At 39.8% G+C, this 57,671-nt stretch carries 49 protein-coding genes and 2 riboswitches (1 of these 51 running past the window's edge); of the genes, 17 read left to right on the plus strand and 32 right to left on the minus strand.

From position 1 onward, the window contains the following. Positions 1–627: 627 nt before the first annotated feature. Positions 628–1,791 carry an MFS transporter gene (locus tag I2483_RS09955; protein WP_207175596.1) on the minus strand — a complete coding sequence of 388 codons (1,164 nt, stop codon included), beginning with the start codon at positions 1,789–1,791 and terminating at the stop codon, positions 628–630. Between the two features lie 53 nt (positions 1,792–1,844). Next, positions 1,845–1,944: riboswitch (purine riboswitch) on the minus strand. Positions 1,945–2,307: 363 nt separating this feature from the next. Here I2483_RS09955 and I2483_RS09960 point away from each other — a divergent pair. Both I2483_RS09960 and I2483_RS09965 read left to right on the plus strand, forming a co-directional pair. After that, entirely contained in the window at positions 2,308–4,074 is a 1,767-nt protein-coding gene (locus tag I2483_RS09960) for a sensor histidine kinase (RefSeq protein WP_207175597.1), read from the plus strand. Then, positions 4,059–4,808: a response regulator transcription factor gene (locus I2483_RS09965; RefSeq protein ID WP_207175598.1), complete on the plus strand. Its 750-nt coding sequence runs from the start codon at positions 4,059–4,061 to the stop codon at positions 4,806–4,808. The genes I2483_RS09960 and I2483_RS09965 overlap by 16 nt, the downstream gene beginning before the upstream one ends. Before the next feature lie 551 nt (positions 4,809–5,359). On the opposite strand, the gene I2483_RS09970 is transcribed toward I2483_RS09965, so the two are convergent. From I2483_RS09970 to I2483_RS09985, 4 genes are all read right to left on the minus strand, one after another. Further along, entirely contained in the window at positions 5,360–7,198 is a 1,839-nt protein-coding gene (locus I2483_RS09970) for a DUF2357 domain-containing protein (protein ID WP_207175599.1), read from the minus strand. Then, complete coding sequence (locus I2483_RS09975; RefSeq protein ID WP_207175600.1) at positions 7,182–9,209, minus strand: McrB family protein; 2,028 nt, start codon at positions 9,207–9,209, stop codon at positions 7,182–7,184. Before I2483_RS09975 ends, I2483_RS09970 begins: the two co-directional genes overlap by 17 nt. 13 nt (positions 9,210–9,222) lie before the next feature. After that, complete coding sequence (locus tag I2483_RS09980) at positions 9,223–10,311, minus strand: hypothetical protein (protein ID WP_207175601.1); 1,089 nt, start codon at positions 10,309–10,311, stop codon at positions 9,223–9,225. 355 nt (positions 10,312–10,666) lie between these two features. Next, positions 10,667–12,526 (minus strand): DUF2075 domain-containing protein, encoded by a 1,860-nt coding sequence (locus I2483_RS09985; protein WP_207175602.1) that lies wholly within the window; start codon positions 12,524–12,526, stop codon positions 10,667–10,669. A 307-nt stretch (positions 12,527–12,833) separates the two neighbouring features. On the opposite strand from I2483_RS09985, the gene I2483_RS09990 reads away from it, so the two are divergent. The 3 genes from I2483_RS09990 (at position 12,834) to I2483_RS10000 (ending at position 14,644) form a co-directional block, all read left to right on the plus strand. Beyond that, positions 12,834–12,980, plus strand: a complete 147-nt coding sequence (locus I2483_RS09990) for a hypothetical protein (RefSeq protein ID WP_207175603.1) — start codon at positions 12,834–12,836, stop codon at positions 12,978–12,980. A 330-nt stretch (positions 12,981–13,310) separates the two neighbouring features. After that, complete coding sequence (locus tag I2483_RS09995; protein ID WP_207175604.1) at positions 13,311–13,676, plus strand: SLAP domain-containing protein; 366 nt, start codon at positions 13,311–13,313, stop codon at positions 13,674–13,676. 143 nt (positions 13,677–13,819) lie between these two features. Continuing rightward, positions 13,820–14,644 (plus strand): aldo/keto reductase, encoded by an 825-nt coding sequence (locus I2483_RS10000; protein WP_207175605.1) that lies wholly within the window; start codon positions 13,820–13,822, stop codon positions 14,642–14,644. An 87-nt stretch (positions 14,645–14,731) separates the two neighbouring features. On the opposite strand, the gene I2483_RS10005 is transcribed toward I2483_RS10000, so the two are convergent. Beyond that, positions 14,732–16,906, minus strand: coding sequence for a transglycosylase domain-containing protein (locus I2483_RS10005; RefSeq protein ID WP_207175679.1), 2,175 nt, complete (start codon positions 16,904–16,906; stop codon positions 14,732–14,734). A gap of 423 nt (positions 16,907–17,329) precedes the next feature. On the opposite strand from I2483_RS10005, the gene I2483_RS10010 reads away from it, so the two are divergent. From I2483_RS10010 to I2483_RS10035, 6 genes are all read left to right on the plus strand, one after another. After that, on the plus strand, positions 17,330–17,716 hold the full coding sequence (locus I2483_RS10010) for an OsmC family protein (protein ID WP_207175606.1): 387 nt from the start codon (positions 17,330–17,332) through the stop codon (positions 17,714–17,716). Between the two features lie 496 nt (positions 17,717–18,212). Next, complete coding sequence (locus I2483_RS10015; protein ID WP_207175607.1) at positions 18,213–18,935, plus strand: cytochrome c biogenesis CcdA family protein; 723 nt, start codon at positions 18,213–18,215, stop codon at positions 18,933–18,935. A gap of 15 nt (positions 18,936–18,950) precedes the next feature. After that, positions 18,951–19,457 (plus strand): TlpA family protein disulfide reductase, encoded by a 507-nt coding sequence (locus tag I2483_RS10020; RefSeq protein WP_346267719.1) that lies wholly within the window; start codon positions 18,951–18,953, stop codon positions 19,455–19,457. Positions 19,458–19,486: 29 nt separating this feature from the next. Continuing rightward, entirely contained in the window at positions 19,487–20,611 is a 1,125-nt protein-coding gene (msrB, locus tag I2483_RS10025) for a peptide-methionine (R)-S-oxide reductase MsrB (RefSeq protein ID WP_207175609.1), read from the plus strand. Between the two features lie 48 nt (positions 20,612–20,659). Next, entirely contained in the window at positions 20,660–21,427 is a 768-nt protein-coding gene (locus I2483_RS10030) for a response regulator transcription factor (protein WP_207175610.1), read from the plus strand. After that, entirely contained in the window at positions 21,424–23,172 is a 1,749-nt protein-coding gene (locus I2483_RS10035; RefSeq protein ID WP_207175611.1) for a sensor histidine kinase, read from the plus strand. Before I2483_RS10030 ends, I2483_RS10035 begins: the two co-directional genes overlap by 4 nt. Before the next feature lie 520 nt (positions 23,173–23,692). On the opposite strand, the gene I2483_RS10040 is transcribed toward I2483_RS10035, so the two are convergent. The 4 genes from I2483_RS10040 to I2483_RS10055 form a co-directional block, all read right to left on the minus strand. Then, positions 23,693–24,010 (minus strand): type II toxin-antitoxin system RelE family toxin, encoded by a 318-nt coding sequence (locus tag I2483_RS10040; RefSeq protein ID WP_207175613.1) that lies wholly within the window; start codon positions 24,008–24,010, stop codon positions 23,693–23,695. 3 nt (positions 24,011–24,013) lie between these two features. Further along, complete coding sequence (locus I2483_RS10045; RefSeq protein ID WP_207175615.1) at positions 24,014–24,373, minus strand: type II toxin-antitoxin system Phd/YefM family antitoxin; 360 nt, start codon at positions 24,371–24,373, stop codon at positions 24,014–24,016. 253 nt (positions 24,374–24,626) lie between these two features. Further along, positions 24,627–28,064 (minus strand): methionine synthase, encoded by a 3,438-nt coding sequence (gene metH, locus I2483_RS10050; RefSeq protein WP_207175617.1) that lies wholly within the window; start codon positions 28,062–28,064, stop codon positions 24,627–24,629. 210 nt (positions 28,065–28,274) lie between these two features. Beyond that, positions 28,275–28,379, minus strand: a riboswitch (SAM riboswitch). A 942-nt stretch (positions 28,380–29,321) separates the two neighbouring features. After that, a complete protein-coding gene (locus tag I2483_RS10055) occupies positions 29,322–29,741 on the minus strand; it encodes a DUF3139 domain-containing protein (RefSeq protein WP_255550391.1) in 420 nt (139 codons plus the stop codon). Between the two features lie 432 nt (positions 29,742–30,173). On the opposite strand from I2483_RS10055, the gene I2483_RS10060 reads away from it, so the two are divergent. Beyond that, positions 30,174–30,446, plus strand: a complete 273-nt coding sequence (locus tag I2483_RS10060; RefSeq protein WP_207175621.1) for an alpha/beta-type small acid-soluble spore protein — start codon at positions 30,174–30,176, stop codon at positions 30,444–30,446. Then, the gene (locus I2483_RS10065; RefSeq protein ID WP_207175622.1) at positions 30,443–30,610 is read left to right on the plus strand and encodes a hypothetical protein; all 168 of its coding nucleotides are present in this window, start codon (positions 30,443–30,445) and stop codon (positions 30,608–30,610) included. The genes I2483_RS10060 and I2483_RS10065 overlap by 4 nt, the downstream gene beginning before the upstream one ends. A 58-nt stretch (positions 30,611–30,668) precedes the next feature. On the opposite strand, the gene I2483_RS10070 is transcribed toward I2483_RS10065, so the two are convergent. Together I2483_RS10070 and I2483_RS10075 are read right to left on the minus strand one after the other, a co-directional pair. Further along, entirely contained in the window at positions 30,669–30,920 is a 252-nt protein-coding gene (locus I2483_RS10070) for a YqkE family protein (protein WP_186671161.1), read from the minus strand. Between the two features lie 19 nt (positions 30,921–30,939). Continuing rightward, entirely contained in the window at positions 30,940–32,124 is a 1,185-nt protein-coding gene (locus I2483_RS10075) for an acetyl-CoA C-acetyltransferase (protein ID WP_207175623.1), read from the minus strand. Positions 32,125–32,200: 76 nt separating this feature from the next. On the opposite strand from I2483_RS10075, the gene I2483_RS10080 reads away from it, so the two are divergent. Together I2483_RS10080 and I2483_RS10085 are read left to right on the plus strand one after the other, a co-directional pair. Further along, positions 32,201–33,103 (plus strand): hydroxymethylglutaryl-CoA lyase, encoded by a 903-nt coding sequence (locus I2483_RS10080; RefSeq protein WP_207175624.1) that lies wholly within the window; start codon positions 32,201–32,203, stop codon positions 33,101–33,103. A gap of 15 nt (positions 33,104–33,118) precedes the next feature. After that, positions 33,119–34,045 (plus strand): alpha/beta hydrolase, encoded by a 927-nt coding sequence (locus I2483_RS10085; protein WP_207175625.1) that lies wholly within the window; start codon positions 33,119–33,121, stop codon positions 34,043–34,045. 376 nt (positions 34,046–34,421) lie between these two features. Here I2483_RS10085 and I2483_RS10090 read toward each other — a convergent pair whose 3' ends face one another. The 6 genes from I2483_RS10090 to yneA all read right to left on the minus strand — a co-directional run bounded on the left by I2483_RS10090 (position 34,422) and on the right by yneA (position 38,837). Continuing rightward, positions 34,422–34,664 carry a YneF family protein gene (locus I2483_RS10090; RefSeq protein WP_186671165.1) on the minus strand — a complete coding sequence of 81 codons (243 nt, stop codon included), beginning with the start codon at positions 34,662–34,664 and terminating at the stop codon, positions 34,422–34,424. 206 nt (positions 34,665–34,870) lie between these two features. Next, positions 34,871–35,320 (minus strand): sporulation inhibitor of replication protein SirA, encoded by a 450-nt coding sequence (sirA, locus tag I2483_RS10095; protein WP_207175626.1) that lies wholly within the window; start codon positions 35,318–35,320, stop codon positions 34,871–34,873. A 180-nt stretch (positions 35,321–35,500) separates the two neighbouring features. Further along, the gene (tkt, locus tag I2483_RS10100; RefSeq protein WP_207175627.1) at positions 35,501–37,507 is read right to left on the minus strand and encodes a transketolase; all 2,007 of its coding nucleotides are present in this window, start codon (positions 37,505–37,507) and stop codon (positions 35,501–35,503) included. 74 nt (positions 37,508–37,581) lie between these two features. Next, positions 37,582–37,815, minus strand: a complete 234-nt coding sequence (locus tag I2483_RS10105; RefSeq protein WP_186671168.1) for a DUF896 domain-containing protein — start codon at positions 37,813–37,815, stop codon at positions 37,582–37,584. Between the two features lie 63 nt (positions 37,816–37,878). After that, a complete protein-coding gene (locus I2483_RS10110; protein ID WP_207175628.1) occupies positions 37,879–38,541 on the minus strand; it encodes a YneB family resolvase-like protein in 663 nt (220 codons plus the stop codon). Beyond that, entirely contained in the window at positions 38,538–38,837 is a 300-nt protein-coding gene (gene yneA / locus I2483_RS10115; protein WP_207175630.1) for a cell division suppressor protein YneA, read from the minus strand. Before yneA ends, I2483_RS10110 begins: the two co-directional genes overlap by 4 nt. A gap of 203 nt (positions 38,838–39,040) precedes the next feature. Here yneA and lexA point away from each other — a divergent pair, with 203 nt between their 5' ends. Continuing rightward, a complete protein-coding gene (gene lexA, locus I2483_RS10120; protein WP_186671171.1) occupies positions 39,041–39,661 on the plus strand; it encodes a transcriptional repressor LexA in 621 nt (206 codons plus the stop codon). Positions 39,662–39,810: 149 nt separating this feature from the next. Here the strand turns inward: lexA and I2483_RS10125 are convergent, their stop codons facing one another. Further along, positions 39,811–41,073: a methionine gamma-lyase family protein gene (locus tag I2483_RS10125; RefSeq protein ID WP_207175632.1), complete on the minus strand. Its 1,263-nt coding sequence runs from the start codon at positions 41,071–41,073 to the stop codon at positions 39,811–39,813. Between the two features lie 143 nt (positions 41,074–41,216). On the opposite strand from I2483_RS10125, the gene I2483_RS10130 reads away from it, so the two are divergent. Then, positions 41,217–41,816, plus strand: a complete 600-nt coding sequence (locus I2483_RS10130) for a TRIC cation channel family protein (RefSeq protein WP_186671173.1) — start codon at positions 41,217–41,219, stop codon at positions 41,814–41,816. 354 nt (positions 41,817–42,170) lie between these two features. Here I2483_RS10130 and hfq read toward each other — a convergent pair whose 3' ends face one another. The 13 genes from hfq to I2483_RS10195 form a co-directional block, all read right to left on the minus strand. Then, positions 42,171–42,398 carry an RNA chaperone Hfq gene (gene hfq / locus I2483_RS10135; protein ID WP_067211068.1) on the minus strand — a complete coding sequence of 76 codons (228 nt, stop codon included), beginning with the start codon at positions 42,396–42,398 and terminating at the stop codon, positions 42,171–42,173. Positions 42,399–42,443: 45 nt separating this feature from the next. After that, positions 42,444–43,391, minus strand: a complete 948-nt coding sequence (gene miaA / locus I2483_RS10140) for a tRNA (adenosine(37)-N6)-dimethylallyltransferase MiaA (protein WP_255550395.1) — start codon at positions 43,389–43,391, stop codon at positions 42,444–42,446. Beyond that, positions 43,375–44,301 carry an alpha/beta hydrolase gene (locus I2483_RS10145; protein WP_207175634.1) on the minus strand — a complete coding sequence of 309 codons (927 nt, stop codon included), beginning with the start codon at positions 44,299–44,301 and terminating at the stop codon, positions 43,375–43,377. Before I2483_RS10145 ends, miaA begins: the two co-directional genes overlap by 17 nt. Before the next feature lie 41 nt (positions 44,302–44,342). Continuing rightward, positions 44,343–46,199: a DNA mismatch repair endonuclease MutL gene (gene mutL / locus I2483_RS10150; RefSeq protein WP_207175684.1), complete on the minus strand. Its 1,857-nt coding sequence runs from the start codon at positions 46,197–46,199 to the stop codon at positions 44,343–44,345. Between the two features lie 5 nt (positions 46,200–46,204). Continuing rightward, positions 46,205–48,772, minus strand: coding sequence for a DNA mismatch repair protein MutS (gene mutS, locus I2483_RS10155; protein WP_207175636.1), 2,568 nt, complete (start codon positions 48,770–48,772; stop codon positions 46,205–46,207). A 408-nt stretch (positions 48,773–49,180) separates the two neighbouring features. Further along, entirely contained in the window at positions 49,181–49,753 is a 573-nt protein-coding gene (gene cotE, locus I2483_RS10160) for an outer spore coat protein CotE (protein ID WP_346267720.1), read from the minus strand. A gap of 123 nt (positions 49,754–49,876) precedes the next feature. Beyond that, positions 49,877–50,308, minus strand: coding sequence for a YlbF/YmcA family competence regulator (locus I2483_RS10165; protein ID WP_186671177.1), 432 nt, complete (start codon positions 50,306–50,308; stop codon positions 49,877–49,879). Continuing rightward, positions 50,308–51,849, minus strand: coding sequence for a tRNA (N6-isopentenyl adenosine(37)-C2)-methylthiotransferase MiaB (miaB, locus tag I2483_RS10170; RefSeq protein WP_207175638.1), 1,542 nt, complete (start codon positions 51,847–51,849; stop codon positions 50,308–50,310). Before miaB ends, I2483_RS10165 begins: the two co-directional genes overlap by 1 nt. A gap of 472 nt (positions 51,850–52,321) precedes the next feature. Then, complete coding sequence (locus I2483_RS10175) at positions 52,322–52,594, minus strand: stage V sporulation protein S (RefSeq protein ID WP_207149293.1); 273 nt, start codon at positions 52,592–52,594, stop codon at positions 52,322–52,324. 86 nt (positions 52,595–52,680) lie between these two features. Continuing rightward, on the minus strand, positions 52,681–53,478 hold the full coding sequence (locus I2483_RS10180) for a TIGR00282 family metallophosphoesterase (protein WP_207175640.1): 798 nt from the start codon (positions 53,476–53,478) through the stop codon (positions 52,681–52,683). 64 nt (positions 53,479–53,542) lie between these two features. Then, positions 53,543–55,105, minus strand: coding sequence for a ribonuclease Y (gene rny / locus I2483_RS10185; protein WP_207175643.1), 1,563 nt, complete (start codon positions 55,103–55,105; stop codon positions 53,543–53,545). A gap of 250 nt (positions 55,106–55,355) precedes the next feature. Then, on the minus strand, positions 55,356–56,411 hold the full coding sequence (recA, locus tag I2483_RS10190) for a recombinase RecA (RefSeq protein ID WP_207175645.1): 1,056 nt from the start codon (positions 56,409–56,411) through the stop codon (positions 55,356–55,358). Between the two features lie 176 nt (positions 56,412–56,587). After that, positions 56,588–57,671 carry the 3' portion of a competence/damage-inducible protein A gene (locus I2483_RS10195; protein WP_207175646.1) on the minus strand. 170 nt of this gene lie beyond the right edge of the window, so 1,084 of the gene's 1,254 nt are visible here — the last part of the coding sequence; its start codon lies beyond the right edge, outside the window; it ends in the stop codon at positions 56,588–56,590.

Consider the following 57,671-nt stretch of genomic DNA (forward strand, 5'->3'; position numbering starts at 1 on the left):
ACGGGTGAGGGGTATTTGTTGGGTGAAAGTGTTCAATCTTATTTAGCAGTAATTGTCCATTTTAGTATAGCGTTTACAATGGTGCCCTATCTCCATTATGAGGTCACTCTATCTCCAAATTTTAGTTCCGTAATTTGACCCGTCAATAACATTTCTAAAACTGTCTTGTTTTAGCTGCAAAGGTTGCTATATAGGCATAAAAAAGAATCCTATTCAAAAGTGAATTGGACTCTTTTTGGTATTTATACTAGTTTTTGTAACTATATATGTTGAACTAATAAATACGATAACTAGTTGATGGTAGTGGAGAGCTTCGAAACCAGCGGGAAAAGCTTGAGCTGAAGACCCCGCACTGAGCTCAGCGAAAGTCGTTATGAAGAACGGCTTTTGCGAATAAAAGCGAAGCGTTATAAGCATCGCTTTTACAACCTGTATAATTTTGCAAAGAACACAAAATTATACAAATCGCACTCTTCGTTGTGCGACTGGCTGAAGCCAAGCCCGCGGAAAGCGTCAGGGAAAGATCGAACTGTAACATTCCGCACTGTCCGCTCGGAACGAAAATCAACGTTTTGTTCAAGGCCTCCGCATGTTTAGGATCTCTACTTCAACTTATATATATTGATTTTAAATGAGTTGTGTTTTTTTCTTTGCAGGCATTGAAAGGGAAATCGCTGCACAGATGAAACCGATCAGGACAACTATACCACCAACTGCGGGCATACTAGTGACGCTTCCAGTTTGACTATAGACCATTCCGCCTACTCCTGAGCCGAGTGCAATCCCGACTTGTAAAGCTGAGTTGTTGAAACTTTGGTGAATATCAGATGAAACTGGATCGCTTTGAATAATGTATTCTTGTTGCGCGGGTGCAAGTGCCCAACTAAGTGCGCCCCAAATCATCATGGAGATGATGAAAATTGGGAGTGAGAACGTTGAGTAGGGAAGCATGAACAAACTGACCGCGAAAGCACCTAAGATAATTAAAATACTTTTGGTGGAACCAATACTTGTAGCGAGTCCGCCACCGAAGGCCCCTCCGCTCATTGCTGCGATTCCAAATAAGAAGTAGCAAATACTAATCCAGTATGGAGTTAGTTGCATTGTCGTTTCTAGGAAAGGTGTGAAATAAGCGTATACCGTATAATGTCCAGCAAGCATGAACATCGTTGCTAAATGGGCAAAGAAAACTTTCTTGTTCGTAAACGCTTTTAATTGGGCAGAAAGAGGTTGTACTTCTCCAGTCGGGATTTGTTCTAGATATCTAGCGATTAGCACAATCGAGCCAACTGTTAAAATGCCGATGCCTAGAAAGACGGAACGCCAGCCGAACGCATCTGTGACGATAATACCAATTGGCACACCAAGAACAAGTGATGAACTAATGCCCATATAGATATAACCAAGTGCTTTTGCCCGGTATGCAGGCTTTGAAATCCGTGCAGTAATGGTTAATGAAAGAACGATCACCAAGGCAGCACTTGCAGCAGTCAATACGCGTGCTGCCATCATATGGGTGAATGTAGGGCTGAAATAGGTGAACACGTTGCCGATAAAAAATACAGACAAGGTAATTAGGAACAGCTTTTTTCGTTCTACTGTTGCTGTAATAGTTAATAAAACTGGCCCAGCTATTGCAAAAACGAGTGCGAAAATCGTAATAAGTTGTCCCGCGGTTCCGATTGAAACGTTTAAGTCGTCTGCAATGACCGGCAAAATTCCCCCTACCACTAATTCTACCAATCCTACTGTAATAGCTGATATGGCTAATAATAATACACGAACATCCAAAATATCTCCTCCTATAACAGGGGGTTAGCCCATTTTTTATATAGAAAAATCCCGATTACAAAAAGTACTTTTGTAATCAGGATTTGACGGTTCCTGGTAGAGACCCCCGATCCATATTATCGGGGTTATACATGACGATTATTATAATGAAATTTTCTACTTCTTAATTTATCATGTAGTGAATCGATTGGCAAGGTGTGGATGGCAAATTTTCTATGAAACTGTACATTTTACGAACGAATAATACAGCTTTAGCGCCTATTTAATTGATATGTGCGAATTAATTATCTACCTTAATAATATTTTTTGTAATCCTAAAATGCTAATTTACGCTAAAGATGGATAATTTCTGGCCGGCTTGGCTTCAGTTGAGGGAGAATGAAATCTAACCATTGTTTTAACGTCCTATGGTCCACGAAAAATCGTTCTATATTATTGTCTAAAAGTAAGGAATATTATCAGAAAAGTGAATCATGTAAGCGTTTTGATGTATAATACCATAAAAGAGGTGGGTAAATGAGGTGGATTCATTCTTTATTCTTCAAACTATTAATAGGTCTTCTATTAGTCTCAGTTATTCCGGTTACTACAGTTGGATGGTTAACTTATAATAAAGCATCACAAAGTTTAACAGAGAAATTAAACTTTCACGCAAATTATATATTAGAACAAAAAGAAGTAAGTCTAAATAATCTACATAATATTCTTGTAAGAATGGACTATGCGATTAATACTAATACACACTTTTCTACTTTTAGTGAAAATAAAAGTTTAACCGCCCATCAACAATTATTTATAGATCTCGATAATTTACTCAAAAGTATTGAGACTGCACTACCAGAAGCTGTTGGAATCACGATGATTAACGAACAAGGATTTATATATTCTTATGACTATTCATTTAATAGCGATTTTTCCGCAAAAGATATTTATAATACTGATTGGTTTCAATCTTTTGATGACTATACAAGTGCAAAAATTACAAAACCACATACCCGTGAATACAGTAATTTTGATAAAGAATTAAATGTGCACTCTTATATCCACAAAGTTTGGGATTATAAATTAAATTTATTTAATTATATTATTATTGATTTTGATGCCTCTTTAATTGCTGACTTTTTAGGTGAAAACACAGATGGAAGTGATTTCTCAGGGACTTTTATCTACGAAAATGGTGACATAGTTTTACCGCCTAAATCATCACTTGGTTTTTCAAGCAAAATGCTAAACGAACATCAAACGGGTTCAGAAGTTACTAATAATGTAGGTAAAAAGTTTATTGTCTTTAAACGAACACATTCTTTAACCAATTGGACCATTGTAGAGTATTTTGACGCTGATGTCTTTTATAAATCCATATTAGATACAAAAATAATCACTATAATTATTGTCTTTACTAGTATACTCGTTTGTATTTTCGCTTCATTATTTATTTCCCATAAAATCTCATTACCTATTAATAAAATGCGCAAAAAAATGATAGAAGTAGAAAATGGCGTCTTCAATCAAGAATTCATTACCAATTCCAAAGATGAAATAGGCGATTTGGCCCGGGGATTTAATCATATGCTTTTCAAAATTAAAGAACTTATAGACTCAGTTGTACAAGAAACAAAACTGAAAAAGGAAGCTGAAGTTACTGCTTTACAACTTCAAATAAATCCTCATTTTATATACAACACGTTAGAATCTATTAATTCTTTAGCGCGTATGAAAAAAGAATATGAAATTAGCCATTTAATCGTTCTATTGGGAAGACTACTTAGATTAAGCATTAGCACATTTGACGAAGAAGTTACAATCAATCAAGAAATCGCCTATATTGAGGGTTATTTAGAAATCCAAAAAATTAGGATGCGTGAACCTCTTCATTATCACATTTCTATTGATCCTGGCATTGGAAGCCTTTTAACGATTAAATGGATATTGCAGCCGATTGTCGAAAATGCAATTATACATGGAATTGATCCACTTCAATCAAGCGGAAATATTGATATTAATGGAAAACTGAATGATGATCATATCTTATTCCAGATTAGGGACAATGGGAAAGGCATTGATCGAGCAACTCTTAATCAAATTCGATACAGGTTAAAATTTAAATCTTCGAATTTGACAAAGTATAAGAACAAAGTTGGTCTATATAATGTACAAACTAGAATTTCATCTCGATTTGGTAGTGAGTTTGGTATCTATATAAATAGCACAGTCAATGAAGGTACAACAGTTAAAATTAAAATACCTATTATGGATGGTGATAAAGAATGTATAAAATGTTAATTGTAGATGACGACTGGCTTATTGCAGAGAGTCTAAAAGCGATGGATGAATGGATTGATTATAACATAGATGTTGTAGGAACTGCAGGTAATGGTAAAGAAGCGCTTTATTGGCTTGACAAGGAAAATATTGATTTTATTTTAACCGATATTCGGATGCCTCATATGGATGGGATCTCTTTAGCAAAATATCTTCATGAAAACATGCCAACTATTAATGTGATAATAATGAGCGGTTATGAAGACTTTTCATATGCGCAAAACGCCATTAAATATAATGTTCAAGGGTATGTTTTAAAACCAATTGCTGTAAGTGAGTTGTTTGAAATAGTTAACAAAGTGCAGAAGAAAATAAGTTTATCAGTTGAAACAGTTCCTCAAAAAGTTGAAAGCGGGTTAACTTCACAACAAGATAGGTTAATTTTAAGTGCAAAATCATACATTAACTCCAATTATATGAATCCGATTACTTTAATCGAGGTTGCCAATAAATTTCACTTAACTGAGCATTATTTTGGCCAAATTTTCAAGTCTATATCAGGTGAGACATTCATGACTTATTTAACAACAGTAAGGTTAGAAAAAGCCTGTGATTTATTAAATAATCCATCGTTGATGGTCTATAAAGTTTCTGAGCTGATTGGGTACACTGACTCTAAGCATTTTACAAAAGTTTTCAAAAAAAATTTTGGGATTACACCTTCAGAATATCGTAGAAAAATTAGTGTAAAATAGGTTCTTTCCAACGTTAGGTGAATTTGTGGTATTCAACTTATACTAGTTTTTTCGGTAGGAGTCAAAACTGTTTCTGCCATGCATGATACGTTTGATGATTTTCAACTTATTTATGCTGCCTTCAGCTAATCCGTTTATATAGGGAAACATACTTGCATTTTCAACCGCAACTATATCCTTTTTTATACCATTGATAAAAACTAGTCAATTCATTTAATTCAAGGGCTGCGATCTCTGAAATCCATCTATGTAACAGCACTTAATCTTCTGATCGAAGAACTTCCTCGAACTGCCAAAACAAGCGAAGTAATATACCGACTAATGGATACTTCTGACAACATTTTTCACTTAAAAAGAGGTACCTGTCAAACACAAAGATGAACAATTCACATATCGGATTAATTATACGAAAAGTAATGAAAAATCGCATAGGTATTGATTTACTTTGTATTATTATAGAATTGTGTTTTATTTACTAAATAGTGCCGCCCACAGGTACCTAACACTATCATGACTGTTTCTTGCACAGATACCGAAAATTCAAGTGATTTTTATAGATTGTCTATTCCTGAAATAATCAGATTTTCAATCTTTTCTAAACTCTCGTTAGGACTATATGGTACTTTTGTAAGCCACTGATTTTCTCGTGTTACACTTGTATTTTTAGATTCAGCTACTGGGTATAAAACCCATACTTCGGGCACAGGGTTAGCTGCCCTAGATTTCCTTTTACTCGGAGCATAGTCCTTAGTTTCCCCTACAAAAGTACTGTCAAATTTACTGTAATGGAGGAGTTGCTTATATGCATAGCCATTCTTACTGTATTCACTAACAGTACCGATAGCACTGGCAGGGCGATACTTAAAATCCATAACAAAACTAGCCTCATAAATACCATTAACATAATAATCTAATCTAGCATCAGGACGATTGTTTGGAAACTCTGTATATACGGGGTTGTCAAAACTAGTATTCATCCATTTGTTTGGTATTGCCTGATCATAAACTAATTGGATTATTCTATTTTCATCATTTTGGAATGTAATCTTTGTTCCCTCTTCGAGCATTGGAACTTTCCAACTTTCCAACATTTCACTGTTACCATAAATCCAACCAGAAATAGGTTTAAACCCCAATTTATTTGTTTGAAGGGCCTTTATTATTCGAATAAAACACCACATCTCATATATTTTGTCTGTCCTTTTCCAAGCATAGGCATAGTTTGAATCAAGCTGGATTTTCTTTTTCATATTTTTTAATTCTCTAGATAACTGATATAAGGTACGGTAACGAGCATCTAGGTGTAATCCCGGAGAATGATTAGGACGCACCTTTATTTCGGTTATCCAATCCGACCTTAAAAATAGAACAAAAGCATTCGTGAGTTTGGTCATTATAATTCTCTGTTGTTTAATCCAATCTAACTGTTCCGAGTGCCGTTTCACAAGATTATCAGACTCCTGACGTCCACTATAAAAATGATTAGGATTACCGCTCTTCCCCATTAATTCTTGCTTTTCTTTTTCTATCATAGGCTCTACTTTATTAAGATAATCAATAGACAACCGGCTAATTTTCAATAAATATTTTATTGACTGAACGATTGTTTGATTTTCAGGTAAATCGTGAGAAACAATTCTCTCTGGCACAAACATTCTTTTTTGCACATCAGGATATTTCAGTCTATGCTTTATTGTTTCATGGTCAATTATCCGCACTTTCGAAGCTTCTTCTAAGTAATATATTTTCTTTAGTTTGGATCGTGGAGAATTTTTAATTTGGTCAATTAATACAACTAATTTATCGTAGTTTTGAGAAAGCAATAACATTTGATTAGCGATAGAAGCATTGTTATCTAAATTTGATTTATCTTGGGCCGCTGATGCATTGCTAACTAGCACATGAGCTAGATTTTCGATCATTTCTTCCAATTCACTCTTCATAATACTAAGTTCCTGTTTACTAACCTGTTTTGGTTCGACATTCAAGTATGCATAATACTTCTTTTCACCGCATAAGACATATATACGATAAGTACCTGGAATAAAAGGGTAATAACTGGTGATATTCTCCCTGTCAAATGAATTCTTGAAGAGTTGTATCGGATCTTCTGATTCTTCTATAAAAATATTTCCTTCCTCATCCTCTTTACAAATTGCTCCCTGATAATAATCCAAAGTATCTATATATAGCCTTGCTCCTAAGTTATTTCCCGAAAAGATCATTTTTATATCCCTATTTTCAGTAATAGAAATCATTTTATCTTTTGTCAATGATTCAAAGTAAGGGTCCTCACTAAAACAACCTGAATAATCATTAATTATCTCTTCATCTTTCCCATACGGTTTCTTTAATTTTTCCTCAATGATAAATTTAAAGGGTATGACCATATATCACCAATTCCTTCGCTAATGAAGTTACTTTATTTCTCGATTCTGTAAAAATAGATAACTCCTTGTATTCATCAAAAAGATTAATAAGTTGGCTTCCTATTATTTCATCTGATACCTTATCATATCTACCCACCAATAGTGCAAGTTGCTCTTCACCACCCCGTATTTTTGTTAAAATTCGTTGTAATATCTGTAAATCAAAAGCGGTTTTCCTAGATAAAACTTCACTTTGAGGGAGACATTGTAGGTAATGATCAATTTGACGCACAATACGGAAACCGACACCGAGTTTGTCATTACTTGTTTTTAAAGCTTCATGTATTTTCCATAAAAAATCTAATTCTTCATCCACTAATTGAAATGTCGTATCTTCCATCGTAATTGGTCTAGTTGCAAAATACTGGTCTTTTGTAAAAACAGCGGTACCAATACTTTTCGTCACATCAAACTCTTTAGCAGCTCGAGCAACTTCTTTAAATTTACGAAGCTCCAGTTGAATGACATTGGCTCTATCAAGGACTTTATCAGAAAACTGATGGGTAGACTCATCCAAATTCACGGTGCCGACAAACAATACATTTTCACCAATTTTTAGCGTATCGTTGTATTTATGACTGTTATAAAGGCGATTCTGATAATCCTTGTTATAAAGACGTATCTTTCTTTGGTTTTCTCCAGTTTCCTCTAATATAGATAGAAACTGAGAAAAGTAATGTTCTACACGTGCTAGGTTCATTTCATCGAAACAAACAAGGAATAGCTTATCTTTATTTTCAGCCATATCTGCTTTTACTAAGAAATCGATTAATCCAGAATCACCAGGGCGATATATATTATTGAGTACATCTAGGTAACCTAACAAATCACTATCATCCTGCCAGAACGGTCGTACGGGTATCTTAATTAGATTACCATGCTCTTCTAAACCAAGTGCTTCAGCGTAACAGTTCACAATTTTCGATTTACCTGTCCCACTCATACCAGCCAAGATTACTAAGTTCCCAGTCTTCATAGCGGTATGAAAGTTATAAAGGTCTTGGTCCGTATAATAGAGCCCATTACCCTCTGCACTCTTTCCAAATCGCTTTAGTATTTTTTGTTCAATTTGTTCGCCTTGTGTCTTTTCAGTATTCAAACTATCTGTTTCTTTAATATCTTCAACAATGATTGGTTCTTCTTTTTTCTTATCATCCGCTATTTTTTTTTCATTTTTCTTTAATGTTTCGCGAATTTGATTCGAAGAATGCGTAGAAACAAAGTAGCAAGTGATTTTAGTGGAATCCGATATCAATTCATCTATATTGCTATAGTTGTCTAATAAGAAATCTTCATCATTGATAATAATTTTATGTGCCTCTTTTGAGAAAATCAAAGAAATTCCCTCTTGATCATATTGTATATTATTTAAAGGACCGAAGGCATAAACCTCTTCATCATTCCCTTCTATAATTAGATAAGGTGGAATGTGGTTTTTATCAAGCATCCCCTCATCAAACGACTTATTTTGGATTAAACTTCTAATTTCAGAAATCTTACTACCTATTTTTAGTTGCTCAATAAAATGGTCTACATCTGTTACTTTAAAATACGGAATGGTATCAAATCGATCGGTATCTGAGAACACTTTATTTTTCGCTTTGAAAGAAGCACTTATTAGATTATAGTAACCATCTCTGAACTGTAATTTGAATATAACAAGTGATCCATTTAAATCATTTTGTAATTCCTTCCTTTTCTGGACTTTTGATAAATTAGAGAAACTTGATTGAGCATCAAAACTATATTCAGGTCTTAGTCTATGTTCAAGGGCCTTTACAATATTATTTTGAGGGGAAAGTTCTGAAACTAATTCACTTGGAATCTCTGATAGTATTTTTATATTAACCTTAAATCTATTATTGGTTTCAAAGATTGGATCTTGTCCGCTTGACATTTCATTTAGGGTAGCTAATCTCCCAATGTAATAATTACCATATACCAATGATTTTACTTCTGTAATATTGCTCATAGTCATTCTCCTTTTATTGAATTACTAGTGTTTTTTTATATGATGTTTTATTCCAATTAATGGTTGAGAATTTTTTATTTTTAGTTAGTTGCTGTTTTTCTTTAGCTGTAAGTTTATCCTCAATATACCAGTGTTCATCATAGTTACCTTCGAAATTATAATTTTGGCAATCTCCATCAAAAATTGAAATATCATATTGCGCATTTCTCTGAATAATAATGGGGACATCTCCAAATACTAATATTCTTTTTTTATTATTGTTAATAGTCTTTTCTTTTTCTATTACTAAATAATGATCATCTTTCATTTCTTCTTCACTTTTTCTATAAGAGTATTCTAGTTCTAATTCATGGTTACGTTTTTTCATCTTAATAGTTTCTTCTTCCAAATTCCCATAAACCTCGAAATGAACTTTGCTTTCTTCCAAGAGAGTATTAGAATATAAAGTTAAATTGTTATTTTCAATTATTAGTTCTTCTAGTTTATTTTCAAATTTCTTAATTTCTTTATTTTTTTTCTCAAGCATTTCACTATATTTCATTTCCAGAGCCTTATGCGCTTTTTTCACCTTTTTCTCTGAAACATTTAGCAATTCTATTGATTTATTTAATTCAGTTACTTTCATTAAAGCAGAATTTAATTGTTCTTCAATTAATAATGTCTCAGATGATTCCTGTTCTTTAAATTTTTCTTTATTCATTACAATTTCTTTTATCAGTTGATTAACCTTTTCTACTTGCCCAGATTTAATTAAAGCGATTAGAACATAAAAATGGCCTCGTTCTTGAATAATCTCTACAATTTTTGAGATATCCATTTCAATTAGCTCATTTATATGTATCGCTTTCTCATCCAAATCTTTCTGTACATCTGGGACAATTGATCCAACATAATAGGATAGCATTGACTTTTGTACCTTAGATTTGGAAAGTTCCGAGTCAAACATCGATATAGCCATTTTTAACTTTGAATCATTTGACAATGATTGTGTCCTCAAGCTACCAATTTGTATGTTTTTTTTCAAAATCATCTCTTTTTTTTGCTCATAAGTTAATTCTCTACTTAGAAACTTCCAGACATCCATAGCTATTTTTTTTGCCAATTCTTCTTCCCCCTCATCAAATTAATCCTGTATTATCATTGGTGCTTTTAGCTAACCAAAGACTATTATACCATTTTACAGAAAATAACTTGTTAGTATAGGTAAAAGTTCACTAATGACCAGTATAATCATTTAATTATTTAAAGATTAATTAATAATACTGAATATATATTCTTGAATTGTTTCATTGATTATATAATACAGCCAGGTTCTAGTACCCGATGTCATTCATTCTATCCAGCAATCCTTAAAGTTATTTTCCTAGCTTTTTATATGTGTCTGATATAGTAATATAACTATGTGCATCCACATAAATTAAAAACCCGCGAAATGATGCATTGACCTCGATAATGACTTATAAAAGTACCTTCTTCATCCTACCCCTAATATACTCCCCCAACTCCCTATCACAACAATACACATAACACCCCTTCATCCCCCGCGTCATCAGTGTCTTATACGTATTCCTCACCAATCTATCCAACAAATCAGCTTGTCCCTTTTTAGGTTTTGCGGGTCTTGCACCTTTATCTTTGAAATACTCTCTTCTCACAACAAGTGACTGGGTCTCAGGATCATAGCCTAAGTCATTTCCGATAATTACACCTGCGTATTCCATTTCAAGTCCTTGTACGGTATGAATGCATCCGATTTGATAAGAACAGTCTGGGTGAATGGCCCAATCGATACGATTAGGATCATTCCAAGGCATCGCAAAGTCCATGTCTTCAATTACGACATCATTTGGTAATACTCCGTCAAGAGATGTCTTATCCCAATCCCATGCATATCCTGCCATCACTCGGCCATTTCTTTCATTTACTACTTTCTGAATTAATTCTTGCGGTGTATCTACAACTTGAAAATCATAGTCTCCTTCTAAATTTGTAAGCATTTCTTTTTCATTTAATAAATGATCTAACCATTCTATATAGTTTCCTGAGCCGGAGCAGCGGAATTGTGAGTCTAGTTCAACAACATGAACCTTCGAGTTTTGTTTTTTTGCTTCTTCTTTTATTAAATTGAAATTGCCAATGTCTTTATTGGAGATGACTTGGTTGTCATCCACGAAAAATACACTTAGTTTACTTGCGCGGATAATTTGTGTGGCTTGGTTCTCGCCTTCGATTTTCCTCTTCATATGTCCCTGATTCTTTAGCCGATGTGCTTCGTCACAGACTAAAACATCGAAATAATTAGAAGGTGTATCTACATAGGAAGCGGAACCTTTAAACAAATCTCGAATTTCTACAAATCCACTAGATCCTATTAATTTCTTTCGCAGTATTTCCCTAAAAGCTTGATTGGGTGTGATGTATTCTATGGAGGATTCCTTTGTAAGCAAATAATTCATAAGGTTCAACCCAATTACTGATTTCCCCGTTCCAGGGCCGCCCTTGATTAAAATAGTATGTTTTGCTGCTGATGCACTTATTACTTCCTCATATAGAGTCACAACTTTCTCATAAGCTACTTTTTGTTCATCCAATAGAATGAATTCCTCATTCCCCTGAAATAGAGAATTCACTGTTTCGACTAGTTTTTTTGAAGGACGAATTTTACCCTCTTCGATACTTTTGGCAATTTCAAAACCATTGCCTTCTGATACATCATTTTTTAGTTTCGCCGCCAGTTCACGATCGTTAAACTGAAAGTAAATCGGAGTGTCTTCTATGTAGTTCAAATAGCGCGGATCAAGTAAGGGTTCATTGTTCCGTGCTGGGATATAATTATGCAAATAGGCACAGGATGTAAGATTAATTGATGAATCCTGATAGAAAGCTTCATTGAAGCTTTGGAGATATCTTTTGTAGGAACGCGCTTGATAGGATGGGTGAACTGTTTCCCTCTCCCTCCCCCCTAAGAAGGTTCTTACAATACCATCTCCTTTTTCTACCTTTGCTTTCTGCCATTGCTTTAATTCCACAATAACTGCATTTTTCTGCCCCTTTTTGTCATGGCCAGCGATTAGAAAATCAATCCTTTTTTCAGTAGATGGCAACTTGTACTCAAGTAATATATGCGTATCGTCTTTCACGTTTGCATCCCTTAGCACTCTAGCCATTTGTGGAAGTGAATTTTCCCATGACCTTAATTCACTGGCAGAAATGGATTTATTCATAAGATGCTTTACGTTCTCCTGTAGTACATAGCCAATTTCATTATCTAGAATATGTTCTAAAAAACGAGACGATGGTTCGTTATAGATAATCAATTTAATCCGCCCCTTTTCACAAGAACTTTTTACCGCAATTTTCATATACAATATAGTGCTATCCAATACAATTGACTTAGTTCATTAGTAACTAGTCTCATTTTACATAATTTTACCACAGTTACCAATCCAACCTACAAGAATACTCAAATAATTCTTTTTTCCGGTTTAGTTTACACTTGATGTATTCCCTTATCAGATTTCATATAGATTATTCGCCTTTGATTTCAAGCACACCACCAAAAAACCAAATTTTCACAAACCAATATAACAGACTAATAGAATGGCAAAGATCAGAAGCGATTTTATGCAATTTAAAACACTTAACCACGGACCTGATATCCCACTTGCATCGCTGGCGACGGAAGCACTTGTTGCGGCAACTCTTTTATCAATAAATTCATCACTTATCCTCCCTTATAAAATGATGAACAAACACAATTCTACCTACTAGCGAGTGTTTATTGACGGCAGCACGACATCCGTCTTTAGCCTAGACGAACGCCACTTTAACCCTTCATATAAACAATACATTCGAAAAAGGATACACCGTAGTGGCATTTAATTACCCTCACTTTTGTAATGGAGATTTCAATGTAATAAAGTCATTTGGTTACAGACAATTATGCTATTATAAATACATTAAAAGTTTCACAGTAGACGATGAGATAGAAAAAGAAATAAGGCCTTTTCAAGAAAATCATTGCGGAACAAATTATTGCTCGTTCATCAAATTTCCAATGATGTGTGGAGCGAAAACTAACTGAATGTGGGTGCAATGACGATGCAAAAGCTCTATTTTGAACCTGCATGGGACCGAGCAATTGCCCCTGCTGATCGCAAAAAAATGATGAATCATTTCCAACAACAAACAAAACAACTGCAAAGCGGCGTCCATTTTTCATTTTTATGGAATGCCCGCAATTATAAAGGTGAACAGCTTATTACTGTACTCATTCACAATTTTGAGGAAGTAAACTTCCGCTTACAAAATACAACCATTGCCTACTATGAACAAGGCAACCAACTGGCCAATGCAATGTTTAGCTTACCTTGTGAAATTGCCAGAAATACCTCCATGCCATGGACGTTTATATTTTCAAAAACGAATGAAACAACTAGTTGTCCGCAATATACAATCTGGAATTAGGGAAAAAGAGTTTGGTGAAAATGTATCTCCCCCATTAACCAGAAGGACCAACCACGACTAAAAATAAAGCACACCATAAAAAAATTCAATTTTCTGAAACCCTATGATAGACTAATAGAATAGCAAAGAAAGGAAGCGATTTTATGCAATTTAAAACACTTAACAATGGACTTGATATCCCACAACTCGGCTTCGGAGTGTGGAAAATCCCTGATGACGAAGCAAAAAATGCAGTGGAACAAGCTCTAGAAGCTGGCTATCGTTTGATTGATACTGCAAAAATTTATCGAAATGAAGTTGGTGTCGGTAAAGCACTTGCAGCTAGCACTGTGCCACGAGAGGATCTATTCATCACAACCAAACTTTGGAATGCCGATCAAGGCTATGAAAATACACTAAAAGCATTCGATGAAAGTCTCGAAAAACTTGGTCTCGATTATGTTGATCTTTATTTAATCCATTGGCCAACACCAATGTTTGATACGTATGTAGACACGTACAAGGCATTAGAAACAATTTATAAAGAAGGCCGAGCAAAGGCTATTGGCGTCTGTAACTTTGATATCGAGCATTTACAACGGATCATAAATGAATGTGAAGTAATGCCGTCCGTGAACCAAGTGGAGTGCCACCCCTATCTACAGCAAACAGAACTCAAGGCGTTTTGTAAAGAACATGGCATTCTTTTCGAAGCATACAGCCCATTAATGAACGGCACCAAGGTTTTACAAGATCCAGTAATTCAGGAAATTGCAAATCAATATGGTAAAACACCAGCCCAAGTCATTCTGCGTTGGCATCTTCAAACAGATGTCGTTGCCATTCCTAAGACAGTGACACCTTCACGAATGGACGAAAACATAAACGTATTTGATTTTGAATTAAGTGACGCGGATTTAGATAAGATTGCGACACTTGAACGCAACGAGCGCCATAATGCAGTACCTAGCCAATTTGACATGCGTTAATTGCAGACACCGAAAATAAAATAATCCCTCATTTTCTCGGAATAGAAAATGAGGGATTATTTTAACCTTCATGATTCAATGAGGATCTTAGTCTTTGTCTTTGTCTTTGTCTTTGTCTTTGTCTTTGTCTTTGTCTTTGTCTTTACCTTTGTCCAAGTTTTTCTCCTTATCTCTCTTATCCTCCTTATCCTTTTTGTTTTCTTTCTCTCTGTCTTTCCTCTTATCTTTCTTATCCTCTTTATCCTTTTTGTTCTCTTTCTCTCTGTCTTTCCTCTTATCTTTCTTGTCCTCTTTATCCTTTTTCTTTTCTTTATCTATCTTCTGCCCGTTGTCTATCATTCCACTTCGTTTCTTTTTCTTCTTTTCAACTAATGGTAAATTAAATTCCTTGTTAGGCAATTCGCTCATGGATTTAGTTACTATTTGTTGGAAGATAGTTGTCACTGTGACACCACTTGTTGCTGTCAAGTAATGGTCTTGATCGGTTTTATCGTAACCTAACCAAATCGCACCAACGATATCTGGTGTGTATCCAACAAACCAGTGATCTTTTGAGCCAGCTACGCCAGGGAAAGGCAATTGTGTAGTACCGGTTTTCCCAGCAACGTCTATCCCGGCTATCTGTGCATTCTTAGCTGTTCCGTTATCCACAACCCCTTTTAGCATATACGTCATCTTTTGAGCAATTTCCGGTTCTGTAACTTGAGCAGACTTTTCACTCCACTTCCCAACTACAATTCCTCCTGCATCCTTTATTTCTGAAATAGCATGAGCTTGCATCATTATTCCATCGTTCGGATATACGGAAAAAGCTTGCGCCATTAACAAAGGAGACGTTCCTTGGTGTAAACCACCAAGTGCTAGCCCGAGATTATGATCTTCTTTTTCTAAAGGAATACCAAACCGTTCAACTGTGCTAAAACCTTGTTCAATTCCGATTTCATTTAATAACCAAACTGGAGGTATGTTGTACGAGTTAATTAGCGCATCATACAGTGTCACTTGGCCGCGGTATCGTTTATCAATATTTTGTGGTTGATAGCCATCTATATTGATTGGTTCATCAACCAGCATATCGTCAAAGTCATACCCCTGCTCCAATGCAGACGTATAAACAGCAAGTGGTTTTAATGCTGACCCCGGTTGCCTTACTAAATTTGTCGCATTATTAAAACGTTTGTACGTATAGTCGCCTCTTCCTCCCACTAACGCGCTAATCCCACCCGTTTTAGGATTAAGAAATACGGATCCACTTTGAATTAGTTGATCGGGCTTGCTAACTGGAAAGTTGCTTTCATTCTGATAAACTTCTTCCGTAGCGTCCTGAATAACAGGGTTTAGTTCCGTATAAATGTGAAATCCGCCAGATAACACTTCACTCTCAGTTAATCCGTACTTATTTACTGCTTCCTCGATTAGATAGTCCACATAATACGGATATTTCCCTTTATAATCGATGGTCTCTTTATCCGTTAACGCAATGGGTTGAACTATTGTTTTTTCAAGATCCTTTTGATTGATATAGCCTTCGCTCTTCATTAATGACAGCACGATATTTCTTCGTTCAACCGCTTTTTCCATGCTTTTATAAGGTGATAAGTTAGACGGAGCCTTGACTAGTCCCGCTAGTGTAGCTGATTCGTTTAATGTTAATTCACTAACATCTTTACCAAAATAGACGTGTGCTGCTCGTTGAATCCCCCATGCGCCTTCACCAAAATAGATTTGGTTTAAATAACGTTCCATGATTTCATCTTTTGAGTACTTTCTTTCGATTTTCTTTGTGAATATAAGTTCTTTGAATTTACGTGTATACGTGCGTTCCTCTGTTAAAAATACATTTTTCGAAAGCTGTTGCGTAATTGTACTACCGCCAGCAACAACTTTACCTTTTACAAGATTTTTCATAAGTGCTTTGGTAATACCAAAGTAATTAATTCCGCTATGCTTATAAAAACGTTGGTCTTCTGTAGCAACAAAAGCTTCAATGAGTTCTGTTGGAATTTGATCCAGACTAACTCCTTCAATTTTCGAGTTAGAAACTTTACTAGCTACCTCGCCATTTATATCATAAATAAATGTAGGTCTTGGTTCTACTATATCCAATTTACTGACATCGCTAAACGCTATTAAAATAGAAAATACCAATAGCCCAAACAAGATAATACCTAGGAAGACTACTACTAGTCTATTGATGCGTTTTTTTGATTTAAACCGTTCTTTACTGCTGCTTAATCGAGTCTGTTGTTTCCTACGTTCCATTCTGCTCAAACGAATACCACCTTCTATGTTGTTGCAATGAAATTATGAAACTATGCGTTACAAATAATTTTTGGGAATGCATGCCTAACATTCAACACTAAACTAACGCCAATCCGATATCAATAGTGTCATTGTCGCATTTGGTGTCAGGTGCTACTTTCTCGCAATGCTTGTACCCTACTTCCATGATGAAACAATAGTACGACACAAAAAAATAACTACCCTATAAAGGTAGTCGGTTGCATATAAATCAAATTTTTGTACCTGCAAAACGAACAATCCTGTTTGTTTAAACATTCACTATACCTCAATGCATAGCATAGGTACTTCAAATTTAAGGTGCGTAATGAAAAGGTATAAACGTTTTTCACGCTTTATTGCCGGAAGTCCTATATAATTCTATCGTAAAGAGGGGGAAGATTTATGAAATTCGAAATGACGGAAAACGGTTTTGAGACTACGACGGCATTTGGTCAACTAACCATTTCAGGTAATGAGGAGTATGGGTTTAGGCCATACCAACTTCTGGTTTCTTCTGTTGCGGTATGTAGTGGTGGTGTATTACGAAATATACTAGAAAAAATGCGCATGCCCGCTGAAAATGTAACAATTGAAGTGAAAGAAGTACTTCGTAATCCGGAGATTGCCAACAGAGTTGAAAAAATCCATCTTCATTTTATCATTAAAGGTCAACATATCGATGAGTCAAAAATGGATAAAGTATTCGAGTTGACCAAGAAGAACTGTTCCATGGCCCAATCCGTCATCGATTCAATTGAACTGGTTGAAACGTATGAAATTATAGCTTGAGGTGTAGTATGTTACGTCTGTTGATTAACCAATAGTAATGAGTTAATTACTTGATCAGCACATGCCCACTACTTGTATAGTTGCGCTTTTGGATCGAATGACTTCTATGTTTCAAGTCAAAAAACCCACACTTTCTTACCATTTAAATAAGGTACCCATATATCAATCATCTAATGAAGTATTTCACTTCGCATGAGATGGATAAATGGGTACCTTTTTATAGCGTTACACCTTAAACTCTTGAATCATTTCTTGTAAGTCGATTGCCTTTTCGAGTCCCGGTTGCCTGTGCACCACACATTTTTTTGCAATCCAACATTAAATTGTTCCATCTATCCACCATTTCCTTCTCGAATTTTACGCAGTATCCCTTTCCATATACATATCCCCAAAACACCAAACCATATCTAAGATTTGTATAAACTAAATCTATGTCTTTCCTAGACCATTCACACTACAATAAACCTATACAGATGAAAGGCGGTGCTCTACACCTATGATTAGCGAACAAATCTTAATCAGCACAGTTTTCATTGCTGGGATGCTCTCCTTTTTTTCACCATGCATCCTTCCCCTACTGCCTGTTTATATATCCATCCTTTCAACGGATGAAAATGGCACACAAGATCGGCAATCTTTGAAAACACTCGGTAAATGGCAAGTAAACCCGCGTTTAATTTTCAAAACAATTATTTTTGTTTTCGGACTATCCACAAGCTTTGTCATCTTAGGATTTGGTGCTGGGGCTCTTGGCTCTTTCATTAATACAGATTGGTTTATCGGCTTTTGCGGGGCTATCGTGGTGGTGCTTGGATTACACCAAATGGGGTTATTTAACCTCTCTCTATTAAACCGACAAAAAAAGGTTGAACTTAAAAGAAGTGGCAAGCGAGATATACTAGGAACCTATTTACTCGGCTTTACATTCAGTTTTGGATGGACCCCTTGTATCGGCCCAATCCTTGGCGCAGTATTAGGATTATCGGCAAGTGAAGGTCATGCACTATATGGTGCTATGCTCATGTCATTTTATGCACTTGGTTTATTAATCCCCTTTTTACTGCTTTCTATTTTCTCAGATTTATTATTAAGACAAGTAAAGAAAATCAACAAGCATATGCGTAAAATACGCTTTATTGGCGGTGTCATTATTGTCATCATGGGCATTATTTTGATGACGAACAACTTAAATCTATTCGTATCTTTAATACCACAGTAAAGGAGGCGTTTAATTGTGTTGAAAAAAATACCTATTCTTCTTGCTCTCGTCTTTTTAATGACAGCATGCTCTGGCGATAAGGATCAAACTACTAAGCAAACAAACAATGAAAAGCAAGCACCAACTTTTGACTTAGTGGATGTAGATGGAAATCCGCACAATCTCTCGGATTATGCGGGCAAAAAAGTATATATTAAATTCTGGGCTTCTTGGTGTTCAATCTGCTTATCGGGCCTAGAAGAAATAAATACGCTAGCTGCGGAAGAGAAGGACTTTGTCGTTCTTACAATTGTTTCACCCGGTTTTAACAATGAAAAGAACAGTGATGCCTTTATTAAATGGTTCAAAGGCGTTGAAAATGTCTCTTCTATACCTGTTCTTTTAGATGAGGGTGGCTCCATAGCCAAACACTATCAGGTACGGGGTTACCCTACTTCTGTCTTCATTAATGCAGACGGTGAATTGATCAAAACGCAACCTGGACATTTAAGCAACGAACAAATCAGAACTCAATTAAAATAATACCACTAACGAAGGGGGCTTGAAGAACAATGAAATTTAAACTTATCGGCGGATTACTAGGACTACTGCTTCTACTTGCGGGTTGTTCGACATCGAACGCAACGTTAAAAAGCGTTACAGATACTTCACCTAATCAAACTGGAGCGGCTTCCAAGTATCCTGAAAACCCAAATTTACAAGTGACATATGATCCCGATAAATTAGAGGAAATTTGGCTTGCAGGCGGTTGCTTTTGGGGAGTTGAAGCCTATATGGCACGGGTGTATGGTGTAGCTGACGTTACTTCTGGTTACGCAAACGGCCATACAGAAGGCCCTACCTATGAAAAGGTAATTAAGGGAGACACGGGATATGCTGAAACAGTCCATGTACGTTACGACCCGGAGCGCGTTGATTTGGAAAAACTGTTAACACACTATTTCCAAGTGATTGACCCGACTGTCTTAAATCGACAAGGAAATGATCGCGGAGAACAATACCGTACGGGCGTTTATTATAAAAAAGCCTCAGATAAAGGTATAATTGATCAAGTAGTCGCAAAAGAACAGAAAAAATATGATGACCCCATTGTGACTGAAGTTGAATCATTACTATCCTATACACTTGCGGAGGATTATCATCAAGATTATCTGGAGAAAAATCCAGACGGTTATTGCCATATCGAATTCGATTCGCTTGAAGATCAGGAAATACCTAGCCTCATTGATCCCGCGTTATACCCTAAACCGAGCGATAAGGAACTTAAAGAAAAGTTGACTGACATTCAGTATAAAGTGACCCAAGGTAATGGAACAGAAATGGCTTTCTCCAATGACTTCTGGGACAATTATGAACCTGGACTATATGTTGATATTGCAACTGGTGAACCTCTTTTTTCATCATCCGACAAATATGATTCTGGCTGTGGTTGGCCAAGTTTTACAAAACCAATTGACCCGGATGTAGTCGTTGAACTGGAAGATAAAAGCTTTAATATGATTAGAATTGAGGTAAGAAGTCGCTCAGGAAATAGCCATTTAGGGCATGTTTTTGACGATGGACCAAAAGACAGAGGCGGATTACGCTATTGCATTAACAGTGCTGCGATAGCTTTCATTCCACAAGCAGAAATGGAAGCAGCTGGTTACGGCTATCTTAAAAACAGTACAAAATAAGGGGGTTCTTGCCCCCTTTTTAGTCATTTAGATAGAAAGGAGACAGCCATGTACACATTATTAGTAGTCGATGATGAACCTATCATTATTAAAGGCATTCGCTCCTTTGTCGATTTTGAAGCACTTTCGATTTCAGCTGTCTACGAAGCATCCAATGGAGAAATGGCGCTTGAAAGCTTTAAGGAGCATCTACCTGATCTTGTTTTAGCTGATATTAATATGCCTAAAATGAACGGACTTGATTTTGCCATAGCTGCAAAAGCCATTAAACCGGATGTGAAAATAGCACTCGTAACCGGCTATGATTATTTTGACTATGCGTTAACGGCTTTAAAGAATGGCATCGACGACTATGTATTAAAACCCGTATCCAGAAAAGACATTCAAGAAACATTAAAAAAGCTCATTGAAAAGCTTAATAATGACCAAAGTACTTCAGAGGTTTCGCGACTTGTAAAGGATATTATCAGCAACTCGATTTCTTCTGAAGATACGGGCTACAAATCTAAAATCCAAAATGAAATAGCTCTAAACATCTCAAATAACGAGTTCTCTTTAACCTATTTGGCGAAACAAATGTCCCTAAGCACATCCTACCTAAGCACGCTATTTAAGTCGCTATATGGCACTACATTCCAAGATCATATGCTTTCCATTCGACTGGATCGCGCTAAAATATTATTGCTCAGTACAGAGATGAAAGTATATGAAATTGCTGATGCAGTAGGCTTCGACGATCCTAACTATTTCAGTGCAACCTTCAAAAGGAGATTTCATTTTTCTCCAAATCAGTTTAAGGAAAAGGCAAAAGAATGAAGCGATTTACATCTAAAATGATGAAAAAACTTCGCGTGCAAATTGCCCTCCATTATTTAATGGCGAGTGCACTCACCCTCTTACTGATGGGATTCATCCTCTATGCGAGTATTTCATCAGTTGTATTAAAAGAGGCTGTAACTACAACGGAGACGGCTGTTGATAAAAGTGGGATGTATATTGACTTATATATTGATCGTTTAAAAGCTGTTTCAAGCTTACTCTCTGAAAATCCACAACTTGTTAGCTATTTATCCAACACAAAGCGTGATCCTTTAGCAAAGAAAGATATATACACGAGTATTGACACAACAATTGCTTCAGACTCCTTCATTAAATCGGTCATTATCGTCAGTAAGGATGGGCAAATCCTTTCGAATGAACGTAACTTAAACATGAGCATGTCCAGTGATATGATGAAGGAACAATGGTATATCTCCGCGATCCATAGTGGAAGCATGCCTGTACTTACGTCTGCGAGAATGCAGAAGTTTTCTATGGACAAAGACAGTTGGGTAATCTCCATCAGCCGCGAGATTAAGAACACACAAGGCGAAAATATTGGTGTGTTGCTGATTGATATCGAATATAAGGTAATTGACGATTACTTAGCAAATTTGGATTTAGGTAAAACCGGTTTCTCTTTTATTATCAATGACAATTCCGAGGTCGTTTACCATAAGGACCCTGTTTACTTTAGAGACGTGGCGAAACAAAACACACTTCGAAATATTGTTGCAAATAAAGACAGTTATGACACGAAGCAAAACACACTCACACATACCTATCCTCTCAAAAATGCGGATTGGCTGCTTGTCGGTGTGTCTTCTCAAGATGGTCTACTTGCTATAAAAAAACAACTTCTAGAAATCTTTTTATTGGTAGGAATCGTCCTTCAAATCATCGCAGCTATAAGTGTCGGCTTATTTGCAGGGAGAATAACTGCACCTTTTCAAAAATTAGAAAAAGCGATGCAAGAAATTGAGAATGGTTTATCAGAAGTGCCAATTGACGACAAAGGTTGTTATGAAGCACAAAGTTTAGCAAGACATTTCAATCTTATGATTCAAAAAATTGAAAAGCTCATGCAGGAAATTACGGAGAAAGAAAAGCATCTTAGATCTTCTGAAATTAATGTACTACATAGCCAAATCAATCCGCACTTTTTATACAACACGCTCGATACAATTGTATGGATGGCTGAGTTTAATAATAGTGAAAAGGTCATTGAAATCACGAAGGCACTTGCACAATTTTTCCGCTTGTCACTTAGTGGTGGCAAGGAACTGACAACTGTAGAAAATGAACTCGATCATGTACGCCAATACCTCTTTATACAACAAGAGCGCTATGGGGATCAGTTGGCCTATGATATTGTCTGTGATGATGCATTAGTGCAGATGCAAATGCCGAAGATTTTAGTACAACCCATCGTTGAAAATGCATTGTATCATGGCATACGTGGTATCGCACGTCAAGGTCATATTGAGATTCGGGCCGAAGAAAGCGCTGGTGATATTCTTCTAATTGTAAAAGACAACGGAGAAGGCTTCGACTTGACGCAAATTGACCAGAATGTTTCAAACAATGTCGCTAAACTTGGCGGAGTCGGTATTAAAAATGTTGATGAGCGCATCAAGCTCTACTATGGAGAAGCGTATGGTATAACAATCGATTCAATTGTCGGAAGTGGAACGACTGTAACAATTAAAATCCCCCAGAATTGCGGGAAGTTGAATGTTTGAAGGCTCTTATATAAAAGTCCTTTTATCAATGATTACATGACGGCGAAAAACGTGAATAGTTGGGCTAGTCACATGCCCCTTCACAAAAATATCACGTTTGTTCCAACAATCAGATTTACTCTGCAAACAGATTGCATTTTTAATTCTTTTGGCATTGTGTAGTGCACAGGCAGAGTTGACATTATTCGAGGAACTAAAAATACACCGCTAACAGATAAACTATCTGTTAGCGGTGTATTTTCTCTTCTATTATATTCGGCATATCTTATTTGGAATAAACCAGGTCGTATAACTCACCCGTTTAACGAACAAATCTAGCGAAGGAGCGACACTAATGAAAGGCAGCCCAATATCGCCGCATCCTGCAGGCGCCGAAGCAATAAGACCTAGGAGGGATGCTCCCCGATAATCTTCTGACGGGTTTATTGCGTGAGGTCATCACCAAGCGATAAAGCGATTTCGGAAAAACAATTCATTTGTTATGTGCCTACTATATGTACATATTTCACAACGGATTTTATTAAGACTTATATAGCCGCTTAACAGCGTTTTTATAAGCTTCATTTTCTTCACGTTTCCCAATCGAAATAATTTCGGCTATTTCAGCTTTATCACCAATAATTCGATACACGATTCGTATCCCTATTTTCTTAAACTTGATCTTTCTACATCCAATCAAATTTGATGCATTCTTTTTTTTTAGCTCTTCTCCAAGCACATCCGCACGATCCAGCATCTTTGCAATTGCGATATCAACATACCTTTTTATTGATCCATCTAATTTCTGATAATCGTTTTTTGCTTCTTCTATGAATACAACTTCAAATTTATTTTTCATGTTTTATTCGAATAAATCTTCATCTGACATAGAATTCGGGCTGATTTTTTGGAACTCTGAATAGCCTGCATCGCCCATAACCTTTTCAAGATTGAATCGGAGCCCTGGATTTAAGTCGGCTTCTTGAATGCGCTTGGAAAGATTTAGTTCCAAAGTTAATTCACGAAGAAACTCTAATTCCATATACATTTGTTCGTAATCCTCATAACTTTGCACAACCGAATCAATCCGATTATTTTCAGAAATAAATTGCGGAATAATTTTTGCATTCCTACGAACCTCGCCGAAACGCCTAGAAGCAATTGATGCGGGTACAACCTGATCAACATTGAATTGTGGTTTTTCCATAACATCCACCTTCATTTCTTCCATCTCCTTCACAGTATATGTCTATTACTAGAAATTATACAGGATATAACGCCGAATGTACATCTAGATATAACGCACAATACCACGCAATATTTCACGTTCTTTGTGAAGACCACTTGCGAAGAAATAGTCATGAGCGTTACTCTCACAAGCTCTACGAATTCCGCATAAAAATACACCACCTTCAGATTAACGATCTGTTAGTGGTGTGTTTTCTCTTTTATATCCAGTGTTCGGTGCATACATATTAATTCACTACAAAATACCGCGCATCTGGATGAGCGAATACCATCGCAGAAACGGATGCTTCTGGTTCCATCATAAATTCTTCTGTTAACTCAACGCCAATATCTTCAGGGTTTATCAATCCAAAAAGCTTGGCTTGATCATCTAGGTTTGGACATGCTGGGTAACCAAAGGAGAATCGTTGCCCTTGGTATTTAGCAGCGAAAGCATCTTTCATTGTAAAGTCTGTTGCGTCCGGGAAGCCCCACTGATCTCGAATTTCTTGGTGAATTCGTTCCGCAAAACCTTCCGCTAGTTCAAGAGCAGTTGCTTGGAATGCATGGCTTTCTAAAAACTTGCCTTGTTCCTTTAATCTGTTCGCTTCGGCACGCACGCCGTGACCTGCCGTTACTTGCATAAACGCAACATAGTCCATTTCCCCACTTTCCACTGTTTTCAAGAAATCAGCTAGGCACAAGAAAGGTGTGACCGATTGGCGTGGGAATGTGAAACGTTCGATTTCTGTTTTAGCGTCTTTTGGATCATAGATAATTACATCATCGCCATCTGCCTGCGCAGGGAAAAATTGATACAACCCTCGTGGTTTTAATAGATCCGAACGTAAGAACCCAGTGACTAGTTCATGGAGCCCTGTTGCACGTTCATCTCCTCTTTCGATTAGCTTATCGCTATATCCCCTTAGACCTAAGTGATGGCCAATCAATGTGCGCATATTGACATAAGGATGAAGGTGGGCAACGGAATAATCTCTCATCACATGTCGTCGAAGATCTTTCGGAATGTAGACTTCAACATCTTCACGGACCGTTTTCACTGGCTTCTCCAATACAGCAACCGCAGTTTTGGAAGCACGAACCGCCTCCGCTAGTACACGTTTCTCCTGTTGGATAACCAAGTCGTCCAATAAAACCACTTTATCTTCCTTATCCTGCAAACGATTGGCAAGATCAAGCCCTTGCATGGCATCTTTTGCATATAACACCGGACCGTCGTATTCAGCAGATATTTTTGTTTCTGTGAAACGACGAGACAGAGCTGCTCCCCCTACAAGGATTGGTACATCAATACCCGCCTCTTTAAAATCTTGCGCTGTAATCACCATTTGATGCGCAGATTTAACAAGTAGGCCAGACAAACCAATGATATCCGGCTTTTCTTGACGAATGACTTCAATCAGCTTAGCGGGTGTAACTTTAATGCCAACATCGATTACTTTATAGCCATTATTACTTAAAATAATCTCGACCAAGTTTTTCCCAATATCATGCACATCACCCTTGACTGTTGCCAACACGATTTTCCCCTTACCGGAATCGTCTTCTTTTTTCTCCATGAAATCTTCTAGGTAGCCAACAGATGCTTTCATAACACCTGCACTTTGCAGTACTTCGGCAACAATGAGTTTATTCTCATTGAACAAGCGCCCTACCTCAGCCATCCCTTTCATCAGCGGCCCGTTGATAATATCAAGCGGCGTATCATACATCTGAAGTGCAGCTTCCAAATCAGGGAGTAGCCCTTCTTTTGTTCCTTCAATAATGTAATAAGCAAGACGTTCAGGAACTGTTTTTGGAATATCATCTTCTGTTTTCTCTTTTTTCTTACCGCGATAAAAATCAGTGAAATCAGCAAGTGTTTTGTCCGTTGTGGTAAATAAAAGCTCGTCCGCCATTTTAATTTCCTGCTCTGGAATAGACGCAAAGCGCTCCAGTTTCTCTGTATTCACAATCGCAAAATCAAGCCCTGCTTGCGTACAATGGTATAAATAAACGGCATTCAACACTTCACGTCCGACCGGCGGCAGTCCAAATGATACATTACTTACACCTAACGTCGTTAAACAGCGTGGCATCTTTTCTTTTATTAAACGAATGCCTTCAATCGTTTCTACTGCTGCACCAATGTATTGTTGATCCCCTGTTCCGACTGGGAATACGAGCGGATCGAAAATAATATCTTCCGGCGCAAGGCCCCATTTGTTGACAAGCAAGTCATATGAACGCTCCGCGATTTCAAGTTTTCGTTCACGCGTAACGCCCATTCCGATTTCATCAATTGTCCCTACGACGACAGCGGCACCATACTTTTTCACAAGTGGCATCACTGCGTCAAAACGTTCTTCCCCGTCTTCTAGGTTGATGGAGTTAATAATTGTTTTACCTTGTGAATACTTTAGCGCTTCCTCAATCACATTTTCATCCGTCGAGTCAATGACAAGTGGTACTTTAACTTTTTTCACAACCTCTTTCATGAATTCGGACATGTCCTCTAACTCATCACGGTCTGGGTTCGCAAGACAAATATCAATAACGTGCGCGCCGCCTTTTACTTGGGCACGTGCAATTTCAGATGCTTCTTCAAACTTGCCTTCTATAATTAGTCGTTTAAATTTCCGAGATCCTATTACATTCGTGCGTTCGCCAATTAATAATGGACGCATTGATTCATCATATTGAAGGGGCTCAATCCCAGATAAAACATGACCACGACTTGATTCCGCCGGCTTACGTGGCGCCAAATCCTTCACCGCTTCTCGTAGTGCTCGAATATGTGCAGGAGTCGTTCCGCAACATCCACCCACCACATTTAACCAACCTTTTTCTGCAAAACCCTTTAACTTTTTAGAAAGTGATTCGGGCGATTCATGGTAATGCCCTTCTTCATCTGGTAATCCAGCGTTCGGATAACAGCTAACATAGCCATCCGATATCTCTGACAGCGAGCGGATATGATCCCTCATAAATTCGGGTCCAGTTGCACAGTTTAAGCCTACAGAAAGTGGTTTAACATGCTCAATGGAAATATAGAAGGCTTCAATGCTTTGGCCAGCTAGCGTCGTTCCCATCGGTTCAATTGTTCCTGAAATCATAATTGGAAGTTCTATCCCCGTAACTTCAAACGCTTTTTTAATGCCAATTGTAGCGGCCTTGACGTTCAGCATATCTTGGCTAGTTTCTAGTAAAATTAAGTCACTTCCGCCTTCAACTAATGCTTTTGCTTGTATGTAAAAGTCCTGTGTCAATTCGTCAAACGTAATTCCACCTGTGACAGATAGCGTTTTCGTCGTTGGCCCAATTGCACCTGCTACAAAACGTGGCCATTCATCTGTAGAGAATTCAGCACTGCATTTCTTCGCAAATTGTGCGGCGCGGAAGTTAATGTCATGTGCTTGGTCTCCAAGATCATAATCATTCAACACAACTGGCGTTCCACCGAACGTATTCGTACAAATGATATCGGCACCCGCTTCTAAATAACCACGATGAATCGTTTCAATAACGACTGGATTAACGATATTTAAATATTCATTACAGCCATCATATTCTTCCCCACCGAAATCTTCCGGAGATAGATTCGCGTTTTGAATCATCGTTCCCATTGCTCCATCGATGATAAGAATTCTTTTTTGAAGTTCCTCTTTAATTAGGTGAGTCGACATAGCTGATCTCTCTCTCTCTGTACGTGAATTTAGTTGTAATGGTGAATAAATTTCAATAACATGCCATTTCGAATGAAAAACGTGATTATGTATTAGCTACTAAAATACCTTTTGCAGCTTTAGTTTCTCTAGTAAACCTATTCTACTTATCCTGCAAAATCACAAAAAAACCTTCTATGAAAAGAAGGCTTACGATATCTAATTCGTTCCTTTTCATCTGTCAGGACATCGCTCGCCTGCTGGATTTAGCACCTCACCTGACGGCTGGTTGCTGAAGCGTCATAGGGCCAGTCCCTCAACTTCTCTTGATAAGAATTCACTATTCAGTTTTAGTTAGTAAGTGTATCGTAACTTGATAGTCTGTTTCAGTCAAGCCTATTTTCATAAGATAGGGAATCTTCTTTCTCCTCGGATAGACAGTTGATTCAATCATCCTTATCATTTTTTCTAACCTTCTATCGCTACTATCCAATGAATCAATAAAATTCTTTTATTAAAATTGGTTTATCTTAAATCAGTGCGGGTATAGTTAGATTACAAGGCGGAACTACCGGAGGATGGACCTTAGTAGACGAGTAACCTACAGGCGATTCTGACGATGAACTGCACAGCCTTGGCGGAAAATTTGCTTTACTGGCGACAGGTACACTTTTTTAGAACCACGTTATCAGGTTCCAATCTTTATGTGTTAACCAAGCAGTAAACGTACCATTTTTTGTGGAAGTGCAACTTGAAGACTGACTTCAAAAAAGCGGATTGCGTACCAACCATCTTGCGTCTGCATGGCCCGAATGGCTAATTGAGTCAGCCCTATCAAACTGCATTGACGAGCGTTTCATTATTATTCGTCAGGAAGAACAGTTTGTGTAATTGAAAAAAACTATCAAATTTTCCGAGTGCACCCCCTTTTTATCGGGGAATAAAAAAAGCATGATCCTCTTAGTTTGTAACCCGTTCAGTGGAGTGGTACAGAATTCAAATTAAAGCATTTTAAAGACCGCTAATTCGATTCTGAATTAGCGGTCTTTAAAATGCCTATACAACAATGTTTACATATAAATCACACTCGTTTTTACAATTGGATTGACAGAAGAAGCAATCACCTTGCAATAAATATTCTAAGGTGAATATAACGTGTTAAAACCACTGCTAATTTAGTGGTTAAATTGAAGGATAATCGAGAGAGAAAAGATGATATTTACCAACCCAAAAACTTGAAAATGCAAATATGTAAAAAGGACCAAACTTGCCCTTTTGCTAATACCGATTAAGTGAATTGGTGCAATTTTTTTCGCTATGTTTAGTTTCATCTTGGACAATTTCAGTAATTCCAGCGGGAGTTAGTTTATCTTTCTCACAAAACTGTTTTACCTTGTTTCCTATTTTTGTGATTCCATAATAATACGTTATATCTGTTTCATCTTTGAAAACTACCCTATAGTGACCGTGAAAAAACTTCCTGTTTATAGTGTGTTTTGGTTCTATAAAGTGAGATTCATTTATCTCTTCTTCTGCATATCCCTTTTCCGACAAATATGTCGGCACTTTTTTGTCTGCTATATATTTTGTAATAGGATTACCATTGTTCAACACGTAAAAAAGACTTAAAGTGATTCCTATGATGATAATAAGCACACTAAGACTTAAAGCAATCACTCTAAAGATTTTCTTTTTCATCAAACTTCCCCCTAGGCAAATTCCGTATTTTGGTAGAGTCGTTGAGTAACGGTACTTTTATTAATACGTTTTAGCAAATATTAAGTTTCATTTTTTAAAAATAACGTGAATTAGAAATGACTACGTATCAATCTCCTTTACCCTCTATACTATATATATCCAATAAAACCTTTTAAAGATAAGTTTTAACTTTAGATATCTGATAAGTTCAAGAAATGAAAAAGCACCACTACATACGGTGCTAATTAGTAACTAGAAATGGTGTGAAACATCTGCTGAAATCTAGTTAATTATTGTGTTATTTGATTTGTTATTTTGTGTTTTGTACTACTGAACTGAATGGGGAAAATTTATTAACAGTTGTTATTTCATCAATTTGCGGTTGTAATTTGATTTATTTCGGGAACACTACAGCTTACTGGAGGAGATAAAATGGCTAGAAATAATAGAATTTTAGTGCCAGGTGCACGACAAGCATTAGATCGGCTGAAAGCGGACGTCATGCAAGCCCAAGGCTACGACGTGGATAAATCTGAACCTAACAACGTGAAATTCGAAATTGCGAAGGAACTAGGCATTCCACTGACGAAGGGCTATAACGGAAAACTAACGTCGGAACAGGCGGGGAAAATCGGTGGCCCGATTGGCGGTAATATGGTGAAAGAAATGGTGAGAATGGCGCAAGAGCGGATGGCGAAGAAATGAAAATAACGCTTGTCCCGCAACTTATGGGGCAGCGTTTTTTATTTGTTGGACAGTTTGTCATGTTTGTTGGACACTTCAGCAAAATGGTTGGACACTCTACTGCGTTTGTTAGACACTTCGGTACAATGGTTGGAAATCACCGCGTTCGTTGGACTCTAACATAATGGTTGGACTGTTTGGCACCTAAAAAAGCACCAGCCAAGTTGCAGCCGGTGCTCCATTTTAAAACTTCGATCCAGTATCTCCGAACTCTTTGAGTAGTTCCCCAAAACTTTTGTTTTTCTCACGTTCTTTGCGTTCAAGGCGAAGTTGCTCTTGGCGTTCTTCTTCTTTCGTCTCTTCAACAGCTGACAATGCCTTTTTTGCCGCTTTCAATTTCTCAAGAATATCATCATCAAGTGCATCGGAATATACAGATCCTTCGTTAGCCCTTTTTTTCGGTTGTGGTGTAGTTTGTTTACGTTTTTTCGCCATTTATTTCACCTACTTTCGTTCATGGTCGTGTAACGATGGTTGCGACACCTTGACCCCCACCAATGCATAGCGTGGCAAGTCCGGATTTCACATCACGACGTTTCATTTCGTGAAGAAGTGTCACTAGGATGCGTGCCCCACTAGCCCCGATTGGATGGCCAAGTGCGATTGCACCGCCGTTGACATTAAGTTTTGATGCGTCAAATTCCAGTTCTTTTCCGACTGCGATTGACTGTGCTGCGAATGCTTCGTTCGCTTCAATCAAATCAATCTCGGATAGTTGCATATTGGCTTTAGTGAGCGCTTTTTTAACTGCTTCCACAGGGCCCAGACCCATAACCGAAGGATCCACACCAGCATTACCATTGGCTACGATTGTTGCTAGTGGTGTCAAGCCAAGCTCGTCAGCTTTTTCTTTCGACATGATGACAAATGCTGCTGCGCCGTCGTTAATGCCTGAAGCATTCCCCGCTGTCACACTGCCATCTTTTTTGAATGCTGGTCGAAGTTTACCGAGCTTGTCTGCAGTTGTTCCGGCTTTGACGTATTCGTCTTGATCGAAAATAATAGGATCACCTTTACGCTGCGGAATTTCAATCGCAACGATTTCTTCAGCAAAAGTTCCGGCTTCAATTGCCGCCGCAGCTTTTGCCTGCGATGTTGCCGAAAATGTATCTTGCTCTTCACGTGTAATTGAATAGCGATCACAAAGATTTTCTGCCGTGATGCCCATATGGTAATCATTGAATGCACACCATAGTCCGTCAGAGATCATACTGTCGATAATTTTTTGGTCCCCCATTTTAAAGCCTTCTCGGCCATCTTTCATTATGTAAGGGGCTTGGCTCATATTTTCCATACCGCCTGCAACAATAATATCCGCATCTCCTGCAATAATTGCTTGACGTGCAAGATGCACAGCTTTTAATCCAGAACCGCATACTTTGTTAATTGTCAGAGCAGGAACGGTTTCAGGTAGTCCCGCTTTTATGGCCGCTTGTCGCGCCGGATTTTGACCTAATCCCGCCTGTAGGACATTCCCCATGATCACTTCGTCAACGCTCTCTGGCGCTACCCCTGCACGTTTTAATGCCTCTTTGATAACTGTCGCCCCAAGATCTGTTGCCGGTATATCTTTCAATGAACCAAGGAACGATCCGATAGCAGAACGAACCGCACTGATAATTACGATTTCTTTCGACATTTCTTTTCCCCCATTCCCTTATTTAAGTTGCCTGTATATGCATCCCTTCATTACAATATACTAGAGGAGGGATGATATGTTCATTTTACCAAATAACGTTACAATAATCGAGGTTGGTCCACGTGATGGACTACAAAACGAAAAGAAACATGTCGCCGAAAACGACAAACTAGCATTTATTGAAGCTTTACAAGGGGCGGGCATTCAAGAAATGGAGCTAACTTCGTTTGTCTCACCGAAATGGGTGCCGCAAATGGCGGATGCAAAAACAATTGTAGAAAAATCAAAGAAGGTCGGCAGGCAATTCGTCCTTGCGCCGAATGACAAAGGTGCCGAGCTTGCAATTGAAGCTGGCGCGACTAGTATTGCCGTGTTCGTTGGGGTGAGCAATACATTTAACATGAAAAACATTAACCGTTCAACAGATGACAGCATCGATGCGCTCCAGCCCGTCTTTGCGAGATTAAAAATAAATGACATTTTTATACGGGCTTGTATTTCAACTGCGTTTTATTGTCCGTATGAAGGGAAGATAGAAATAGAGGATGTCGTTGCACTATGTAAACGGTTTGTCGACATGGGTGCAGACGAACTAAGTGTCGCGGATACAATCGGGAAGGCGAATCCCCGTGAAAGTTATGAGTTGTTCAAGACGTTGAAAGAGGAATTTCCAAACGTACTGTTGACAGCTCATTTTCACGATACACGCAAAATGGCGATAGCAAATATTTTTGCTGCGCTACAAGCAGGTATCAACCGGTTTGATACGTCTGCAGGCGGCTTGGGTGGCTGTCCGTTCGCACCTGGAGCAACAGGTAATGTCGCTACTGAGGATGTTGTCAACATGCTCGATACGCTCGGTATCGATACCGGTATCGATGTGAATAAAGTTTGTGCAGCAGTCCGAGTGATTGCGCCGCATGTGTCACGGCCGATTGATACAGGTATGTACAGATTGTTCGAAAACAATCAACCGTAAAAGGAGTTGAGTGGTTTGAAACGGCGCATTCTTTATATAACCGGTGTTTTTTCCAGTGTTGTTACAGCGTTACTGACCATTTTCGGATTTATCGCAACGAATAGGCTGATGTTTTTGAAGTTGAAGGATTCCAATTTTATTTTAGAACGCGAAATTATTACGAAACGGTTCGATAAACATTGGTATGAAACAGTGCGCAAAGATGATATGTGGATTAAGTCACCAAACGGTTATTTATTGAGAGCGGTCTTTCTAAAACCACTCGAAACGGCAAGAACTGTGATTATCTGCCACGGCGTAACGGAAAACAAAATCAATTCGACGAAATATGCCCGTCTTTTTGAACGACTTGGATTTAATTCGGTCATCTATGATCATCGTCGACATGGGGACTCTGGTGGTAGGACGACAAGTTTTGGTTATTATGAAAAGATTGATTTGCAGGCAATTGTCCATGCTGTACGGGAACGAATCGGAAAGCGGGCTTTGCTCGGTATCCACGGCGAATCCATGGGTGCCGCAACGACGATATTATATGCGGGAACATTTAAGGATGAAGCAAATTTTCATATCGTCGATTGCCCATTTTCAGATTTCTCCGAGCAAATTCTTCATATATTACGGAAAAATACGCCTATCCGGTCATCAATGGCTCTACGTATCGCCAACACTTTCCTAAAAATGCGCGATGGCTATACCCTGAACCTTGTTTCTCCGCGAGAAGTCGTCCGAAATATTACAAAACCTGTCCTTTTCATACACAGTCTGGAAGACGATTTCATCCTTCCCTATATGACAGAGGAATTATACGAAGCAAAGCAAGGCGACAAAATGTTGAAATTTTTTAGTAAAGGTGCCCATGCGAAGTCGTTCAATGATAATCCGGTGCAATACGAAAAAACAGTACTGGAATTTCTGGGACGTTTTGGATTTAGAGATTGAAGAAAAAAATCCATAATGAACGATTGAACTGTACCCCGAATTCCGGACACTTTAAAAAAAGATCCGAGAATTTCGGGGTTTTATATATAATTACTGGAATTCTTCCAGCATGACCGACCATATCCCACGCCAACCGATCATAGATCCCCCTCGACCAATCATATCCTCGCGCTAATCAATCAATTCATTTCTAGACAACAAAAAAACCATTTTCCCTGTCAAACGTTCAACAGAAAAAATGGCTTATTAAGTGATCAGTAGAAAGTTTAAGTAATCAGAGTAAATTTCAGGTGAAAGATTAACCTATGTATAATAAATTGCAGGCTTTCCTTTTCACTAATCCTTTACAAACCCATTAATGACGGGTATTACATAATTACTTTTTAACCTTTTTTTCCTTTTTGTCACTTACTTTGTTCATTTGGTTCATCATTTGATTGATTTTTTTCTGTGAGGGTTTTTGCCCCATTTGCATCATCATCATACGTAACATGTCTTCATTAATCGGCGGGTTATCTTTCAAATATTTCATCATATATTGACGTGCAATGAAAAATCCGAGGGCCACACCTGCTAATAGCGCGACGATGATCAAAACGATCCACCATACTGTACTCATCCGCTATACCTCCTCTACTTCAGTTATTCGATTTTACTCTACCATGATGGATTATACAACATTGTACGGGTGAATAGCAATGGACCTTAATTAAATATTCTATTCATCGCATAATGGACCACTTTACTTCATTCTATTTGAACAGACAAAATAGACCCTAATTTTGAGATTTGGGTCCTTTTTGTCCCTATCCTATCAGTATCATTTCAAAGATAGGCAGCTTCTTCATATGCACGAAAATCAGTCGTTTTGACCGGTTTAAGCCATCCCCACTCCCCGCGTCCGTCCATGACAGCGAAGAAACGATCAGCCGCCCCAGATAAAGCAACAAACAAATCCAAATCCAACATGCGGGATCCGTCGCAAAACACATTAAGCGAATACGATGATAGCGAAATATGAATGGAACCTTTGACAGGATGCGTCAGTTTGTATTCCCCATCTTGAGATTCAATCGACGTAAATCCTTCGCCAAGGTTTGCAATTATAGCCTCATTAATCATTTTCTCTTCAAGCCTGTCACATAAATAATGAATTTCAGGCATACAATTATTCTTCTGCTCGTCTTCTTTTAAAAGATCATACAAAAGCCGTTCACGTCCAATGACGAATGGCTGGTACATTTCTTTCACTTTATAAATTCCATATGATCGCAATATCGCCACCCCCTAGAGATAATCCTACATGGTTTGATGTAAAAAGGATGTCATATTGCGGAATAGAACTGCACTATTATTGTCGGAAAAGATGGATAACTAAAGATTCTGTCAAGTTGCCCTAAAAAGCAGTCCAGATTGCCAAAATTTCTTCGACAAGCAGGACTGCTTCATTTATTTTTAGTTGTTGATTAACATTTTTACAGTTGCAAGAACATTGTCCTCTGTGAAACCGAATTCTTTGATGACAGTATCTCCAGGTGCACTTGCCCCGAATGTGTCAATCGCAATGATCGCGCCTTCGTCACCAACATATTTATGCCAGCCTAATGAAACGCCCATCTCGATACCCAGACGTTTTTTTACGTCTTTCGGCAATACACTTTGTTTGTATGCATCGTCTTGCTTCTCAAACAGATCCCATGAAGGCATGGAAACAACAGCAACATCGATTCCTTCAGCTAACAGTTTCGATTGTGCAGATACCGCTAGGTTCACTTCCGAACCAGTCGCGATTAAAATTGCGTCCGCTTGTTTTTTGCTTGCAGGAGATATGATGTAAGCTCCCTTTTTGACGCCTTCCATTGCAAGTTCAGCTGACTTCGGAAGAACAGTCAAGTTTTGACGAGACAATACAAGTGCAGTAGGAGAGTTCTTCGACGACACTGCAATATTCCATGCAGCTGCCGTTTCGTTAGCATCAGCCGGACGAATAACCGACAATCCAGGCATCGCACGAAGCGCAGCAAGTTGTTCAACAGGTTCATGTGTAGGTCCATCTTCACCAACAGCTACGCTGTCGTGTGTGAAAACGTATGTGACAGGGATAGCCATAAGAGCTGAAAGTCTGATTGCAGGACGTACATAGTCACTGAACACGAAGAACGTTCCACCGAATACATGTAATCCGCCATGCAAAGTCATTCCATTTAGCGCAGTTCCCATTGCGAACTCACGAACACCAAACCAAATATTACGGCCGGAATAATCGGTAGCAAGGAAATCGCCAGCACCTTTAATTGTCGTCTTGTTAGAGCCTGCAAGGTCCGCACTTCCACCAAAGAATGAAGGAAGCTGTTTAGCAATTGCATTGATAGCGTCACCGGATGCAGAACGTGTCGCGTGAGATGAACCCGCTTCATACATTGGCAAGGATTTCTCAAATCCTTCAGGTAGTTTACGCTCGATTGCATCTTTCAATTGCTTCGCAAGATCAGCATGCGTCGTTTCGTATTTACCAAATAGTTCGTTCCATTCCTGTTCTTTTTGCGCGCCCAATTTCTCAGCCGCTTCTTGGAATGTTTCATAGACGCCTTCAGGAACATGGAAATCTTCTTCCAATGTCCATTTGTAGTATTCTTTTGTCAATTTCATTTCATCTTCACCAAGTGGCATGCCATGCGCATCCGATTTTCCGGACCTATTTGGCGATCCGTAACCGATGACCGTTTTAACTTCGATCATTGTCGGGCCTCCGACATTTCCTTTTGCTTCTTCAATCGCTGTTGAAACGAGGTCAATGTTGTTGCCATCTTCAACACGGATGTAATTCCATCCGTATGATTCAAAGCGTTTACGAATATTTTCAGAGAACGACATGTCAAGTTCACCATCTAGTGAAATGTCATTGCTATCATAGAGGACAATCAGTTTATTTAACTGCAAGTGACCTGCAAGTGAAATTGCTTCAGCAGCAACGCCTTCCATGAGATCGCCATCACCACAAAGAGCATATGTGAAGTGGTCGACTACGTCAAAGCTTGGTTGATTGTACGTTGCAGCAAGGTGTTGTTCTGCCATTGCCATTCCGACTGCCATACCAATACCTTGTCCAAGTGGACCAGTTGTTGCTTCAACGCCGACTGTATGACCGTATTCCGGATGTCCTGGTGTTTTAGAGTTCCATTGTCTGAAATTCTTGATTTCATCCATCGGAAGTCCGTAACCGCCAAGATGAAGCAGGCTGTATAGGAGCATTGAGCCGTGTCCTGCCGATAAAACGAAACGGTCACGGTTAAACCACTGTGGATTTGAAGGGTTGTGATGCATATGTTTTGTCCAAAGTGTATAAGCCATTGGAGCAGCTCCCATAGGTAATCCTGGGTGTCCGGAATTCGCTTTTTCGATTGCGTCAATAGAGAGCGTACGGATTGTGTTAATGGCTAGCTGGTCAATTTGTTTAGTCATTGTGTACATCCTTCCCGTCATATGTATTTATCTACATATCCTAGTTTAGACAATTCGCGCAGTGAATGCAAAGCTCAGTTTAGATATTTGCCGCTACGGGCGTCTTTCACCTTGTCTGGTGTCACATCGTTGCCTTCAGGATCAAGGACTTTGACTTGCTCAATTGTGTTGCGCATAGATGAACGAAATGTCTCTAAATATTCTTTTCTTAGTTGTGTCTGTTCTTTTGCTTCTTCGATTGATAGACCTGCCGTCTTCGACTTTTTTGAAAGTTCATTAATTCTTTTCATTTTCTCAGCTGGTAGCATATAATTTCCTCCATTTAGTTTATGATTACAAACGTATACAAAAACTGCAGAAAGTGCAATAAATCAGCCTTCCTGCTCCATCTCATATTCTTTATACCTGCGGTGCACGGTCGCTTTACTAATATCATGACCGAGCCCTTTCAAGACGCCCGTAATTTCTTCATAGGTCAGTCCTTTGTCCCTCAATGAAACGATTTCAGCTATCGGCACTTCAATACGCTCACGGCCTTCCGCGTTGCCCCTGTTTTTCAAGTTACGCTCGGGCCGATAGCCTTCCCTAACTGCACGTTTCATACCCCTCTTAATTTTGGCATTATGTAGTTTACGTTGGTATTCTTCGACGATAGCTAAAATTTCAAGTAACATTGTGTCCATTTCATTGAGCGCAATTGGCCCACTATCATTATGCGAATAAATCGCCGTGTCCGTCTTCGCCAATAGATGCAAAACCGCCATCCGAGCATTTCCACGCCCAAGCCTTGTTTCATCTTGGATAAGGATTGCATCGACTTCCTCATCACGGATGTAATCCAGAAGACTTAGAAGCCCCTCGCGGTCAATGTCAAAACCACTGTGTTTATCCATAAATGTCGCTACGTGTTCGAGACCAAGTTCTGCTGCCAAGTCAACAAGCTCTTCTTCTTGCCTCACTAGCGACATTTCCTGCGTTTCTTTCTCAGTGCTCACCCGGCAATAGATGACACCTCTTTTATTGCGTCCAGTCATCGATTAACACCCGCCAGTTGTGTATTGGTTTTCCGCACAGTAGGCAAAAGTAGATCCTCACCTTTTTTTATTGTAGCAGATGGTAAGTCATTCAATTTTATCACTTCTTTGATCCATTTATCTGTAGACATATTTGCCGAGTGGTGATTTGCGAGACCCCAAAGTGTATCCCCTTCAGTAATTGTGATTTTCGTGTCCGTTTGTTCTTTCTCGTATTTGCTTACACCTATGATTGCAAAACCCATACATAAAACGATAATTAGTAGAACATAACTATTTTCTTTAATAAAAGTCATCATTATTCCCCCTTACGAATACTTGTTCGGAATGCCTGTTCTTATTATAGAAAAAACAATCGGCATTGTCAACACTTATTCGAACCTGTGTTTGCCATTTATCCAGGAGACTGATATAATGAATCTATTGAAAAGACTAGATTGTCGGGAATTTCTTCACGACTTTCGGAAGTTAGCAGAATATAAGGTGAGAGGTGAATGGGATGAAAAAAATTTCAAAAAGACAAGAAGATATTTTGTCTTTCATTAAATCAGAAGTGAAGAAAAAAGGTTATCCACCATCCGTAAGGGAAATTGGCGAGGCTGTCGGCTTGGCATCAAGTTCAACTGTTCACGGACATCTAGCGCGATTGGAAAGCAAAGGTTTCATTAGAAGAGACCCAACAAAACCGAGAGCAATTGAAATACTCGATCCTGAAGGGTTGGAAACGATGAAACCCGGCGTTCTTCACGTACCCCTTGTCGGTAAAGTTACGGCAGGTCTTCCAATTACAGCAATTGAAAATATCGAGGAGTACTTCCCACTTCCTGAATCTTTTGGTACATCTGAAGACAATTTGTTCATGCTTGAAATAGTTGGGAACAGTATGATTGAAGCCGGAATTTTGAATGGCGACTATGTTGTCGTTAAACAACAACAAACAGCTAATAACGGCGAGATTGTCGTAGCAATGACCGAAGACGATGAAGCTACAGTGAAACGGTTCTTTAAAGAAAAAGATTATTTCCGTCTGCAACCTGAAAATGCTTCGATGGCTCCAATCATTCTCGATAATGTATCGATTCTAGGTAAAGTGGTTGGCGTTTATCGCATGATACACTAATTTAAAGTATGCAAAAGGGCTGTATCCTTCACTTGAAGGATACAGCCCTTTTTTAATTGAAGAATTGATTTGACAGTTCGGCTGATTGCCATGACAGTTTAACGTCTTGCACTCACAGTTTCACTGATTGCCAAGACAGTTAACTAACTTTACTTCCCAATCAAATTTTCTTTAACTAGTTTACCGATTGAGGACAACACAGCTACTTTTACATGCTCGTACGTCAGACCACCTTGGACATATGCCGTATAGGGCGGTCTGATTGGGCCGTCTGCTGTCAGCTCGATGCTGGAGCCTTGAATAAATGTTCCCGCCGCCATGATGACGTCGTCCGTGTAGCCAGGCATATACGATGGCTCAGGCGCGTAGTGCGCATTGATAGGCGAGTTTTCTTGTATTGACCGACAGAACGCAATCATTTGATCTGCATTTTCGAAAGATACCGATTGAATCAGGTCGGTTCTTTTTTCAGAGTAATGTGGCGACGTATTGAGTCCGAAGCTTTCTAGGAGTGCTGCTGTGAATAGCGCTCCTTTTACAGCTTGACTAACAACATGCGGCGCTAGGAAGAATCCTTGGTACATTTCACGTAGTGTATCTAGCGATGCCCCCGCTTCTGCCCCGAGACCTGGTGATGTCATCCGGTATGCACACTTTTCAACTAGATCGGCACGGCCAGCGATATAGCCACCCGTTCTTGCAAGTCCGCCACCTGGATTCTTGATGAGTGAACCTGCCATAAGGTCAACACCGACTTGAGTGGGCTCTTTTTCTTCGACAAATTCACCGTAACAGTTGTCCACAAAAACGACTAGTTCAGGATTAATGGCCTTCACTTTACGAACCATTTCACCGATTTCATCCACCATGAAAGAGGGACGATCCGAATAGCCTTTCGACCTCTGGATACCAATCATTTTCGTCTTACCGTGTATGTTTTTAGCTACTTCTTCAAAATCGACTGTACCATCTTCATTTAGATCAATATGTTTATAGGTAATGCCATAATCATGCAGTGAACCTGTGTCTTTCCCTTTTCCAGAAACGATAGAATCCAATGTGTCATAAGGTTTCCCCGTAATATAAAGGAGTTCATCACCCGGTCTTAGGATTCCGAAAAGGCTGATTGAAATTGCGTGTGTGCCCGAAATAATTTGGTTGCGTACGAGGCAATCTTCCGCCCCAAAAACGTCGGCGTATACTTGTTCCAATACATCCCGGCCCGCGTCATCGTAGCCGTAACCTGTTGAACCGGTCAGATGGAAATCGCTCACCATATTTTTACGGAATGCTCGTAGCACTTTCCGTTGATTGTAAAAAGCAGTTTTTTCTACGCCCTTAAAATAGGGTGCAAGTTTCTCTTCTATTATTTCAGCATCCTCAAATAACAAATCGTCTTGTTCAGTAAACATGATTGGTATTCCTCTTTTCATTAAATAGTCACTTCATTATCTTATCAGTCTGCTCGCAGAGGTCAACGTTTTACCGGGGCCTCATTGATAATTTATGAATACCTGTTAGAATTCTAAAGGGTGTATTGAATGGAGGAAATGAAGTGGCTTGGGATGTTTTTAGTTTTATCGGTACTGCGGCATTTGCCATTTCAGGCGCAATTGTTGCGATGGAAGAAGAATATGACATCTTTGGTGTTTATATATTGGGTATGGTCACTGCTTTTGGCGGCGGTGCCGTTCGTAACGTCTTAATAGGTGTGCCTGTCTCTGTTTTATGGGATCAGCAATTCTTATTTTTAGTGGCAAGTATTTTGATAACCATTATTTTCTTTTTTTCTAGGTATCTTCTTTCTCATTGGAATAGATGGGGTAATTATTTTGATGCAATCGGATTAGCTGCGTTCGCCATACAAGGCGCTATGTTGGCTATATCACTCAACATGTCGATTTATGCAATTATGGTCGCTGCGGTTTTAACAGGGGCTGGCGGCGGTGTTATCCGTGACCTGTTAGCAGGCAGGAGACCACTTGTCTTTAAACGAGACATCTATGCAGTATGGGCTGCAATCGCCGGCCTTATTGTCGGCCTCGGCCTATTTAAAAGTGATTTAGCACTATACGGACTGCTCGTTCTGACTGCCACACTTCGTATTCTATCGGTTGTCTTCCAATGGAAATTGCCGAACGGTAAAATCCAATAAATACAAAAGCGGAACGGGGATTATACTCCCTGTTCCGCTTTTTCTTACATCTAGACTCCGGGCACCTAGAGGCTCGGACATTAGTCGGTCCGGCTATGCGGCAAAGAACGCCACTTGGGCCTGCCGGATGCAGGTCATGCAGTCATCGCGACAGGACGTCGCGCACTTAGACTACCTTCCTTTTTCACGCATTATGCCTGCCGCCTCTGAACAGGCGCTTCCGCTTTTGGTTACATCTAGACTTCGGGCACCTAGAGGCTCGGACATAAGCCGGTCAGGCTATGTGGTAAAGAACGCCACTTCGCCAGCACGTCTTATGTCTGCCGCCTCTAAACAGGTACCCTCCGCTTTTGGTTATTCAGTCTCGTCTTTTAAAATAACCGGTTTCGTTGGGACATATGTGGAAATCGCATGTTTATAAATTAGTTGTTGCTTGCCGTCCGATTCAAGCAAGACGGTATAATTATCATACGATTTAATAAGTCCTTTCAATTGAAATCCATTCAGTAAAAATACCGTTACAAATGTATTATTCTTTCGTAACGAGTTTAAAAACGTTTCTTGCATGTTAACCTGTTTCATACGCCGAATCCTCCAGTTGTCATAGCTATATTTCTAGTGCTCCACTTACTTTATTCGACCCGGATTATCGAAATCCTTCAAAATTAACAAAATTCTCTTTACAATTTCGGTTGTACCCAATTCTGCATCGAACCAGCTGATGTCCAATTTGTTGCGGAAATAGGTCATTTGCCGTTTTGCGTAGTTACGCGTATTTTTTTTAATTAATTCAACAGCCTCGTCTAGTAACAACTTTTCTTCGATATAGAGATGAAGTTCCTTATAGCCAATCGCTTGTACAGATTGTACGCCACGAATGTTTTCATCCCATAATCGATTCGCTTCCTTTAGAAGACCTTGTTCCATCATTACGTCGACCCGGAGACCAATCCGTTCATAAAGCACTTCACGGTCCATCTCAAGACCAATAATGAGGTGATCATACAACGGCGCCTGTCCCGCGTCATCTTCGTGGTCGTCTTTCGTTTTACCTGTCACCTCAATGATTTCAAGCGCGCGAACCAACCGACGATGATTGTTCGGATGAATTTTTTCAGCACTCACTGGGTCAAGCTCGACGAGTTTTTCATGCAGATAGGCGGCCCCTTTTTCAGTCAGTTCCTGCTCTAAGCGTTGCCTTACTTCTAGATCCGCCGCTTCTTCTGTAAAACGAAAATCGAACAGCACGGATTGAATATATAATCCTGTGCCCCCTGCGATAATTGGTATTTTTCCACGACCTTGTATATCTGCAATCCATTTGCGCACATCCGTTTGGTACTCAGCAACAGAAAAAGGTTCATTCGGTTCTTTTATATCGAATAAATGATGCGGGATGCCATCCATTTCCTCTTCAGTGATTTTAGCCGTTCCAATATCAAGCCCTTTGTATACTTGCATTGCATCACCATTAATGACTTCCCCACCAATTATTTTGGCAAGTTCGACACTTAAGGCCGTCTTTCCAGATGCTGTTGGTCCGACGATTGCGATTACTTCAGGATAATTCCTCATTTTTTTCAATCCAGTCATAAACGGTTTCGAATACGTGTTGACGGTTCTTTTCATGGAGCATTTCATGCCTGCCACCTTCGAACAAAAATACCGTAACATCTTCTATGCCCGCGTTATTATATTGCTTTGCTACACTCCAAACCCCTTTTCCATTGTCACCTACCGGGTCTTCACTCCCTGAAAAGAGGAAGATAGGAAGTTTTTTCGGGATTTTATTTATTTCATCTATGTCATGGATGTCTCCAAGTCCTTTGAATAAATCCGCAAAAAATTGTGTTGTTGAGACTGCTCCACACTGGGGATCAATCAAGTATTTTTCAACCGCTTCCATATCCGTAGATAGCCAATCGAATGGTGTCTTTGGTTGATGAACCGATTTATTGAAACCACCAAAAACGAGTTTATTCAGGAAATTATCCGGCTGATCAAAACCGTTTTTCTTGCCGTTTAGATAAGCAACTACCTGTCCGGCCAAACGGCTTACACCAGGATTCCCACCTGTCCCTGACAAGATTGCCAGGTCTACTTCACTGCCATGGAGCTGGACATATCTCCGTGCAACAAACGATCCCATGCTATGACCGAACAGAACAAAACGCGGGGATGGGTACTGCTCCCGGAGATTCGAAATGACTTCGAAAGCATCTTGAACAACGTGGTCAAATCCACCTTCATCGGCAAAATGCCCTTTTATGCCATTCATTTTAGCCGTTTTACCATGTCCTCGGTGGTCGTGGCCGGATACGATATAGCCTTTCCCAACAAGGTATTGTGCAAATTCTTCATACCTGCCAATATGCTCGGCCATACCGTGTAGAAGATGGATATGTCCTAGCGGATTGCCTTCCGGTTTCATAACGATAGCGTGGATTAAAAAACCATCTGTCATTTCGATTGTCGCTTCTCTCATTGACGTCCACCATCCTTCACTTTAGATCTGGGAATTGCTTCCTACATCACTCGTTTGAACATTTTTTCAAGTTCATATGTCGTGAAATGAATAAGCACCGGTCTGCCATGCGGACAAGTAAATGGATTGTCGGCGGCGGATAGATCATTCAACAACCTTTCCATATCTGCGAGTGTCAAATGGTGATTAGCTTTGATGGACCGTTTGCAACTCATCATAATCGCTGCTTCTTCACGCAATTTACCGATATCAATTTTCCGTGTAGTCAACACTTGTTCAATAATATCTTCGATGATAACCGTCTCTTCTCCTGCTGGAAACCAAGATGGATATTCTTTTACCGCATAAGAAGAGGGCCCAAACTCCTCCAGGAAGATACCGACTTCCTGCAACAGACTCATGTTTTCCTCGATTTTCGTTTTCTCGTCTGCAGAGTAATGAAACATAAGGGGAATTAATAACATTTGACGTTCTTCATTATCTGTCTCACTCAATTTATCTCTAAAAAACTCATATTTTATTCGTTCTTGAGCTGCGTGTTGATCAATCATGAAGAAGCCGTCTTCATTTTGCGCAACAATATAGGTGCCATGAACCTGTCCAACTGGTGCTAAAGCCGGGAAGTTTTTGTCCAACTCCCGCTGTTCTGCTTCGTCTGGAACAGCGGATGATTCATTGACGCTCCATGAGTCCTGGTCTTGAACAATCGTTGGTTCATTGACTGTCCACGATGTTCGTTCAACAGTTTCATTTTCAGCAAGTTCATAAGGTTGGTACGCAGGCTTTTCGAGTGGTGCCATTGACGGTGCCGTCACGGGTGTTGGTCTTTCCGCTTGGAATTGATTCCACATATTTACTTGTTCAGATTGATTTTTCTTGGCAGGTTCTTTTTTAATAGCATCTGGAACGATGGTGTTTTTCCGGATCGCTTTTTGGACGGATTCTTTAATTAACGCCAGTAACTCGCCCTCTTTACTCATGCGGATATGTTGTTTGGAAGGATGCACGTTGACGTCTGTCAAATAAGGGTCCCCTTCAACATTGATAACCGAAATTGGAGATCGTCCAATCGGCAAATACGTATGGAATGCATCTAGTATCGCGTGATTGATCGCATTGCTCTTTACCCATCTACCATTGACGATTAACGTCATATAGTTTCTTGACGCTCGGGTCATTTCAGGTAGAGTCACATGGCCTGAAACACTGTAATCCGCATTCTCTCCCGCGAAGCTTACCATTTTACGGGCGACAGCTATGCCGTATATATCTGATAGCACACGACGCTGATCTCCGCTTCCAGCTGTCTGCAATAATACTTGACTGTAATGCGAGAGTTTAAACGCGATGGAGGGATGACTGAGCGCAAGTCGATTGACAAGATCGATTGTATGACCAAGCTCAGTCTGAATTGTTTTCATATATTTTAGGCGTGCAGGCGTATTGAAAAACAATTGGGAAACAGTAATGTCCGTCCCTTTGCGGAATGCAGCATTATCGTGTTTGACAAGTCGACCTCCGTCAATTTGTACTTCTGTGCCTTCTGTTTCACCGTCGGAAGTCCACATAATGATCTTGGACACGGATGCAATACTCGCAAGTGCTTCTCCGCGGAAACCAAGTGTACGAATTCGGAACAGATCATGGTCATTGGATATCTTACTCGTTGCATGCCGCTCAAACGCTTGAACAGCATCTTTTTTAGACATACCATTGCCGTTATCTGTTACACGAATTGTCAGTAGACCGGCTTCCTCAAGTCCAATTTCAATCACAGTACTTTCTGCATCAATCGCATTTTCAACAAGCTCTTTCACGATGGAAGCAGGACGTTCGACGACTTCGCCCGCAGCGATTTTATTGGACAGCGTATCGTCCATCACTTTGATGATGTCTATCGGTCTCACCCTTTCTTAGGTCTGAGCTTTTCTTTCAATTCATGGATGTATTGCAGTGCCTGAAACGGCGTCATATTAAGTAGATCAGCATCATTCAGATCAGTCAGTACTTCTTGTTCCTCTGTCGACAAGGTAATCTGCTCTTCCTGTTGGATATCAAAAAAGTTCAATTGCGTCGGTTCATCTTCACGAACCGTTCGTTTTTCCACATTTTCAAAAGTAGTGAGTAATGTTTTTGCTCGGTTGAGAAGCGATTCGGGTAGACCTGCAAGATCCGCAACGTAAATTCCGTAACTCTTATCAGCTGGCCCCGCCATCACTTTATGGAGAAAGACGACTTTTCCATCCTGTTCCATTGCAGCGACATGAACATTTTCAAGTCGTGAAAGTTCTTTATCCAAATTGGTCAGTTCATGATAATGGGTAGAAAACAGCGTATTCGCTCCGATTTCATTGTGAATATGCTCCATCATCGCCTGCGCCAAAGCCATGCCATCGTAAGTTGAAGTCCCGCGTCCGATTTCATCAAAAAGGAGAAGACTTTTTGCAGTTGCATTTGCGATGGCAAATTGTGATTCCATCATTTCCATCATAAATGTACTTTGTCCTGAAGCCAGGTCATCCGCTGCACCAATTCTAGTGAATATTTGATCGGTAACAGGAAGTAAAGCCTGGTCACAAGGAACGTAGCAACCAATCTGTGCCATCACGACAATGAGCGCAACTTGCCTCATGTATGTACTTTTACCGGACATGTTTGGTCCCGTGATAAGGAGCATATTCGCTTCGTCAGTCAATTTGCAGTTGTTCGGAACGTATAGAGAATGGTCAATCATCTTTTCAACAACCGGATGACGACCGTTCTTGATTTCCAATGCTTTCCCATCGTGAAATACTGGTTTTACGTAGTTACGCTTTTCCGAAACCGCCGCGAATGAAAGAAGGACATCCAGTTCGCTGAGTACACTTGCGAGATGCTGAATATGCCGAATATGCATTTTCATGGAATCCCGGATTGTACTGAATAATTGATACTCAAGATCTAGCCCTTCTGCTTCCGCATTTAGAATAAGGTCTTCCTTCTCTTTTAGTTCAGGCGTTATGTAACGTTCAGCATTCGCAAGCGTCTGCTTTCTTTCATATCGTTCCAAATCGGCAAGATGGATATTGGATTTTGTAATCTCTATATAATAGCCGAATATTCTGTTATACCCTATTTTTAAAGACTTAATGCCTGTCCGTTCGCGCTCCTCACGTTCGAGTTCTGCAAGCCATGCCTTGCCATTTTTTGAAGCATCGCGGTATTGGTCCAGTTTTGCATCGTAGCCGTCCTTGATGATGCCGCCTTCTTTAACGGATAGTGGTGGATTTTCTGCAATTGCCAGTTCAAGAATTTGTAGCGCTTCTTCGCAACCGTCAATTCGCTCAGAAAATTGATTCAGCAACGGGCGTTCAGATTCATGAAGTGCTTTTTTAATGTTCGGGACACGTCGAAGTGAGTTACGAAGTTGAGCAAGATCCCTCCCACTCGCACTTCCCATCGAAATTCGTCCAGCGAGTCGCTCTAAATCGTACACTTCTTTTAGGCTTGTCTTCAATTCATCCCGCAGGAAAAATTCTTCTATCAGCTCAGTCACTGCATCAAGTCGTGTTTCAATTGTTCTTTTCTCAGCTAATGGCTGATGAATCCACATTTTCAATTTACGTGCGCCCATCGCTGTAACGGTCTCGTCAAGCAACCAGTAAAGCGTGCCATCCTTGCTACCGTTGCGGATTGATTGAATGAGTTCCAAATTACGCATTGAATTGGCATCAATGGATAGTTTCGTTTGTTTCTGAATGAATTCGAATGGACGTATATGATCGAGTGCCGTTTTCTGCGTGCGCTTTACGTAGGATACAAGCATGCTACATGCTTCTGTGACTTCGTTTGGAATCGCGCCAAAAAGATCTTCCATTCCGGACTGTTCTTCGCCATACTCGATGGACAATACAATACTGCGTTTCGCCATGCTATCACTGAGAGCGAGATGCAGTCTTTCATCGACAACGACTTCTTTCATACCCAGTGCCTCAATCTCAGCAATCAGCGTCCGCTCATCGCCTTCCACACACTCTACTTTGCCCTCACCTGTTGCTAGGTCAAGATAAGCAAGTGCATACTTGTTGCCATCTATACTATCAGCGGAACCGATAAAATGATTCGTGTTCGCATCAATTGTTTTTCCTTCCGTCATCGTACCAGGGGTAATGATTTTAACGACTTCCCTTTTGACGATGCCCTTCGCTTCTTTTGGATCTTCAGTCTGTTCACAAATAGCCACTTTATGCCCTTTACGTACGAGCGTTTCTATATAACCCGCAGCCGCATGATAGGGTACACCACACATCGGAATCCGTTCACGATTTGCAGCATCCCGACTGGTTAATGTAATTTCAAGAATTTGAGATGCTTTTTCTGCATCCGTGAAAAACAATTCATAGAAATCGCCTAATCTAAAAAACAAAAATGCATCTTCATGCTCAGATTTCACTTTTAAATATTGCTGAATCATTGGTGTATGTGTTGTCATTTTTTAACCTCTTTACGTTTACTGTTTTTTATTATTATACCAAAGTTGGGCCACGAAGAGCCCAACTTCTGCGTGATTTTTGTGGGCTTTGAAAATCTAAGCAAAACTGGACAGCGAAGGGTCCAGTTTCTGCGTGATTTTTGTGATCTTCAAAAATCAAAGCAAATACCGGACAACGAAGAGTCCGGTATTTGTGTAATTTACACGGGCTGTGTGGAAATTACAACAAAGTTGGGCCACGAAGAGCCCAACTTCTGCGTGATTTTTGTGATTTGCAAAAATCTAAGCAAAGTGTATAATCGCAACTGCGAAATCCTAATCACAACTCCACCGCTCTAATCCCAACTGAACATTTATCATCACAAACTTCATCAAAACGAAAAAAAAGCCGGTAGTGTTTTCCGGCTCTTAAAATGACGATGATTCTCTACCTTGTTTATGATTTTGGCCTTGTTCATTGCCCCTCACTTGCGCTTGCCCCCGCTCATTTTCTTGACTGTGGCCAGGTTCATGAGATGATGATTCATCCGAGAACTTCCATTCCTCTTCGAAACTTTGCGGATGCACCGTAATACAGACTTTTGTTTCGCCAACAACTTCTGCCATCAATTCTCTCTCAATCGTAATGCGGAACTTCTCACCACATTCCGAAATGATCGCTTCTGTACAATTCGGATGCTGGATAACATCAACGATAACTTCTTCATGCCCAGATGTCGGTTCGTCTCGATAATGCAAACGAATCCGGTCCTTGTAAGGAACTGACTCCGTAAACACAGATGTCTTTGAATGTTCTTGATGGGAATACCAAACATTGACGTCGAACTTACCGGTAACTTCGATGAATTTACCGACCTTTTTCGCCTGATGTGTATGGTTGATGACCCAACATCCGAGAATACTCGTCGGATTATTTGGTGGCTTCAGTGTAACAGTCGTCTCAGTCCGCTTCTTCCCTTTGGCAATAACCGTCTTCGTCACGATCTGACGTAAATTTTTCAGTTCGATTCCTCCTCCATTCGCTTCAATCCATCTTATGCAACAGAAGCCCAGAGAGTGAGAAAAATCGGCAGGAAATATTTTCCCACCGATTGGTATACTTACTTATAGTTTTTCATATGTCGTATTTTTTATATAAGAACCTGTTTCGCCACGTCTGATATCGCCATCAGTTGCTTTGATGATTTCATCCGTAACAGTGTTTGCGATTGTGTTCGAAACAAGTTGGAGTAAATCATTCACTTCACCTTGTGATTGTTTAAATTCCTGAACAATCGGAACTTCGTCTATATCACTTTGGATTTTTTCAATTTTACCTTCAATGATACCCAACGCTCTTTCTTTTCCGTACTGTTGGAAATTGACTGCCTGCTTTTGCAATGATTTTAGACTTGCAATATTTTCACGGATTTTTTGATTTTCATTAATCTGCTCTTCTGCCCGCTTGAAAAACTCTACTTGCTCCGTGTTTGCAATCATTACTGCAATCTCGCGTGCCTTTGCGATAATTTCGTCTTTTGAATATGTTTTTTCCATTATGACATCACCTTTTCCTTTTCTACTACGCCGATAAATTCACCGTCGAGTGACCATGTTTTGGCCTCTATTATTTTTACATTGACAATTTTCCCAATAACAGATTGAGGTGCTTTGAAATTGACGAGTTTGCTCTTTTCAGTGTATCCAGCAAGAACCTCTGGATTACGCTTACTTTCCCCTTCAACAAGTACCTCAACGATTTTACCTTTGTAAGGTTTCATCGCTTCTGCGGATAAATCATTGACGACTTTATTTAATCGTTGTAGACGTTCCTTTTTAACTTCCATCGGAATATTGTCGACCATTTTTGCGGCCGGTGTGCCATCCCGTGGCGAATAAATATACGTATAAGCGATATCGAAACCGACTTCCTTATACAATGACAGCGTCTCTTCGAATTGCTCGTCCGTTTCATTCGGGAATCCGACGATAATATCTGTCGTTAACGTAACAGTGGGTATTGCTTTTTTAATTTTCTGTACGAGTTCAAGATAATGTTCACGAGTATATTTCCGCGCCATGATTTTCAAAATGTCACTAGAACCCGATTGAACTGGGAGATGAATATGATCGACGAGATTGCCGCCCTTCGCAAGCACTTCGATTAGATAGTCATCGAAATCACGAGGATGGCTCGTTGTGAAACGGATTCGCGGAATGTCGATTTTACTTAAATCATTCATTAAATCGCCAAAACGATAACTCGTCTCTTCAAAATCTTTTCCGTACGCATTGACGTTCTGACCAAGCAACGTAATTTCCTTATACCCTTCTGCCGCTAACTGTCGTACTTCTTGGATAATATCTTGCGGACGTCTGCTTCGTTCCTTGCCCCTCGTGTAGGGCACGATGCAATAGGTACAAAACTTATCGCAACCGAACATAATGTTCACCCAAGCCTTAATATTTCCATGACGGGCCTTTGGAAGGCTTTCGATAATATCGCCTTCTTTTGACCACACTTCAACGACCATTTCTTTTGAAAAATAAGCCTCATGTAAAATATGGGGCAATCTGTGGATGTTGTGTGTCCCAAAAATCATATCAACTTGATCATACTTTTTAAGGATTTTATTAACAACTGATTCTTCTTGCGACATACAACCGCATACGCCAATCAAGACATCAGGATTTCTTCTTTTCAACGATTGTAAATGGCCAAGCTCCCCAAACACTTTGTTTTCGGCGTTTTCACGAATGGCACATGTATTGAGCAACACGACATTCGCATCTTCAACAGTATCTGTCGGTTCATAACCAAGACCTATTAAAATACCAGCAATCACTTCTGTATCATGTTCATTCATTTGGCAACCATATGTCCGTATATAAAATTTACGATTCGCCCCCATTTCACGGAAGCGCTCGTCAATCTCAAAGTTATCGTAATAAGCGATTTCTTCCTTGCCGCGTTTTTTGGCGTCTTTTAAAGAAGGCGGTGCGTAGGCTGTCTGAAAATAGTGGCTATAGTCCTTGTCAGCAGTTTTTGCTAGATTCGGCTTCACTAGCCCTTCATCCAATCGCTGTTCCTCGTTCATTTAACTTGTCCCCTTTCATACAAAGCCTTGGGAATTTCAACGTATGATTTCATTATACTTAATTGTTGACCGCCTGTACAAGAAGTCAAAGCTTTGTCGGTTGTTTGTCACAGTTATGAAAAGCGTAAGGCGCCGTCAAGTGAACACAACCTAAGTTCGCCACGTCGTGTGGCAACGGCTGCGTGACCTACATCCTGTAGGCCCGCGGCAGGCATAAGACTGACCTGCGAAGCGGCGTTCTTTGCCGCACAGCTGGGCTGACTTTCAAGGACCCCAGCCTAAGTGCGCCGCGTCCTGCGGCAACAGCTGCGTGACTCACATCCTGTTAGCCTCCGAGCGTCTGGCGCCTGAAGCCTAGACACCATTCAAAGTTAAAAAAATTATTCTTATCTTTCAGATTGAACTTTCTCTTATGATACAACTAAAAGACCACAGGGAATTAACGCGTCCCGTGGTCCTGACTCTTTCTAATTTACATATGACGCTGTCGTTTTTCAACAAGTAATTTCAATGCCGTACGTCCTTCACCGTTAATCTCAATATCAGTGAAAGCCGGTGCACAAATGAGATCACCGCCACTTGGAGCGACGAATCCACGTGCAATTGCGATTGCCTTTATTGCCTGATTTAAGGCACCAGCACCTACTGCCTGCATTTCTGCGTACCCCTGGTCCCGAATAACTGCAACGAGTGCTCCTGCAACAGAATTCGGATTCGAGCGAGATGATACTTTCAATGGGTTCAACATGTTTCCTCCTTATTTTTCGGTGTCTATGGAACGGATATCTCCATAAACCATCCTATGATTCGGAGGCGATGTTTAGACGCGGATTAGCCTTTGAATGTACGGTCAGCATTGATGGCAACTCGTTCAACTCTGATAGCAGTTCCTGTTTCATCATCCAATACTGCGAAGAGTCCGTTCAACTGGGTACGCCCCGTCTTCGGAACTTCAAAACGAACTGGTAAATTCGTACGGAAACGATAGATGACGTCTTCTTTTTTCATACCTAAAATCTCATCGTATGGGCCCGTCATGCCTGCATCAGTTAAATAGGCAGTTCCCCCTGGAAGAATGCGATCATCCGCTGTCTGGACATGCGTGTGCGTTCCTACAACAACAGATGCTTTCCCATCAAGATGCCAACCCATCGCAATTTTTTCACTTGTCGCTTCGGCGTGGAAATCAACGAAGACAAGCGGAGAAATTTCTCTTGCTTCCGCTACCAATTCATCTGCCTTTTCAAATGGATCGCCGTGCGGTGGTAAAAATGTCCGGCCATGCAAATTGATGATAGATAATGTCACACCATTACGAGAAATCGTTGTCATCCCTTTACCTGGTGCATCATCTGAAAAATTGGCAGGACGGATTAGATAATCTGTGTCATCGATAAAATCGTAGATCTCTTTTTGGTCCCATGTGTGATTTCCCATTGTTACAACGTCTACTCCAGCACGGAGCAAATCATCAAATATCGCTTTTGTGATTCCTCTTCCGGCTGCTGCATTTTCCCCGTTCGCAATAATAACATCAGGGTTATACTTCCTTTTGAGTCGTGGTAAATAGTCAAATACCATATCTCGTCCTAGTGATCCTACTATATCGCCTATAAATAATACTCTCATAAAATAATCTCTCCCAATAGAAAAAGAGGCTCCCGGACCGAAATGCACGGAAACCCCCTTTTCTTTATTTTGCGTATTCGACCGCCCGTGTCTCACGGATGACCGTTACTTTAATGTGTCCTGGATAATCGAGCTCTTCTTCAATCCGTTTTCGGATATCTCGCGCTAGACGGTGGGCTGTAATATCATCAATTTGGTCTGGGCGGACAATAATTCGAACTTCGCGTCCTGCCTGGATGGCAAATGATTTCTCCACGCCGTCGTACGATTCAGAAATCTCTTCAAGCTTTTTCAGTCTGCGGATATAGTTTTCAAGCGTTTCACTGCGCGCTCCCGGCCTTGCAGCCGATAATGCATCTGCTGCGGCAACCAATACGGCAATAACTGATGTCGCTTCAGTATCCCCGTGATGGGATGCGATACTGTTTATAACAACAGGATGTTCTTTATACTTCGTTGCAAGTTCAACGCCAATTTCAACGTGACTGCCTTCTACTTCATGGTCAATCGCTTTTCCGATATCATGAAGCAGTCCAGCACGTCGTGCGAGCGTTACATCTTCTCCAAGTTCTGCCGCCAATAAACCTGCTAGATAAGCAACTTCTGTCGAATGCTTCAAGACATTTTGGCCATAACTTGTGCGGAATCGCAATCTTCCGATGATTTTAATAAGATCTGGGTGTAGATTATGAATGCCTATATCGAAAGTTGTCTGTTCTCCAGTTTCGCGAATAAGTTCATCCACTTCACGCCTCGATTTATCAACCATCTCTTCAATACGTGCTGGGTGTATTCGTCCATCTTGTACAAGTTTCTCTAGTGCAAGTCGTGCAGTTTCCCGGCGTACCGGATCAAAGCCTGACAAGATGACCGCTTCTGGTGTATCGTCGATGATTAGGTCAATTCCTGTCAACGTTTCGAGTGTGCGGATGTTACGTCCTTCACGACCGATGATACGGCCTTTCATCTCATCATTCGGGAGATTTACTACCGATACAGTTGTTTCAGCAACATGGTCTGCTGCAAAACGTTGCAGTGCGATAGAAAGGATTTCACGTGATTTTTTATCCGATTCCTCTTTTGCTCGTTGCTCTGCTTCTTTCGTCATAACGGCGATATCTGTAGCAAGTTCCTTCTCTACTTCACTAAGGATGAGCCTTTTCGCTTCATCGCGTGTCAGAGATGATATCTTTTCAAGTTCCGTTTTCTGAACCGAAACAAGTTCTTCCGCTTTGCGTTCCATCTGTTCGACATGCTGTTGTCTTCCTGTAAGCGCTTCTTCTTTGCGCTCCAGACCCGCGTCTCTTTTATTGAGAGCTTCATCTTTACGGTCATGATTTTCTTCCCGTTGCAAAAGACGGCTTTCTTGTTTTTGCAGTTCCGCCCTTCGTTCACGGATCTCTGATTCCGCTTCAATTCTCAGTTTGTGAGTTTCATCCTTCGCTTCTAGTAGTGCCTCTTTTTTAAGAGCATCCGCTTCACGCTTCGCCTCTTCGACGATTTGTTCTGCCGTAAATTTGGCACCAGTCACTTTTGAATCGTTCACTTTCTTATTAAAGAAATAGGTAACAGCGACACCAACGAGCAGACCAAGCAAAGCGAAGATGATCATTTGTAATACTAACATCCAGGTCACCTCCTCCTGCTATTCTTTTCATTTTTAGTCGGCTCATATATCAACGTACAACATACTGCCAAAATCATTTCAATGGTATGAAATTATACAATTCTAATTGTATCTATGTAAATTTGACATGTCAAGGTTACACAAGTCTTTACGACACATTATTCTCGGATTAATAGTAGTATTTTTCAGCGTTTATTTAAAAACCGATCGCGCCCTATAAAGAGGACGGATCGGCTTTCTGTATAGCTTATTATTCATCTAGTAGAAGTTCTAACTCTTCATCCTCATCTACTTCATGAGCACCAATCACATAGTTGGAGCTTGCAAGTCCATATGATTCACGAATTTTGTTGGCAATTTCCGCACGAATATCCGGATTTTCCTTCAGGAACTGTTTCGAATTTTCTCGCCCCTGTCCAAGTCGTTCACCTTCATAGGAATACCAAGATCCACTCTTTTGGACAACTTCGGAGTCAGCACCAAGGTCGATGATTTCTCCTTCTCTAGAAATTCCTTCTCCGTACATAATATCGACTTCCGCTGTTTTAAACGGAGGTGCGACTTTATTTTTGACAACACGGATTCGGGTTTTATTTCCCACTATATCATTGCCTTGTTTGATTGCTTCTCCACGTCGTACATCTAGGCGTACTGAAGAGTAGAATTTCAATGCGCGCCCCCCTGGAGTTACTTCTGGACTACCAAACATAACGCCGACTTTTTCACGAATTTGGTTAATGAATATCGCAATTGTGTTTGACTTGTTAATGGCACCGGAAAGTTTACGCAAAGCTTGAGACATAAGACGGGCTTGTAAACCGATATGTGAGTCTCCCATCTCGCCTTCAATTTCCGCTTTTGGTACAAGGGCAGCAACGGAGTCTACAACAAAGATATCCACTGCACCGCTTCGTACAAGCGCTTCAGCGATTTCAAGTGCTTGCTCTCCCGTATCAGGCTGGGAAAGTAATAATTCGTCGATGTTAACGCCTAATTTACGGGCATAAATCGGATCAAGGGCATGTTCAGCGTCGATAAATGCCGCTGTTCCTCCAGCTGCTTGTACTTCTGCGATGGCATGAAGGGCAACAGTCGTTTTACCCGAACTTTCAGGTCCGTATATTTCAATGACACGGCCACGTGGATATCCACCTATGCCGAGTGCAGAATCGAGTGCAAGGGAGCCTGTCGAAGAAGTTTCAACTTCCAGGTTTGTTTTTTCACCCAGTTTCATAATAGATCCTTTACCAAATTGCTTTTCTATCTGTTTTAACGCCATTTCTAAGGCGGCTTTACGATCGCTCAATTTATTTCCTCCCTCAAGGTAATGTTTCTGTTTTTCTTACTACCTTTAGTATACTCCTTTAATGAGAAATACTCAATCAAAAAGCGAACATTTATTCGATTACTTTTCTCAAATTAAATATATAAGTGAGAATACCGGGGTGTTTAACGTTTTTAATTGAGAAAGGAGGTTAAATCTTAACTTTGGTCTTCTTTTGCAGTTAGATGTTTTATGAGATAATAGAGCGCAAATCTTGCTGCCCTAAGACGGTTTGCGTTTCTTGAGCCCGATAGTAACAACTTAAATGTTTCTGTATCAGCATTTGTAGAAGCGATACCAATCCACACAGTGCCGACCGGCTTACCATCATGTGGATCTGGACCTGCCGCACCCGTTAAACCGATTCCGATATCCGTTTTGAACGTTCGTTTTACGTTTGTCGCAAGGGCGGCCGCACATTCTGCACTGACGACGCCATACTCCGTAAGTAAAGACTGTTCTATAACAAGTCGTTCCACTTTCGTTTTTTCATTGTAGACGACAACGCCACCTTCAAGTGACGAACTAATCCCTGGTTCACCGGCCAGTTCTGCCATGAATAGGCCAGCCGTTAAACTTTCCGCCGCGGCAATTGTCCAACCGTTTCGGATTAGGAGTTCGGCGGCTTTGGACGCTAATGTATCATCATCAGTTCCGTAGATGTAATCCCCAACTAGTGATCGTATCTGCTCTTCCATAGGCGCAATCAGCTTTAATGCCGCACCAGTTGTTTGTGCTTTTGCAGTGATGCGCAATGTTACCGCGTCAGCTGTTGCCAGTGGAGCAACTGTCGGATTCGTTTGTTTGTCCAAAATGGATTGAATTCGGTGTTCAAGCTCGGCCTCTCCAATTCCATAAAACTTTAGAACCCGCGATGTGATGACTTCGTGCTTGCCAGTAGCACCTAATAAATAAGGAATCGCTTCGTCCGTAAACATTGGCTCCATTTCATGCGGTGGACCTGGTAAAAGGATAAATCGTACGCCATCCTTCTCCACAGCCATTCCGGGTGCCATTCCTTTTCGATTCGCAAGGACTTTCGCGCCTTTAAACACCAGTGCCTGTTTCTTATTATTTTCCGTCATAACTCGACCGCTACGTTCAAAATACTGCTGAATATAAAGAAGAGCCTCGTCATCACTGACTAGTGTTGTACCGATATGTTTCACAATGGTTTCTTTTGTCATGTCATCTTTCGTCGGTCCAAGTCCGCCTGTAAAGATTAGAATATCTGCACGTTTC

Origin of the sequence: Sporosarcina sp. E16_3 (assembly GCF_017347125.1) — a bacterium.
Classification (GTDB): Bacteria; Bacillota; Bacilli; order Bacillales_A; family Planococcaceae; genus Sporosarcina.

What these genes read in the sequence shown, in the direction of transcription:
- I2483_RS09960 (WP_207175597.1), top strand. Translation starts at nt 2,308, where the DNA reads ATGAGGTGGATTCATTCTTTATTCTTCAAACTATTAATAGGTCTTCTA.
- I2483_RS09965 (WP_207175598.1), top strand. Translation starts at nt 4,059, where the DNA reads ATGTATAAAATGTTAATTGTAGATGACGACTGGCTTATTGCAGAGAGT.
- I2483_RS09970 (WP_207175599.1), bottom strand. Translation starts at nt 7,198, where the DNA reads ATGGTCATACCCTTTAAATTTATCATTGAGGAAAAATTAAAGAAACCG.
- I2483_RS09975 (WP_207175600.1), bottom strand. Translation starts at nt 9,209, where the DNA reads ATGAGCAATATTACAGAAGTAAAATCATTGGTATATGGTAATTATTAC.
- I2483_RS09990 (WP_207175603.1), top strand. Translation starts at nt 12,834, where the DNA reads ATGCAATTTAAAACACTTAACCACGGACCTGATATCCCACTTGCATCG.
- I2483_RS09995 (WP_207175604.1), top strand. Translation starts at nt 13,311, where the DNA reads ATGCAAAAGCTCTATTTTGAACCTGCATGGGACCGAGCAATTGCCCCT.
- I2483_RS10000 (WP_207175605.1), top strand. Translation starts at nt 13,820, where the DNA reads ATGCAATTTAAAACACTTAACAATGGACTTGATATCCCACAACTCGGC.
- I2483_RS10005 (WP_207175679.1), bottom strand. Translation starts at nt 16,906, where the DNA reads ATGGAACGTAGGAAACAACAGACTCGATTAAGCAGCAGTAAAGAACGG.
- I2483_RS10010 (WP_207175606.1), top strand. Translation starts at nt 17,330, where the DNA reads ATGAAATTCGAAATGACGGAAAACGGTTTTGAGACTACGACGGCATTT.
- I2483_RS10015 (WP_207175607.1), top strand. Translation starts at nt 18,213, where the DNA reads ATGATTAGCGAACAAATCTTAATCAGCACAGTTTTCATTGCTGGGATG.
- msrB (WP_207175609.1), top strand. Translation starts at nt 19,487, where the DNA reads ATGAAATTTAAACTTATCGGCGGATTACTAGGACTACTGCTTCTACTT.
- I2483_RS10030 (WP_207175610.1), top strand. Translation starts at nt 20,660, where the DNA reads ATGTACACATTATTAGTAGTCGATGATGAACCTATCATTATTAAAGGC.
- I2483_RS10035 (WP_207175611.1), top strand. Translation starts at nt 21,424, where the DNA reads ATGAAGCGATTTACATCTAAAATGATGAAAAAACTTCGCGTGCAAATT.
- I2483_RS10040 (WP_207175613.1), bottom strand. Translation starts at nt 24,010, where the DNA reads ATGAAAAATAAATTTGAAGTTGTATTCATAGAAGAAGCAAAAAACGAT.
- I2483_RS10045 (WP_207175615.1), bottom strand. Translation starts at nt 24,373, where the DNA reads ATGAAGGTGGATGTTATGGAAAAACCACAATTCAATGTTGATCAGGTT.
- metH (WP_207175617.1), bottom strand. Translation starts at nt 28,064, where the DNA reads ATGTCGACTCACCTAATTAAAGAGGAACTTCAAAAAAGAATTCTTATC.
- I2483_RS10055 (WP_255550391.1), bottom strand. Translation starts at nt 29,741, where the DNA reads ATGAAAAAGAAAATCTTTAGAGTGATTGCTTTAAGTCTTAGTGTGCTT.
- I2483_RS10060 (WP_207175621.1), top strand. Translation starts at nt 30,174, where the DNA reads ATGGCTAGAAATAATAGAATTTTAGTGCCAGGTGCACGACAAGCATTA.
- I2483_RS10065 (WP_207175622.1), top strand. Translation starts at nt 30,443, where the DNA reads ATGAAAATAACGCTTGTCCCGCAACTTATGGGGCAGCGTTTTTTATTT.
- I2483_RS10070 (WP_186671161.1), bottom strand. Translation starts at nt 30,920, where the DNA reads ATGGCGAAAAAACGTAAACAAACTACACCACAACCGAAAAAAAGGGCT.
- I2483_RS10075 (WP_207175623.1), bottom strand. Translation starts at nt 32,124, where the DNA reads ATGTCGAAAGAAATCGTAATTATCAGTGCGGTTCGTTCTGCTATCGGA.
- I2483_RS10080 (WP_207175624.1), top strand. Translation starts at nt 32,201, where the DNA reads ATGTTCATTTTACCAAATAACGTTACAATAATCGAGGTTGGTCCACGT.
- I2483_RS10090 (WP_186671165.1), bottom strand. Translation starts at nt 34,664, where the DNA reads ATGAGTACAGTATGGTGGATCGTTTTGATCATCGTCGCGCTATTAGCA.
- tkt (WP_207175627.1), bottom strand. Translation starts at nt 37,507, where the DNA reads ATGACTAAACAAATTGACCAGCTAGCCATTAACACAATCCGTACGCTC.
- I2483_RS10105 (WP_186671168.1), bottom strand. Translation starts at nt 37,815, where the DNA reads ATGCTACCAGCTGAGAAAATGAAAAGAATTAATGAACTTTCAAAAAAG.
- I2483_RS10110 (WP_207175628.1), bottom strand. Translation starts at nt 38,541, where the DNA reads ATGACTGGACGCAATAAAAGAGGTGTCATCTATTGCCGGGTGAGCACT.
- yneA (WP_207175630.1), bottom strand. Translation starts at nt 38,837, where the DNA reads ATGACTTTTATTAAAGAAAATAGTTATGTTCTACTAATTATCGTTTTA.
- lexA (WP_186671171.1), top strand. Translation starts at nt 39,041, where the DNA reads ATGAAAAAAATTTCAAAAAGACAAGAAGATATTTTGTCTTTCATTAAA.
- I2483_RS10125 (WP_207175632.1), bottom strand. Translation starts at nt 41,073, where the DNA reads ATGTTTACTGAACAAGACGATTTGTTATTTGAGGATGCTGAAATAATA.
- hfq (WP_067211068.1), bottom strand. Translation starts at nt 42,398, where the DNA reads ATGAAACAGGTTAACATGCAAGAAACGTTTTTAAACTCGTTACGAAAG.
- miaA (WP_255550395.1), bottom strand. Translation starts at nt 43,391, where the DNA reads ATGAGGAATTATCCTGAAGTAATCGCAATCGTCGGACCAACAGCATCT.
- I2483_RS10145 (WP_207175634.1), bottom strand. Translation starts at nt 44,301, where the DNA reads ATGAGAGAAGCGACAATCGAAATGACAGATGGTTTTTTAATCCACGCT.
- mutS (WP_207175636.1), bottom strand. Translation starts at nt 48,772, where the DNA reads ATGACAACACATACACCAATGATTCAGCAATATTTAAAAGTGAAATCT.
- I2483_RS10165 (WP_186671177.1), bottom strand. Translation starts at nt 50,308, where the DNA reads ATGGAAAAAACATATTCAAAAGACGAAATTATCGCAAAGGCACGCGAG.
- miaB (WP_207175638.1), bottom strand. Translation starts at nt 51,849, where the DNA reads ATGAACGAGGAACAGCGATTGGATGAAGGGCTAGTGAAGCCGAATCTA.
- I2483_RS10180 (WP_207175640.1), bottom strand. Translation starts at nt 53,478, where the DNA reads ATGAGAGTATTATTTATAGGCGATATAGTAGGATCACTAGGACGAGAT.
- rny (WP_207175643.1), bottom strand. Translation starts at nt 55,105, where the DNA reads ATGTTAGTATTACAAATGATCATCTTCGCTTTGCTTGGTCTGCTCGTT.